Annotated in this window: 51 protein-coding genes and 1 riboswitch (2 of these 52 only partly in view); of the genes, 28 read left to right on the top strand and 23 right to left on the bottom strand. The window is 68.4% G+C overall.

The annotated features are described in order from the left end of the window. Together FZ983_RS18495 and FZ983_RS18490 are read left to right on the top strand one after the other, a co-directional pair. Positions 1-598, top strand: partial view of an adenylate/guanylate cyclase domain-containing protein gene (locus FZ983_RS18495; protein ID WP_188092401.1) — the 3' portion only. The gene continues 1205 nt to the left of window position 1, outside the view; the window shows 598 of its 1803 coding nt (coding positions 1206-1803); its start codon lies off the left edge, out of view; its stop codon occupies positions 596-598. Between the two features lie 312 nt (positions 599-910). Further along, complete coding sequence (locus tag FZ983_RS18490; protein WP_188092400.1) at positions 911-3610, top strand: SUMF1/EgtB/PvdO family nonheme iron enzyme; 2700 nt, start codon at positions 911-913, stop codon at positions 3608-3610. Positions 3611-3629: 19 nt separating this feature from the next. Here FZ983_RS18490 and FZ983_RS18485 read toward each other — a convergent pair whose 3' ends face one another. The 7 genes from FZ983_RS18485 to FZ983_RS18455 form a co-directional block, all read right to left on the bottom strand. Further along, complete coding sequence (locus FZ983_RS18485) at positions 3630-4325, bottom strand: hypothetical protein (RefSeq protein ID WP_149224989.1); 696 nt, start codon at positions 4323-4325, stop codon at positions 3630-3632. Between the two features lie 127 nt (positions 4326-4452). Then, positions 4453-5163, bottom strand: coding sequence for a Crp/Fnr family transcriptional regulator (locus tag FZ983_RS18480; protein WP_149224988.1), 711 nt, complete (start codon positions 5161-5163; stop codon positions 4453-4455). A 199-nt stretch (positions 5164-5362) separates the two neighbouring features. Then, on the bottom strand, positions 5363-5623 hold the full coding sequence (locus FZ983_RS18475; RefSeq protein ID WP_149224987.1) for a hypothetical protein: 261 nt from the start codon (positions 5621-5623) through the stop codon (positions 5363-5365). A 25-nt stretch (positions 5624-5648) separates the two neighbouring features. Next, positions 5649-5993: a hypothetical protein gene (locus tag FZ983_RS18470; RefSeq protein ID WP_149224986.1), complete on the bottom strand. Its 345-nt coding sequence runs from the start codon at positions 5991-5993 to the stop codon at positions 5649-5651. A gap of 52 nt (positions 5994-6045) precedes the next feature. Beyond that, complete coding sequence (locus FZ983_RS18465) at positions 6046-6498, bottom strand: hypothetical protein (RefSeq protein ID WP_149224985.1); 453 nt, start codon at positions 6496-6498, stop codon at positions 6046-6048. 218 nt (positions 6499-6716) lie between these two features. Next, entirely contained in the window at positions 6717-7259 is a 543-nt protein-coding gene (locus tag FZ983_RS18460) for a hypothetical protein (RefSeq protein ID WP_149224984.1), read from the bottom strand. A 126-nt stretch (positions 7260-7385) separates the two neighbouring features. Then, positions 7386-7730, bottom strand: coding sequence for an AraC family ligand binding domain-containing protein (locus FZ983_RS18455; protein ID WP_149224983.1), 345 nt, complete (start codon positions 7728-7730; stop codon positions 7386-7388). 179 nt (positions 7731-7909) lie between these two features. After that, positions 7910-8042, top strand: a riboswitch (TPP riboswitch). A 103-nt stretch (positions 8043-8145) separates the two neighbouring features. Between FZ983_RS18455 and FZ983_RS18450 the strand changes: the two genes are divergently transcribed. Genes FZ983_RS18450 through FZ983_RS18425 form a run of 6 tightly spaced genes read left to right on the top strand, consistent with a single transcriptional unit; the run spans position 8146 to position 14035 of the window. Continuing rightward, positions 8146-9237, top strand: coding sequence for a long-chain fatty acid--CoA ligase (locus FZ983_RS18450; protein WP_247883817.1), 1092 nt, complete (start codon positions 8146-8148; stop codon positions 9235-9237). 14 nt (positions 9238-9251) lie between these two features. Beyond that, positions 9252-10727 (top strand): acyl-CoA reductase, encoded by a 1476-nt coding sequence (locus FZ983_RS18445; RefSeq protein WP_247883816.1) that lies wholly within the window; start codon positions 9252-9254, stop codon positions 10725-10727. Next, entirely contained in the window at positions 10717-11499 is a 783-nt protein-coding gene (locus FZ983_RS18440; protein ID WP_149224981.1) for an ABC transporter ATP-binding protein, read from the top strand. The genes FZ983_RS18445 and FZ983_RS18440 overlap by 11 nt, the downstream gene beginning before the upstream one ends. Then, the gene (locus tag FZ983_RS18435) at positions 11496-12245 is read left to right on the top strand and encodes an ABC transporter permease (RefSeq protein WP_149224980.1); all 750 of its coding nucleotides are present in this window, start codon (positions 11496-11498) and stop codon (positions 12243-12245) included. The genes FZ983_RS18440 and FZ983_RS18435 overlap by 4 nt, the downstream gene beginning before the upstream one ends. 7 nt (positions 12246-12252) lie before the next feature. Further along, the gene (locus tag FZ983_RS18430) at positions 12253-13251 is read left to right on the top strand and encodes an ABC transporter substrate-binding protein (protein ID WP_149224979.1); all 999 of its coding nucleotides are present in this window, start codon (positions 12253-12255) and stop codon (positions 13249-13251) included. Positions 13252-13261: 10 nt separating this feature from the next. Next, positions 13262-14035 (top strand): 3-oxoacyl-ACP reductase, encoded by a 774-nt coding sequence (locus FZ983_RS18425; RefSeq protein WP_149224978.1) that lies wholly within the window; start codon positions 13262-13264, stop codon positions 14033-14035. Between the two features lie 46 nt (positions 14036-14081). Here the strand turns inward: FZ983_RS18425 and FZ983_RS18420 are convergent, their stop codons facing one another. Continuing rightward, positions 14082-15575 carry a M20/M25/M40 family metallo-hydrolase gene (locus tag FZ983_RS18420; RefSeq protein WP_211102942.1) on the bottom strand — a complete coding sequence of 498 codons (1494 nt, stop codon included), beginning with the start codon at positions 15573-15575 and terminating at the stop codon, positions 14082-14084. Positions 15576-15874: 299 nt separating this feature from the next. Between FZ983_RS18420 and FZ983_RS18415 the strand changes: the two genes are divergently transcribed. The 8 genes from FZ983_RS18415 to FZ983_RS18380 all read left to right on the top strand — a co-directional run bounded on the left by FZ983_RS18415 (position 15875) and on the right by FZ983_RS18380 (position 26929). Then, positions 15875-17269, top strand: coding sequence for an extracellular solute-binding protein (locus FZ983_RS18415; protein ID WP_247883815.1), 1395 nt, complete (start codon positions 15875-15877; stop codon positions 17267-17269). Further along, positions 17266-19731 carry an ATP-binding protein gene (locus tag FZ983_RS18410; RefSeq protein ID WP_149224976.1) on the top strand — a complete coding sequence of 822 codons (2466 nt, stop codon included), beginning with the start codon at positions 17266-17268 and terminating at the stop codon, positions 19729-19731. Before FZ983_RS18415 ends, FZ983_RS18410 begins: the two co-directional genes overlap by 4 nt. 21 nt (positions 19732-19752) lie before the next feature. Continuing rightward, entirely contained in the window at positions 19753-21099 is a 1347-nt protein-coding gene (locus FZ983_RS18405; RefSeq protein ID WP_149224975.1) for a sigma-54 dependent transcriptional regulator, read from the top strand. A gap of 316 nt (positions 21100-21415) precedes the next feature. Beyond that, positions 21416-22771, top strand: coding sequence for an extracellular solute-binding protein (locus FZ983_RS18400; RefSeq protein ID WP_149224974.1), 1356 nt, complete (start codon positions 21416-21418; stop codon positions 22769-22771). A 74-nt stretch (positions 22772-22845) separates the two neighbouring features. Next, positions 22846-24558 (top strand): iron ABC transporter permease, encoded by a 1713-nt coding sequence (locus FZ983_RS18395; RefSeq protein ID WP_149224973.1) that lies wholly within the window; start codon positions 22846-22848, stop codon positions 24556-24558. Between the two features lie 14 nt (positions 24559-24572). Next, entirely contained in the window at positions 24573-25703 is a 1131-nt protein-coding gene (locus FZ983_RS18390) for an ABC transporter ATP-binding protein (protein ID WP_149224972.1), read from the top strand. Between the two features lie 12 nt (positions 25704-25715). Next, positions 25716-26408 carry a phosphoglycolate phosphatase gene (gene gph / locus FZ983_RS18385; RefSeq protein WP_188092399.1) on the top strand — a complete coding sequence of 231 codons (693 nt, stop codon included), beginning with the start codon at positions 25716-25718 and terminating at the stop codon, positions 26406-26408. Continuing rightward, positions 26402-26929 (top strand): histidine phosphatase family protein, encoded by a 528-nt coding sequence (locus FZ983_RS18380; protein ID WP_149224970.1) that lies wholly within the window; start codon positions 26402-26404, stop codon positions 26927-26929. The genes gph and FZ983_RS18380 overlap by 7 nt, the downstream gene beginning before the upstream one ends. A gap of 36 nt (positions 26930-26965) precedes the next feature. Here the strand turns inward: FZ983_RS18380 and FZ983_RS18375 are convergent, their stop codons facing one another. Together FZ983_RS18375 and FZ983_RS18370 are read right to left on the bottom strand one after the other, a co-directional pair. Continuing rightward, positions 26966-28372 (bottom strand): L-serine ammonia-lyase, encoded by a 1407-nt coding sequence (locus FZ983_RS18375; protein WP_149224969.1) that lies wholly within the window; start codon positions 28370-28372, stop codon positions 26966-26968. Between the two features lie 145 nt (positions 28373-28517). Further along, positions 28518-29792: a serine/threonine transporter gene (locus FZ983_RS18370; protein WP_149224968.1), complete on the bottom strand. Its 1275-nt coding sequence runs from the start codon at positions 29790-29792 to the stop codon at positions 28518-28520. 466 nt (positions 29793-30258) lie between these two features. Here FZ983_RS18370 and FZ983_RS18360 point away from each other — a divergent pair, with 466 nt between their 5' ends. Together FZ983_RS18360 and btsR are read left to right on the top strand one after the other, a co-directional pair. Next, positions 30259-31953, top strand: a complete 1695-nt coding sequence (locus FZ983_RS18360) for a sensor histidine kinase (protein WP_149224967.1) — start codon at positions 30259-30261, stop codon at positions 31951-31953. After that, entirely contained in the window at positions 31950-32669 is a 720-nt protein-coding gene (gene btsR, locus FZ983_RS18355) for a two-component system response regulator BtsR (protein WP_149224966.1), read from the top strand. Before FZ983_RS18360 ends, btsR begins: the two co-directional genes overlap by 4 nt. A 10-nt stretch (positions 32670-32679) precedes the next feature. Here btsR and FZ983_RS18350 read toward each other — a convergent pair whose 3' ends face one another. The 8 genes from FZ983_RS18350 to FZ983_RS34170 all read right to left on the bottom strand — a co-directional run bounded on the left by FZ983_RS18350 (position 32680) and on the right by FZ983_RS34170 (position 41156). After that, the gene (locus tag FZ983_RS18350) at positions 32680-35250 is read right to left on the bottom strand and encodes an extracellular solute-binding protein (protein WP_149224965.1); all 2571 of its coding nucleotides are present in this window, start codon (positions 35248-35250) and stop codon (positions 32680-32682) included. After that, positions 35222-35896, bottom strand: a complete 675-nt coding sequence (locus FZ983_RS18345) for a response regulator transcription factor (protein WP_149224964.1) — start codon at positions 35894-35896, stop codon at positions 35222-35224. The genes FZ983_RS18350 and FZ983_RS18345 overlap by 29 nt, the downstream gene beginning before the upstream one ends. Positions 35897-35930: 34 nt before the next feature. Next, entirely contained in the window at positions 35931-36758 is an 828-nt protein-coding gene (locus tag FZ983_RS18340; protein WP_149224963.1) for a universal stress protein, read from the bottom strand. A gap of 86 nt (positions 36759-36844) precedes the next feature. Further along, positions 36845-38365, bottom strand: a complete 1521-nt coding sequence (locus FZ983_RS18335; protein WP_149224962.1) for a tripartite tricarboxylate transporter permease — start codon at positions 38363-38365, stop codon at positions 36845-36847. Between the two features lie 27 nt (positions 38366-38392). Further along, complete coding sequence (locus FZ983_RS18330) at positions 38393-38875, bottom strand: tripartite tricarboxylate transporter TctB family protein (RefSeq protein WP_149224961.1); 483 nt, start codon at positions 38873-38875, stop codon at positions 38393-38395. A gap of 64 nt (positions 38876-38939) precedes the next feature. Beyond that, the gene (locus tag FZ983_RS18325; RefSeq protein ID WP_149224960.1) at positions 38940-39917 is read right to left on the bottom strand and encodes a tripartite tricarboxylate transporter substrate-binding protein; all 978 of its coding nucleotides are present in this window, start codon (positions 39915-39917) and stop codon (positions 38940-38942) included. 38 nt (positions 39918-39955) lie between these two features. Beyond that, entirely contained in the window at positions 39956-40927 is a 972-nt protein-coding gene (locus tag FZ983_RS18320; protein ID WP_149224959.1) for a tripartite tricarboxylate transporter substrate-binding protein, read from the bottom strand. Between the two features lie 37 nt (positions 40928-40964). Continuing rightward, positions 40965-41156 carry a hypothetical protein gene (locus tag FZ983_RS34170; protein WP_188092398.1) on the bottom strand — a complete coding sequence of 64 codons (192 nt, stop codon included), beginning with the start codon at positions 41154-41156 and terminating at the stop codon, positions 40965-40967. Between the two features lie 503 nt (positions 41157-41659). On the opposite strand from FZ983_RS34170, the gene FZ983_RS18310 reads away from it, so the two are divergent. Genes FZ983_RS18310 through FZ983_RS18290 form a run of 5 tightly spaced genes read left to right on the top strand, consistent with a single transcriptional unit; the run spans position 41660 to position 46919 of the window. Continuing rightward, positions 41660-42112 carry a cytochrome c gene (locus FZ983_RS18310; RefSeq protein ID WP_149224958.1) on the top strand — a complete coding sequence of 151 codons (453 nt, stop codon included), beginning with the start codon at positions 41660-41662 and terminating at the stop codon, positions 42110-42112. A gap of 16 nt (positions 42113-42128) precedes the next feature. Beyond that, a complete protein-coding gene (locus FZ983_RS18305; protein ID WP_149224957.1) occupies positions 42129-43478 on the top strand; it encodes a cbb3-type cytochrome c oxidase subunit I in 1350 nt (449 codons plus the stop codon). A gap of 26 nt (positions 43479-43504) precedes the next feature. Then, entirely contained in the window at positions 43505-44290 is a 786-nt protein-coding gene (locus FZ983_RS18300) for a CbbQ/NirQ/NorQ/GpvN family protein (RefSeq protein ID WP_149224956.1), read from the top strand. 4 nt (positions 44291-44294) lie between these two features. After that, positions 44295-46220, top strand: coding sequence for a VWA domain-containing protein (locus tag FZ983_RS18295; RefSeq protein ID WP_149224955.1), 1926 nt, complete (start codon positions 44295-44297; stop codon positions 46218-46220). A 24-nt stretch (positions 46221-46244) separates the two neighbouring features. Further along, the gene (locus FZ983_RS18290; protein WP_149224954.1) at positions 46245-46919 is read left to right on the top strand and encodes a DUF4142 domain-containing protein; all 675 of its coding nucleotides are present in this window, start codon (positions 46245-46247) and stop codon (positions 46917-46919) included. A 31-nt stretch (positions 46920-46950) separates the two neighbouring features. On the opposite strand, the gene FZ983_RS18285 is transcribed toward FZ983_RS18290, so the two are convergent. After that, entirely contained in the window at positions 46951-47583 is a 633-nt protein-coding gene (locus FZ983_RS18285) for a response regulator transcription factor (protein WP_149224953.1), read from the bottom strand. After that, positions 47580-48899, bottom strand: a complete 1320-nt coding sequence (locus FZ983_RS18280; protein WP_149224952.1) for an ATP-binding protein — start codon at positions 48897-48899, stop codon at positions 47580-47582. The genes FZ983_RS18285 and FZ983_RS18280 overlap by 4 nt, the downstream gene beginning before the upstream one ends. A 496-nt stretch (positions 48900-49395) precedes the next feature. On the opposite strand from FZ983_RS18280, the gene FZ983_RS18275 reads away from it, so the two are divergent. Both FZ983_RS18275 and FZ983_RS18270 read left to right on the top strand, forming a co-directional pair. Continuing rightward, positions 49396-51291, top strand: a complete 1896-nt coding sequence (locus FZ983_RS18275) for a methanol/ethanol family PQQ-dependent dehydrogenase (RefSeq protein WP_247883814.1) — start codon at positions 49396-49398, stop codon at positions 51289-51291. A 104-nt stretch (positions 51292-51395) separates the two neighbouring features. Continuing rightward, on the top strand, positions 51396-52064 hold the full coding sequence (locus FZ983_RS18270) for a pentapeptide repeat-containing protein (protein ID WP_149224951.1): 669 nt from the start codon (positions 51396-51398) through the stop codon (positions 52062-52064). A gap of 16 nt (positions 52065-52080) precedes the next feature. On the opposite strand, the gene FZ983_RS18265 is transcribed toward FZ983_RS18270, so the two are convergent. Beyond that, on the bottom strand, positions 52081-52389 hold the full coding sequence (locus tag FZ983_RS18265; RefSeq protein WP_149224950.1) for a putative quinol monooxygenase: 309 nt from the start codon (positions 52387-52389) through the stop codon (positions 52081-52083). Between the two features lie 237 nt (positions 52390-52626). Between FZ983_RS18265 and FZ983_RS18260 the strand changes: the two genes are divergently transcribed. Then, positions 52627-53046 (top strand): CopG family transcriptional regulator, encoded by a 420-nt coding sequence (locus FZ983_RS18260; protein WP_149224949.1) that lies wholly within the window; start codon positions 52627-52629, stop codon positions 53044-53046. A 37-nt stretch (positions 53047-53083) separates the two neighbouring features. Further along, a complete protein-coding gene (locus tag FZ983_RS18255; protein WP_149224948.1) occupies positions 53084-54292 on the top strand; it encodes a PHB depolymerase family esterase in 1209 nt (402 codons plus the stop codon). A gap of 3 nt (positions 54293-54295) precedes the next feature. Here FZ983_RS18255 and FZ983_RS18250 read toward each other — a convergent pair whose 3' ends face one another. Continuing rightward, complete coding sequence (locus tag FZ983_RS18250; protein WP_188092397.1) at positions 54296-55240, bottom strand: LysR family transcriptional regulator; 945 nt, start codon at positions 55238-55240, stop codon at positions 54296-54298. A gap of 88 nt (positions 55241-55328) precedes the next feature. Here FZ983_RS18250 and FZ983_RS18245 point away from each other — a divergent pair, with 88 nt between their 5' ends. Beyond that, entirely contained in the window at positions 55329-56006 is a 678-nt protein-coding gene (locus FZ983_RS18245) for an SDR family NAD(P)-dependent oxidoreductase (RefSeq protein WP_188092396.1), read from the top strand. Positions 56007-56043: 37 nt separating this feature from the next. Here the strand turns inward: FZ983_RS18245 and FZ983_RS18240 are convergent, their stop codons facing one another. Continuing rightward, positions 56044-56564, bottom strand: partial view of a hypothetical protein gene (locus FZ983_RS18240; protein WP_149224945.1) — the 3' portion only. 94 nt of this gene lie beyond the right edge of the window; only the last 521 of its 615 coding nucleotides appear in the window; its start codon lies off the right edge, out of view — the gene reads right to left on this strand; the stop codon is at positions 56044-56046.

Raw genomic sequence — 56564 nt, 5'->3', positions numbered from 1 at the left:
CACCATCTGCGAAGCACTGGAGCCGGAGCCGCTGATCCGCTGGCTGGAAGGCTATCTCGACGCCATGGTGCGCATCGTCACCGCCAATGACGGGGTGGTGCTGCGCTTCGTCGGCGATGCGGTTCTGGCGGTCTTCGGCGCGCCGGTCGCCCGCACCACGCAGGCGCAGATCGACGCCGATGCCCTCCGCGCCGTCCGCTGCGCCCTGCAGATGGGGCGGGAACTGGTGGCGCTGAACCGGCAATGGCAGGCGGAGGGACTGCCGCCGGTCGGCATCCGCGTCGGCCTGCACACCGGCCCCCTGGTGGCCGGCAGCCTGGGCGGGCTGCGCCACAGCGAATATTCGCTGCTGGGGGACACCGCCAACACCGCCGCCCGGCTGGAGGCCTACGGCAAGCTGGTCGAGGCCCGGACGTCCCGCCACTGCCGCATCATCGTCGGCGATCCGACCTGGCAAGCGGTGGGGCAGGCGGTGCGGCAGGATGTCCAGGGCCGATGCACCGCGATGCCGGTGGGGGAGGTGGCGCTGAAGGGCAAGACCAGGACGGTGCGTATCTGGCTGCTGGTCGACGACGGCGATGCTGACGGTTGTGCGTGAGGACAATCAGAACTCGTGTGCGATGCGCGCAGTAATCCCTTCGGTCTGCCACCTCCTCTTTTGCCGGAGTTAGGCAGAAGGGGCGTCTTGGAATTGCTTGTTGCCGCGGGTATGCTTCTTCCATCCATGGCGGGTTGCCGGCAATTTCCGGAAATATTTTGAACAGCCCATCGCTATGCGCCGTAAGCTTCGCCGGCTGACCCGTAGATGGATGTGACAGTCGGATGTCATCGATGGAGTGCGGCGCCTCTTTGCTCAGGTACGGAGGCGGGGATGGTGGGACCGGTCGGACCCTGCCGGAAGGTTTTCGCGGTGCTTGTGCTCCTGCTGGTGATCGCGGGACCGGCAGGCTTTGCGCGCGCGGCCGGACCTGCCGCTTCTGGGCCAACCTCCGGCGGTGCGGCGGCGGAAAGCCGCCTGGCGCTGGTCATCGGGGTCAGCAACTACCGCAACGCGCCGGAGCTGCTGAACCCGCGCAACGACGCACGCGCCATCGGCGAGGCACTGCGTGCCCTGAACTTCACGGTGGACGAGCAGTACGACCTGGACGCCCGCGGCTTCGCCACCGCCCTGCGCCAGTTCGGCCTGAAGGCCTCGCAGGCCGACGTGGCGGTGATCTTCTACGCTGGGCACGGCATCCAGGTCAGCGGCGTCAACTATCTACTGCCCGCTGACGCCCAGTTGGAGCGGGAGCGCGATCTGGTCTATGAGGCGATCCCGCTGAACCTGCCGATGGGAGAACTGGCCGGCGCGCGCAAGCTCGGCATCCTCATCCTCGACGCCTGCCGCAACAATCCCTTCGTCGACCGCCTGACCCGCAGCGGGTCGAACCGCAATCAGGCCCATCCCGGCCTCGGCAGCGTGGACGACACGCCAAGCGACACGCTGGTGGCGATGGCGACCCGCGCCGACCAGCTGGCGGAGGACGGCACCGGCGACCACAGCCCCTTCAGCGCGGCGCTGCTGGAGCATCTCCGGACGCCCGGCCTGGAGCTGAGCCTGTTCTTCCGCAATGTGCGCGATACGGTGAAGCAGGCCACCAACGGCCGGCAGGAACCGTTCGTCTACGGCTCGCTCGGCGCCACACCCTTCTATTTCAACCCGCGCCCGCCCAACCGGCCGCCTGTGGTGGGAGAGTTGCGGGCGCTGACCCTGCTCGACCGTGCCAGTCCGGAACCGCTGGCGTCCGGCAAGCCGACCGACCCCGATGACGACCAGATGTACGCCCGCGTCACCGGCTTGCCGCGCGGCGGCACCGTCCGTGTCGGGGAGCGCAGCGTGCTGATCGGCGACTACCTGACGGTGGAGCAGCTGGCGGCCACCAGCTTCAAGCCCGACGGCAGTTTCCGCGGGGAGGCCGGCGCCTTCGAGTTCCTGGTGTCCGATGGCCGCGGCGGCACGGTCACCGGCACCATCCCCGTCACCATCCGGCCGAGCAACCAGCCGCCGGCCGTGGTGGCGGACCGCAAGCTGCGGGCCGCCGGCAACCCGATGGGGATCGACGCCCCAGCCGACCCGGACGGCGACGCGCTGACCGTCACCGTCACCGCCGTGCCGGACCGCGGTAGTGTCCGCAACGGCGCCGCCGTGGTGAAGCCGGGCGACCGGCTGACCGTCCAGGCGCTGACCGCCCTGACCTTCGACCCGGAAGCCGGGGCGCCCGGTCCGGCCGGAAGCTTGCGCTACAGCGTCGATGACGGGCGCGGCGGCATCGCCACGGCCAGCGTCGGGGTGGAGATCGCGCCGCCGGGAACCACGCCGGTGGCGGAGCTGGAGGACAGCGTCTGGAAACGCGTCCAGGCCAGCAAGGAGCCCGGCGACTATCAGGCCTTCCTGCAGCTGTTCGGCGGCAGCGGCTATGCTCCGATCGCCCGCCGCCAGATGGAGACGCTGAAGCTCGCCGGTAAGCCGCCGGAAACGGCGTCCCAACCGAAAGCAGAGTCCAAGGCTGAGGTTGCGCTTGGTCCCGGCCTGGAACCGGCCGATCCCGGACGCTACACCGTCACCGCCGACGGAGTGCTGCGGGCGACGCCGGCCAATGGCGGCGCGCGGGTTGGCCGGGTGGCGCGCGGAGCGACGGTGCAGGTGCTGGGCCGCGTGCCGGAGGGCGGGTGGTACCGCATCGCGCTGGAGGATGGCACGCAGGGCTTCGTCGCCGCCGCCCTGCTGAAGCACGAACCGCTGCCCGCGCCTCAGCCTGCCGCCGCTCCACAGCCTGCGCCCCAGCTGGCCGAACCCCAGGTGGTCGCTGCGGCTCCGCCGGCTCCGACCAACGGGGCGGCGCGCAATCACGGCGCCGGCAACAGTTTCCAGGATTGCCCGACCTGCCCGGTGCTGGTGCGGGTGCCGGCCGGCAGCTTCATGATGGGGAACGACAAGGGCGACGCGTCGGAGCGGCCGGTGCACCGCGTCACCATCGCCAAGCCCTTCGCGATGGGCATGTATGAGGTGACCGTCGGCGAATGGCGCGCCTGCATGCAGGAGGGGGGCTGCACCGACCTGCCGCGCATGGTCAAGGTCACCGACACGTCGCCCGTCCACAACCTGCATTGGCAGGATGCCCAGGCCTATGTGGCGTGGCTCAGCCGCAAGACCGGGCAGCGTTACCGCCTGCCGAGCGAGGCGGAGTGGGAGTTTGCCGCGCGGGCGGGCACCGCCACGCCCTATTGGTGGGGAGCGGGCGCAGAAGTCCAGGCCGACTGCGACGATTGCGGCGGCCAGCACGAACACCTGACGCCCGCCGCGGTCGGCAGCTACAAGCCGAACCCCTTCGGCCTGCATGACATGAATGGCGGGGTGGCGGAGTGGGTGGCCGATTGCTGGAACCGCAACTACCAGGGCGCACCCGCCGACGGCAGCGCCTGGACCCAGGGAAATTGCCGCAAGCGGGTGCTGCGCGGCGGATCCTGGCGCGACCGGCTTGAGGTGATCAACGGCACCATGCGCAACAGCTACGATGTCGACGTGCGCTATCTCACCAACGGATTCCGCGTCGCGCGGGACGTGAACTGACGGGGTGAACCGGCGGGGTTCAGCGCTGGACGGTGACGGTCGTCTGGGTCGCGCGGTTGTGCCTGCCGACGGCGGTGTTGGTCGTGGTGTTCACGTTGTTGACCTGCACCCCGCCCTGGGCCAGTGCAGAGGGCAGATGCGGCAGCGGCCCGGCGGTGCTCATCAGCATGTCCAGCGTCGACGGGCCTTGCGGCTTGGCGGTCGGCGCGGGCGCCGGTTCCGGTTCGGGGGCCGGCGCGGGAGCGGCGGTTTCCACCGGCCCGACGCTGTTGTCGCCAAGCTGTTGCTGGCTGATGTTGCCGTCGCCGAAGGCGAAGTTCAGCGCACTGTTGAAGTTGTTCACGATGAAGGGCGCGTCGATGAAGGTGAAGCTCGGGTCGATCGGCTGCACCGGCGGCTGGCGGCTGGCGGCCAGCGGCTGCCCCTTGCTGAAGCCGGCAAGATAGCCGGCATCGCCGCGGATGCGGGTGATCGACTGCTGGTGCATGGAGGATCGGCTGACCGACGGGTTCGTCACCATCGCGCCGGGAGGAGCGCCGCGGCGGTTCGGGTCCACCGACACCGGCAGGCGCGGCACCTGGGCGAAGGCCTGCGCCATCGCCGCGCCGGGGATCGGGCCGGGTGGAAAGGCGATGCCGCCGGTCACCTGTGCGGAGGCCGTCCCGGCGGTCAGCAGCAGGGCGGTGGACAAAAGGATTATGCGGGGCGACGGCATGGCGGGCTCCCTCAAGACTGTTGGCCGGGACTATGCAGGGCATGGGGGCAGGGCATGGGGAGCAGGGTAGGGCCGTCCGGGGGCGGGCGCTGTGGCGCGGCTCACAGGCCGTCGCAGGATTGGCGGCTCAGTCGCAGGATTCGGCGATCTCGTCCAGCGCCTGGGCGTCGCGGATGACGATGCAGCCGGCATCCATCGCGATCACGCCCGCGCGCTGCCATTCGTTCAGCAGCTTGTTGACGCTTTCCCGCGACACGCCGACGAGACAGCCCAGCTGTTGCTGCGACAGCTTGATGTCTAGCCGCAGCCCCTCCGGCCCCGGCCGTCCGAAGGCCTCGCCCAGCCGTTTCAGCGCGCGGGCGAAGCGGGAGGGTGCCTCCAGGAACAGCGTGTCCTCCAGATGCTCGCTGGTCTGGCGCAGCCGTTTGCACAGCACGCTGATGATGCGGAAAGCCAGATCGGGCCTTGCCGTCAGCACAGGCATCAACTGCGACCGGTCGAGCACCAGCAGGTCGGTCTCCTCCAGCGCTACCGCGTCGGCGGTGCGCGGCTCGCCGTCCAGAAGGGCGATCTCGCCGAACAGGCCGCCCTTGTTGATGATGCTCAGCACCAGTTCCTTGCCGTCCATGGAATGGCAGCAGATTTTCACGCGGCCGCGGATGACCGCCATCATGCTGTCGCCCGGGTCGCCCTTCTGGAAGATCATGGCGCCGCGCGGGTGGTGGGACAGCCGGGCGGCGGTTGCCAGCCGGTGCCGTTCCTCGCGCTCCAGATGCTTGAGCAGGAAATGCCCGGCGAGGACGAGATCCTTATCGAAGTTGATCCGTATCGCGGTCATGGCTGCCCCCTGGCTGACGTCGCGGGCCGGTCCTCTAACCGGGGCATGGTACGCCGGCAACCGACTCGTCCCGCACCGTCAAGGGGGGGTACGCCGTCGTTGGCGCTTCTGCTCCGTTCGTGTGCGGACCGGACACGAAAAGGGCGGCCGGCGCCGGCCGGTTGCCCTTTTCGCAACGATGGAGTGAGAAACCCCGCCGTCAGCGGAAGATCGCCTTGGGCGGCAGCGGTTGCGGGTTCAGGGCACGATCACCGCCGTAGGTGGGGCCCGGCGTGATCCCCGGAAGGAACCTCGTGCCGCAGGTCAGGCAGGGCGGCGGCTTCGGGATGCCGGGGGACGGCTGGAGGATGATCGGGCCGACCGTGGTGGCCCGCGTGTAGGACATGGTTGGCGTCGCGGCGAAGGCCGGCGCCGCGGCGATGGTGGCGAGCGTCAGCGACAGGGTCAGAAGGCGGGACATGGCGGTGTCTCCGGTTCGGTTGGCGTCAGAGGTCGGGGTCTTCGTCGTCGTCCGGGTCCAAGGAGCGGGCCTGGGGGCCGAAGGGGAAGTCGCGGCGATTCAGCAAACCACGCAGGTCCGGCGCGACGGCGCGGGGGAGCAGTTGGATCTCCGCATCGGGAACGACTTCCGACTGCGGGTCGGATGGCGTGGCGGAACAGCGGGTCCGGCCGTCGAGCGTCACGCAGCTCAGCGAGCCTGAACCCCGCATGCAGACGGTCTTGCCGTTGACCGTCTGGCAGGCGAGGGAGACGGCATCCGCCGGGGCCGTCAAGGCCGTCAACAGCAGGGCGGGCGCGACGAAGGCCAGGATCATCGGGAACTTCGCCATCGGTGGTCTCCCGGACAAAAGAGGTGGGCAAAAGGCTGAGAGGAAAGGAGGCTCAGCGGCGAAGGCCGGTCAGCGACTGGGCGGCGCTGTTGCCGAGGCCGGCGGTGACGTTGGTGCCGATCCCGACATTGGTGCTGACCAGCGGGCCGCGGCCGCTGAAGTTCAGACCGACCTGGACGCCGTTGCCCTGGAAGCCGAGCAGCTTTTGCCCGGCCGAGTTGCCGATCCCGGCGGCGACGTTGGTGGCGGTGCCGACATTGGTGCTGACCAGCGGGCCGACACCGCGGATGGGTGCGCCGCCGCTCTGGAGGACGGTGCCCTGCTGCTGTGCCGAATTGCCGATGCCGGCCCCGACATTGGTGGCGTTGGCGACGTTGGTGCTGACCAGTCCGGGCACCGACATCAGCGACGGCATGCCGGTGCCTGCACCGGTCTTGGGCTGCGCCAGCGCAGGTGTCGCGAGCAGGGCGGCGGCGAGGGTAGCGAGAGCGATTTTGCGGATCATGGCGGGAGTTCCTTCGGTGGGGGTGAGGCTTCGGGCTTCCGTGCCCCGGCGTTGTTGAAGGAAGCTTAGCCAAGTGCCTGAAACGGCTCTGTGAGTTGGCCCACAGATGCGGGCGTTTCCCTGAAGGAATCCGGCGGGCGGGAGCGGACAAAAGAAAGCCCCGGCCGGAAACCGGCCGGAGCGAGGTCAGGGGAGGAAGCCGGGAAGAGGGAGGGCGGTCAGCGCTGCTTGACGAGGGCGCTCTGTCCCGCCCAGTTGCCGGTGCCGGCGGACAGGTTCTGCATGGAGCTGTGATTGAACGGGCCGACCAGCCCGCCCGAGCGCTGGAGAACGGTGCCGTGCTGCAGGGCGGTGTTGCCGATGCCGGCCGCCGTGTTGCCGACATTGGCGACCGAGCCGCCGCTCAGCAGGCCGCCGCTCTTCTGCATCACCGTCGCCCTCTGGCCGGCGAGGTTGCCGATGCCGGCCGCGGTGTTGCCGACCGTCGCCATCGACCCGCCGCTGAACACGCCGCCGCTCCGCTGCTTCACGAAGGCGTCCTGGTTGGCGGTGTTGCCGATGCCGGCGGCGAGGTTGGAGACGGTGGCGACGTTGGGACCGGCGAAGGGACCCTTGGACTTCTGCATGACCAGCGCGCTCTGGTTGGCGGTGTTGCCGATGCCGGCCGCGGTGTTGGAGATGTCGGAGATGTTCTGGGCCATCGCCGGGGCAGCAAACAGGGCGAGCGAAGCGAAGCCGGTCAGCAGGGAGGTGCGGATCATGATCTGGTCTCCTGTCTCGGGGCCGCGGGATGCGGCGTGTTGCCGATGGACAGACCCTACCCAAGCCCCGGAACCCGGGATGTGAGCCGCTCCACACTCTTCCTGCTTTTGTCGATCGGCGCCTGCTTAAGCCTCCTGCCAGTGCGGATAGGTGACGTAGGCGGTGAGGGCGCCCTGTTCGTGCGAGCGGATGGTGACGTTTGAACCCTTGGGCATGTAGATGATCTCGCCCGGCCCGGCGGTGACCGTGCCGGCATCGGAGGCGACCGAGACCCGCCCTTCCAGCACCACCATCACGTCGTCGACGGCAATCGCCTCGTCGATGCTCTGGTTGGGTTCGTAGCGGCCGTAGCCGATGGTGACAGGTCCGCCATGGCGCTGGTCGACCGCGTTGCCGACGAACACATCGGCCTCCTGTCCGGGGGTGCGCTCAAGCGATACGTCCGTCATGGCGAATTTGCGAACGGTCATCTGCGTCTCCTTGAAGAGAGGGGCGATCCACCCCAGCCGATATCGGAAGTGCTGCAGCATAGGGCGGCAGCGGTACAACAGGGCGGAGAGCGGAAATCATCAATGCGCCGCCGTTTCCACCGTCCGCAAAGCCGGCATCCCCGCCGTTGACAGACGGCGCGATGGTCTTCTAGGCTCCGTCCCGTTCCCAGGGGAGCCTCGTCAAGGAGGCTGAGACACCCGCCGGCCCGGTCCTTCGCGTCCGGGCGACGCGGCAACCCTTCGAACCTGATCCGGGTCATGCCGGCGTAGGGATGCGGGACGAGAAGGCCTTCGCGGCCGACGCGCAGATCCATACTCCACAGGCTCATCCCGGATTCGTTTGTTGCTCCATCGGTCGGTGCCGCTTGGAGAAAACCGGGCGGGGAGTGTGGCCGTGAGCGCGATCTACGACAGGGTCCTGGCCTTCATGGAGGCCGATATCGGAACCGGGGCGGCGGCCGACGAGGCCTTCAACGCCCTGGCGCTGGCCGTCTTCGCCCACCAGTTCGAGCACAACCAGCCCTATCGCCGCTTCGCCATGCAGCGCGGCCGGACGCCGCGCGGGGTGAAGAGCTGGCGCAACATCCCGGCGGTGCCGATCAACGCCTTCAAGGACCTGACGCTCAGCTGTCGCCCGGCGGAGGAGTCCGCCCGCATCTTCATGACCAGCGGCACGACCAAGGGCGGCATCCGCGGCCAGATCCACCACACGACCCTGGCTGTCTACGACCGCTCCATGCTGCTCAACTTCCGCCGCCGCTTCATGGCAGAGGCGGGCGCGGAGCGGATGGCGATGGGCATCCTGTTCCCGACCGAGACGGCGATGCCGAACTCCTCGCTCGCCCATTACCTGGAGCTGGCGCGGGCGGAGTGCGGCACGCCGGACAGCCGCCATTGGATTGGCGAGGCGGGCATCGACATCGCCGGGCTCTATGACCGGCTGGACGCCGCCGAACGGTCGGGGCAACCCTTCGCCCTGCTGGGCGCCAGCTATGGCTTCGTGCATCTGATGGACGCCATGGCGCGCGACGGGCGCCGCTTCGCCCTGCCGGAGGGGAGCCGCATCCTCGACACCGGCGGCTTCAAGGGCCAGTCGCGGGAACTGGAACCGGACGAGTTCTACGGGCAGCTTGCCGCCTTCTTCGGCGTGCCGCGCGAGCGCTGCATCAACATGTACGGCATGACGGAGCTGAGCACCCAATTCTACGACGACGGCAATGCGGTCTGCCCGTCGCTGAAATCCGGCCCGCATTGGATCCGCAGCCGCGTCGTCGATCCCTTGTCCGGCCGGGACGTGCAGGCCGGCAGCATGGGCGTGCTGGTTCACCACGATCTCGCCCACGTCAATTCCGTCGCCGCCATCCTGACGGAGGACGCCGGCATCCTGGAGGAGGGCGGCTTCCGCCTGCTGGGCCGCGTAGCCGGGGCGCAGGCCAAGGGCTGCTCTCTGGCGGTGGAGGATTTCCTCGCCGCCGCGCGCGGTTGAGCGGGAGCGCGGCCTTGGCCTTCGGCGACGATCCGTCCGTCATTGAACTGGCCGGCCATCTGCCTGGCCTGCCGCCGGATACGGTGGAGCGGCGCGTGCTGACCTTCGGGTCGGGCGCTGCGGCGCTGCGCGTGGCGGTGCCGGTGCTGGACGCCGAACAGGTGGAGCGGGTCGCCGCGACGGTGCGGGCGGCGGCGCGCGGCTATCTGAAGACGCTGCCGACGGCGCATATCGTGGCGGTGATCGACGCCGCGATCCAACGGCTGCTCGACCGCGAGGACCCATGGCGCCGCAAGGCGGAGCGGCTGCTGCCCGTCGTCACCGGCTACGATCCCGAGATGGTGCGGCTGGGGCTGACCGGCTACCTGAAGACCTTCCGCGCCCACGAGCTGCGCCGCTTCCTGGCCGAAGATTTCGCCAACCCGCTGGTGCTGGACGAGTTCCAGCCGGCGCCCAAGGGCGGCTTCACCCGCGCCTTCGGCCCCGATTTGCTGCTGCATGTCTGGGCGGGCAATGTGCCGGGGCTGCCCCTGTGGAGCCTGATCTCCGGCCTGCTGGTGAAGTCCGGGACGGTCGGCAAGCTGCCCAGCGCCGAGCCGCTGTTCGCGGGCTGGTTCGCGCAATTGCTGGCGGAGATCGACCCCAGGCTGGGCGAGTGTCTGGCCGTGGTGTGGTGGAAGGGCGGCGATGCGGCGGCGGAGCGGGCATGGCTGGCCCAGGCCGACACGGTGGTCGCCTATGGCGGCAACGCGGCGCTGGCGGCGATCCGCGACCGGGTGCCGGTGACCACCCGCTTCCTGCCCTACGGCCACAAGATCAGCTTTGCGCTGGTGTCGCGCGCCGCGCTGGACCCGCGTCGGTCGGGGGAGACGGCGCGGCTGGCCGCCCACGACATCGCCCGCTACGACCAGCAGGGCTGCTATTCGCCGCAGACCCTGTTCGTCGAGCGCGGCGGCCGGCTGTCGCCACAGGACTTCGCCGCCATGCTCGCCCATGAACTGGCGGTGCAGGCCCGCAAGCACCCGCGCCGTGTCCTGTCGATGGCGGAGGCCGGGGAGGTTGCCGGCTGGCGCGACGGGCAGGCGATGCGCGGCCTGGACGGGTCCGGCCATCTGCTGCTGTCGGACCCGGCGGGCGGCTGGTGCGTGTCCTGCATCGACGCGCCGGACGGGTTGGCGCCGACCGCGCTGAACCGGACGATTTCCGTGGTCGCGGTGGACGATCTGGCGGAGGTGGCGGGCCGCGTCGCCCCGCACCGTGCCGTGCTGCAGACCGCCGGCATCGCCGCGCCGCCGGAGGAGTTGTTCAGGCTGGCCGGGCCGCTTGGGGCGGCTGGGGTGACGCGGCTCTGCGCGCTCGGCAGCATGACCGCGCCGGAGGCGGGCTGGCACCATGACGGCCGGTTCAACCTGCTGGATCTGGTGACGGTGACGGAGATCGAACGGTCGGCGGAAGCGCTGGCGGAGGGGCTGGCCCGCTATGCCGACTGACCCGCCGGCCTTCCTGTCTTTCGAGAACGTGCGCTTCGATTACAGCGGTGCCGCCATCGTCGACGGTGTCGACTGGGCGGTCGGCCGCGGCGCCATCCACTGCCTGCTGGGGCGCAGCGGCTGCGGCAAGACCACGCTGCTGAAGCTGGCCGCCGGGCTGTTCACCCCCGCCACCGGGCGGGTGCGGCTGGACGGCGCGGCGGTGTGCGGGCCGGGCGATGCGGTGGGTTTCGTCTTCCAGGCGCCGACGCTGCTGGAATGGCTGACGGTGCTCGACAATGTGCTGCTGCCGGTGACGCTGCACCGCCGCGCCACCGCCGACGACCGCGCCCGCGCGCTCGACCTGCTGGAACTGGTCGGGCTGGCGGGGTTGGCGGACCGCGGACCGAGGGCGCTGTCGGGCGGCCAGCAGAGCCGGGTGGCGCTGGCCCGCGCGCTGATCGCCGATCCGGCGCTGCTCCTGCTCGACGAGCCCTTCGCCGCGCTGGACGCCCTGACGCGCGAGGAGTTGCAGGAGGATCTGCTGCGGCTGTGTGCGCAGCGTGGCACCACCGCGCTGTTCGTCACCCACGACATCGCCGAGGCGGTCTATCTGGGCGATCGCGTGGCGGTGATGGCGGATGGGCAGCTTCGCCACAGCCTTTCCATCGACCTGCCGCGCCCGCGCCCGCGCGATTTGCGCTACGACCCGCGATTCAACGCGCTGTGCCGTGAGCTTCGCCATGCCATGGACGGCGCGACCGGGTTGCGGCGGGCGGAGGCGGCGGAATGACGACCCGCATCGCCGCGATCCTGCTGCCGCTGCTGCTCCTGGCGGGGTGGGAGGGCTATTGCCGCTGGTCGGGGATTCCGGCGCTGGTGCTGCCGCCGCCCTCCGCCGTGGGGGCGGCGCTGTGGAGCGGTCTGGCGAGCGGGCGGCTTCTGCCGCATCTGGCGGTGACCGCGGCGGAGATGGCGCTGGGGCTCGGTATCGGCTGTCTCGTCGGCTTCGTCGCCGGGGTGGCGCTGGCGGAGGTCGCGGGACTGCGCCGCCTGCTCTACCCCTACGTCATCGCCAGCCAGGTGGTGCCGAAGCTGGCGCTGGCGCCGCTGTTCATCCTGTGGTTCGGCTTCGGCATGACCTCCACCGTCGCCATCACCGCGCTGATCTGCTTCTTCCCGCTGCTGGAGAACACGCTGACGGGCCTCGACCGCGTCGATCCGGCCAAGCGGGAGCTGTTCCGCATGCTGCGCGCCGGGCGCTGGCGCACCCTGACGCGGCTGAAGATCCCTTCGGGCCTGCCGGTGATCCTGGCCGGGCTGCGGGTGGCGGTGGTGCTGGCACTGGTTGGTGCCGTGGTGGGGGAGTTCATCGGCGGGCGCCAGGGGCTGGGCGCCTCGATCATCGCGGCGCAGGGGATGATGGACACCCCGCTGATGTTCGCTCTGTTCGCGGTCATCACCGCGCTGGGCATGCTGGTGTATCAGGCCACGCTGCTGATCGAGCGGTGGCTGTTGTCTCGACAGGCGAAAGGATAGCAGGGAAATGGGTCTGTATTCTCGTGCGGCGGGAGCGACCGCCCTTGTCGGGGCGCTGCTGCTGGGCGGCATGTCCGGCGCTTTCGCCCAGGCTTTGGACAAGGTGACGGTGGCGGGCTGGAGCCAGCCGATCAGCGAGATCACCAACCTGCTGGCCGAACCCGACAAGGGCTTCTTCAAGGCCAAGGGCATCGCGCTCGACTATGTGCCCGGCACCGGCGGCGGGTCGGCGATCCAGACCATGCTGACGGGCAAGGCTGACATCGCCTTCACCGATCCTGCTGCCCTCTATCTGGCGCTGGACAAGGGCGAGAAGCTGGTCGCCATCTACAACATCTACCCGCAGAACGTCTTCAACGTGGTGTCGCCCAAGGCCAACGGTATCGTCAAGCCCGCCGACCTGAAGGGCAAGCGCGTCGGCGTCTACAGCCTGTCGAGCGGCACCCGCCAGAATCTGGCCGTCCTGCTGCATCAGGTCGGCTTGAGCGAGAAGGACGTGACCATCGAGGTCACCGGGCTCTTGAACTTCGCCCCGGTGATCCAGGGGCAAGTGGACGCCACGGCGGCGACCGACACCGGCCTCTACGTCGCGCGGCTGAAGGGGCTGCCCGAGGTGACTGTGATCGAGGTGCGCGACAGCCTGAACCTGCCGAGCGACATCTTCGTCGTGACCGAGGAGACCTACCGCAACAAGAAGCCGCTGCTCACCCGCTTCCTCGCCGCCTATCGCGACAGCGCCGCCTGGATGATCGCCAATCCGGAGGAAGCGGCCCGCATCGCCGTCACCCGCGCCATCAACGGGTCGGACGAGGCGGTCAACCTGGGCATCATCAAGCTGCGCAACGCCTCCAGCGTCTCGGAGACGACGGAGCGTGAGGGGCTGGGCGCCTTCGATCCCGGCGTGATGCAGAAGGGCGCCGACACCTTTCACCAGCTGGGGCTGATCGCCCGCCCGCTCGACATGGGTGCGGTGGTGCGCACCGACCTGATCCCACCCAAGCAGTAACGGGACCGTCATGGATTTCCAGGGCAAGGCCATCCTCGTCACCGGCGCCGGGCGCGGCATCGGCGCCGCCATCGCCCGCGCCTTCGCCGCCGAAGGGGCCATGGTGGTGGTCAACTACCTGCGCAACCAGCAGGCGGCGGAAGCGGTGGCGGCGAAGTGCCGGGCGCTGGGCGGCGACGGGCTGCCGCTGCGCGCCGACGTGACCGACGCGGCGGCGGTCGCCGGGATGGTGGAGACGGTGGTGGCGGAGTTCGGCGGGTTGGACGTCGTCGTCAACAACGCCTTCGCGCCCTATGTCTTCGACCCCGACCGGCGGCGGCTGTTCTGGGAAACCGAGTGGGACGATTACCAGACCCAGATCGACGGGGCGCTGAAAAGCACCCACGCCGTCTGCCGGGCGGTGCTGCCGGCACTGCGGCGCCGGGGCGGGGGCAGCATCGTCAACATGGCAACCGACCTCGTGGCGCGGCCGACCGTGCCCTACCACGACTACACCACCGCCAAGGCGGCGTTGATCGGCTTCAGCCGCACCCTGGCGGCGGAACTGGGACCGTTCGGCATCCGCGTCAACTGCGTGGCGCCGGGTCTGGTCTATCCCACCGATGCCAGCCGGTCGACCCCGGAACCGGTGAAGGACCGCATCACCGCCCTGACGCCGCTGGGCCGCATCGCGGCGCCGAAGGATGTCGCCGGGCCGGTGCTGTTCCTCGCCTCCGACTGGAGCCGCTTCGTGACCGGCCAGACGCTGACGGTGGATGGCGGGCTGGTGATGGGCGGTCTCTGAGCCCCCGCACCCGCCCGCCGTCACCGGAACCGGCGCCGGTCCAGCCTCAGAACGGCTGCTGGAGAACTCCGATCAGCCCCTTCACGCCCGATACGAAATTGCCGATGCGCAGGTTTTCGTCGAAGCTGTGTTGGTTGTTGTCGGCATTCACCAGGGGCACGATGACGAAGGGCACCTTCAGCGCCTCGACCGCCGAACCGGTGGGCACCGTGCCGCCCATCATGCGGATGCGCACCGGCTCTTCGCCGTAGGTCGCCTTGTAGGAGCGGTACAGCCACTCGCCGACCGGCGATTGCATATCGGTCCGCGCCGCGGAGCTGGAGGCGGAGACCTTCTCCGAATCCAGGGAGGCGAGCTTGTCGTGCTTCGCCCGCTCCTCGTCCGTCGGGGTGCCCTGGACCAGATGATAGCCCTGCGCCTCGATGTGCTTCTTCAGCATGCCGATCAGCTGTTCCGGCGGGGTTTCCGGAACCGTGCGCAGGTCGAGTTCGGCCACGGCGGCTTCCGGGATGATCGTGCGGGCCTTGGCGCCCACGTCGGCGGCGGCGATGCCGCGGATGTTGAGCGACGGGTACTGCAGCGCCTCCTGGTAGTTCTTGCCGACCTTCTCGGCCTCGGCGATGCCCAGGCGCTTGCGCAGCGCGGCCTCGTCGTCGGGGACGGCGGCCATGATCTTCTCCGCGGCGGCGTCGATCTTCACGGAGTCGTAGTAGCCGGGAATGGTCACGCGCCCGGTTTCGTCCTTCATGGACGCCAGCAGCTGCGCCAGCCGCATCGCCGGGTTGGCCGCGTAGTTGCCGAAATGGCCGCTGTGCAGGCCCTGCTTGGCACCGAAGACGGTCAGGGTCGCCTGGGCGATGCCGCGGTTGCCGAAGACCAGCGTCGGCCTGTTGCTCTGGTGCATGGGGCCGTCCAGCACCAGCAGCGCGTCGCTCTTCAGCAGGTCGGCGTTCTGCCGGATGACCTCGCCCAGGGTCGGCGATCCTTTTTCCTCTTCGGAATCCAGGATGACCTTGACGTTGACGCTGGGCGTCTTGCCCGTGCCTTTCAGGGCGTCGATGGCCGTCAGCAGCATCATGATCGGCCCCTTGTCGTCCGACGACGAGCGCGCGAACAACCGCCAGTCCGGATCGACCTGCTCGCCGTAGAGCTTCTCCAGCGGGATCGTTTCCCACTCGCCCTTGTCGGTCTTCTGCTTCAGCGTCGCGTCCCAGGGGCTTTTCTGCTTCCACTGCTGCGGCGTGACCGACTGGCCGTCCAGATGCGCGTAGAACAGGATGGTCTTCTTGGCGGGATCGGCGCCGGGCAGTTCCGCATACAGCATCGGCTTGCCGTCGTTCGGCAGCTGGCGCGTCTGGAAGCCCCGCTTCTGGAACGCCTGCTCCAGCCAAGCGACGTTCTTCTGAATGTCAGCGGGAACAACAGCGTCGTTGGGAAGCGCCAGAAGCTCGACGAATTCCTTGTAATTCGCAGACGAGTGCTTCGCCGCGAGCGTATCCGTGGACGGCGAGGCCGCGCCGGCCTGCATCGGCAAGGTCATGCAGGCGCCGAAAATAAGCACCTGCTTGAGCGAAATTTTCCCTTTACCCGACATTTCTTCCCTCTCACAGTCTTGTGATGCGACGTGTACGAATGAATTGCGGACAACGTCAAGTTTGATTGACGTTTTCACAGGTCAGGGCTGTGCGTAGCGCGCAACACGCTGGGGCTGGGAAGACCGATGCCGTGGCGGCTATCAAAAGGGTCCGGTCCCGTGCAAGCTGTCCGCCGGATCGGGAACCGACCGGTCGCCGGAGCGGGGTATAGGGTGGCGTGAAGGCGGGTGATGATGGAAGCGGCATGAAACGGAATTCGCGCAGCGGTGGGCGGTGGGTGCCGGCGCTGATGGCCGTCTGCCTGCTGCTGCCGGACTCGGCGGCGGCAGGGGCGGGCAAGCTGCCGCAACCGGCGGAAACGGTCACCGTCATGACGTCCTTTCCCGCCGGCTTCTACGAGCCGGTGCGGGAAGCGTTCGAACAGGCCCATCCCGACCGGCGCCTCCGGGTGATCAACGCCAAGACGACGGCGGCAATCACCCAGCTGCAGGACCGGGTGGAGGACGTCGACCTCTTCTGGGCGTCCGCCCCCGACGCCTTCGAGGTGTTGAAGGGCGCCGGGCTGCTGGCGCCGGTCGCCGCGCGCCCGACCGGCGCCCCGGCGACCGTCGGCAACCAGCCGATCGACGATCCGGACGGCACCTATCTCGGCTTCGCGTTGTCGGGCTATGGGCTGATCTGGGACCAGTCCTATCTCGACCGGCACGGGATCGCCGCCCCGCGAAGCTGGGAGGATCTGCGCAAGCCCGCCTATGTCCGCCATCTCGGCATCACGGCGCCGTCGCGCTCCGGCACCATGCATCTGATGGTGGAAACCGTTCTGCAACTCCATGGCTGGGAGCGGGGGTGGGCCATGTGGCTGGAAATCGCCGGCAACATCGCGACGGTGACGGCGCGCAGTTATGGCGTGGTGGAGGGCGTCGGAAAGGGGCGTTTCGGCATCGGGCTGGCGATCGACTTCCTGGGCCAGGGAGCCGGCCAGGCATCGGACGGAGAGGACTTGCGCTTCGCCTATCCCGCCGACAGCGTGTTCCTGCCGGCCAGCGTGGCGGTGTTGCGCAGCGCGCCCAATCCGGCGGGAGCGGGCGTCTTCATCGATTTCCTGCTGTCGCCCACCGGGCAGGCGCTGATGCTGCGGCCGGACATCGGGCGGCTCCCGGTCCGTCCCGACGCCTACGCCGCCGCGCCCGCCGGCTATCCCAACCCCTATGCCCGGGAAACCGGCGACGACCTCTTCCTCTTCGACCGGGCCTTGTCCAGCCGCCGCTACGAGTTGGTCAACCTCCTGTTCGACGAGCTGATCACCTTCCGCGTGAAGACGCTCAACCGTGTCTGGCAGTTGATCCACGAGGGCGAGAACCGTCTGGCGGCCACGCCCGATCCGGTGGCCCGCGACCTGTTGCGCACGGCCCGCGCGGCGGCCACCGCAGTTCCGGTCGGCGCTGTCGAGGCCGTCGATCCCGCTTTCTCCGCGGCGTTGCGGCGGCCGGCCCGCGGCATGCGGGTCTCGGCAAGGCAGGAGGAACTGGCGGCGGAGTGGCGGAACTTCTCCACGGCACAGCTCGATGCGGCGCTGTCGGCGGCCGAACGGGCGCTGGTGATCCTGCGGGTGGCAGCCGGCGAAGGGGGCTGGCAATGAGCGCGCTGGCGCAACCGTCCGTATCGGGCAGCGGGCGGGAATTGGTGCGCTTCGGCATCCGCGCCCGGCTGTTCCTCGCCTTCGTCGCGGTGGCGGTTCTGTCGGTGGCGGCCTGTGTGCTCGGCTGGCTGTCCTACGACCGGCTGGGCGGCACGCTGGACGAGTTCGCGGAAAGCCACCTGCCGGCCCTGGGGCTCGCCGCCAAGCTGGCGGAGGAGGGCGGCGCCATCATCGCCACCGCCCCCATCCTGGCCGGTAGCCGGACCGAGGCCGAGATGGACGCGATCCGCGACACGCTGGGCCGCCGCCTGACCACCTTGCGGGCGCTGACCGGCGCCATCGAAGGCGGCGTTCCCGGCCTGCGCCCGGTGGTGGATGCGCTCGGCCGCAATCTGGCGGAGCTGGACGGCACGGTGCGCCAGCGGTTGGCGCTGGCCCGCCGCAACCAGGAGGCCATCGAGCGGCTGCGCTGGCTGCACGCCGACTTCCTCGACGAGATCGACCCGCTTGTCGCCGACGCCCGCTTCAACATCCAAAGCGCGCTGTCCTCCGTCGAAAGTGGAAAGGCATCGGCCGATGCGGTCCGCATCCTGAGGGAGGAAAACCGGCGAAGCGAAGCGGTGCTGCAGATCGGTGCCAACGGCAACCTTGCGGTCGGGCTGATCGCGCGGGCGGCGACGCTGGCCACGCCCGAGATGCTCGACGACAACGCCGGCTTCCTCGACGAGACCGCCGACCGTCTGCAGCGGGACCTCACGGCGCTGGCCGATTGGCCTGACGGCGTGTCGCTCGGGCAGGTGGTGGCCCAGCTTCTCGGGCTCGCGCGCGGGGCCGACGGCAGCGTGCCGAAGTTGCGCCGCGAGGAGCTTGAAACCGCCGCGCGCGGACAGGTCCTGCTGGCCGAGAACCGCGACATCGTGGCCCGGCTGAACGGGCTGATCTCCCGGCAGGTCCAGGCGGTCGAGCGCGATTCCCGCGCCGCCGCCGCGCGCTCCGCCCAGGCGGTCGCGTTCGGCCGCTCCGCCCTGCTGGCAAGCGCGGTGGTCAGCCTGCTGGTGGCGGTGCTGGTGGCGTGGCTCTACGTCAACCGCAACCTGATTTCCCGCCTGACCCGGCTGGGCGATGCGGCCCGCGCCATCGCCGCCGGGGACCTGAAGGCCGAGATCCCGCTGGGCGGTCGTGACGAGCTGTCGGACATGGCGGCGGCACTGCTGGTCTTCCGCGATACCGCCATCGCGGTGGAGGAGGCGAATGCGCAGGCGATCATCGACAACGCCCAGGCCGGGCTGGCGATCACCGACGCGCAGGGAGTGATCGAGTTCGTCAACCCGCTCGCCGCCGCGCTGATCGCACCGCCCGATGGGGTAGGCAATGGAGAGGGCGCCGCTGCGCGTCTCGCCGATCGCCTGGATGCCGAGGGTGCCGGCCGCGTCGCGGCGTTCTTCGCCCAGGTGTCCGCCGGGGCAGAGGGCGTCGTGCCCACCCTGTCCATCCTGGCCACCGGGCGCCGTCCGGACGGCGGTGCGGTGCCGGTGCAGGTCGGCGTCCGCCCATTTTGGCGGCGCCAGCAGCAGCGATTCATCGTCACCCTGACCGACATGACCGAACGGCTGGAGGCCCAGCACCTTCTGGAGCGCACGGTGCGGGAGCGCACCACCGACCTGCAGGCCACCAACGACCGGCTGGAGCGCGCCATCGCCGAGCACCAGCGCACCGAACGGGAGCTGCGAGAAGCCCAGGCGGAGCTGGTGCAGGCCGGCAAGCTGGCGGCGCTCGGCCAGCTGGCGGCCGGCGTCGGGCACGAGCTGAACCAGCCGCTCGCCGCAATCCGCTCCTACGCCCACAACGGCCGCAAGCTGATCGGGCTGGGCCGGGTGGAGGAGGCGGGCGCCAATTTGGGCAAGATCGCCGACCTGACGGCCCGCATGGCGAACATCACCAACCACCTGAAGCGCTTCGCCCGGCGCCCGGACGCCCGTCTGGGCGCGGTGGAGTTGGAGGCGGTGATCCAGGGCGCCTTGTCCCTGTTCGGCAACCGCCTGCGCGAGGAGGCGGTCGCGGTGGAGCTGCAGCTGTCCGACGCCGCTGCGCCGCTGCGGGTCCGTGCCGAGGAGGTGCGGCTGGAGCAGGTTTTGGTCAACCTGTTGAGCAACGCGCTGGACGCCGTGGCCGGCAGGCCGGTCCGCCGCATCCTGATCCGTGCCGAGGCCGTGGAGAAAGGGGAGGGGGAGGAGGGCGATGCCGTCCGCATCGAGGTGCGCGACAGCGGCCCCGGCATCGCCGCCGATCCGGTCGAGCAGATCTTCGATCCCTTCTTCACCACCAAACCGGTGGGGACGGGGTTGGGGCTCGGCCTGTCGATCTCGTACAACATCGTCCGCGACTTCGGCGGCGTGCTGTCGGTGGCCGAAAGCGGCCCCGGCGGAACCGCCTTCGTCCTCACCCTGACCCGCCTCCCTTGAGATGCCGATGAAGGCCCGCCCATGACCGTCCTGCTGATTGACGACGATCCCGAAGTGCTCGACTCCAGCCGCCAGACGCTGGAACTGGAGGGCTTCTCGGTCCAGGCCGTGACGGATCCGGCGGCGGCTCTGGTCCGGCTCGGATCCTCCTGGCCCGGCGTGGTGGTGACCGATGTGCGCATGCCGGGGATGGATGGGTTCGCCCTGCTGGAACTGGTGCGCGCCGCCGACGCGGAGGTGCCGGTGGTGCTGGTCACCGGGCATGGCGACATCGCCATGGCGATGCGGGCGGTCCGCGAAGGCGCCTACGACTTCATCGAGAAACCGGCCGAACCCGACCATCTGGTCGAGGTGGTGCGGCGTGCGCTGGACCATCGCGGGCTGGTTCTGGAAAACCGGCGCCTGCGGGCGCAGTTGGCCGAGGGCGGTGCGGAGGGGCGGATCATCGGCCGTTCCCCGGCCGTCGAGCGCCTGCGCGCCACCGTCGCGAACCTCGCCGACGCCGAGGTCGACGTGCTGCTGTTCGGCGAGACCGGCACGGGCAAGGAACTGGTCGCCCGCAGCCTGCACGAGGGCGGCCGGCGCCGCGCCGGCAATTTCGTGGCGCTGAACTGCGGCGCCATGCCCGACAGCATCATCGAGAGCGAGCTGTTCGGCCACGAGCCGGGCGCCTTCACCGGGGCGCAAGGACGGCGCATCGGCAAGCTGGAACATGCGGCCGCCGGCACCCTGTTCCTCGACGAGATCGAAAGCATGCCGATGCATCTGCAGGTCAAGCTGCTGCGCGTGCTGCAGGAACGGGTGATCGAGCGCATCGGCGCCAACCGGACGATCCCGCTGGATCTGCGGGTGGTGGCGGCGACCAAGGTGGACCTGCTGCGGCTGGCGGCGGAGGGGAAGTTCCGCGAGGATCTCTATTACCGCCTCAACGTCGTCACCGTGCCGCTGCCCCCGTTGCGGGAGCGGCGCGAGGACGTGGCGCTGCTGTTCCGCCATTTCCTGGATGCCGCCGCTGCCCGGTCGCGCCGGACGGTGCCGCCGCTCGACCCCGCCATGCTGGCCCGGCTGGCCGCCCATGGCTGGCCCGGCAACGTTCGCGAATTGCGCAACGTCGCCGAACGGGTGGCGCTGGGGCTGGGCGACGGCCTCGCGCCCGTCGGCGCCTCCGTCCCCATGGCCGGGACGGCGGAGATCGAGCCGCTGGCCGACCAACTCGACCGCGTCGAGAAGCAGCTGATCGAGGACGCGCTGGCCCGCTGCGGCGGCCGCGTCGGCGAAACGGCGGAGCGGCTGGGGATCACCCGCAAGACCCTGTACCTGAAGATGCGCCACCACGGCCTGAACCGCGACGATTTTACGGAGGAGTGACGAAGCGCTTTTCGGTTACCGAAGAGCCCCTCTCCCCTTGTGGGAGAGGGGTTGGGGTGAGGGGGCAAACCTCTCCGCTTTCGGCGGATCCCCCTCATCCCGCCCCGCAAGGGGAGAAGGGCTTCTCATGCCGTCAAGCCACTGTCTTTTAGGGGCTGAGCAGCGGGAATGTTCCCTGCGTTACCCGCATATGCCGGGCGATGTTCCCGTCCTGACCCATCGATGTCGCGCAAAGCCGGACGGTTCAGGGTCCCGCCGTCTGGCATGCCGATTGCTGATACCCACAGCATAAAACATAGAGGGAGGGACAACACCCATGCTTCGCACCACGCGCACCCTGCGCAATGCCGCCGCCGCCCTGGCCGTCCTGCTTCTTTCCGGCACCACCGCCTTCGCGCAGGATGCCAGCGGAAAGCTGGTCATCGTCACCTCCTTCCCGAAGGACATGACGACCGCCTTCCAGCAGGCCTACCAGAAGGCCAACCCCAAGGTCACGGTCGAGATCCTGAACCGCAACACCAATGCGGGCGTCAAGTATCTCCAGGAAACCGCGTCCAACAACGGCGTCGACCTGTTCTGGGCCTCGGCCCCCGACGCCTTCGAGGTGCTGAAGGGCGCCGGGCTGCTGCAGCCCTACAAGCCCAAGGTGGAGGGCATCCCGGCCAAGGTCGGGGCCTATCCGGTCAACGATCCCGAGGGGATGTACGCCGGCTTCGCCGCGTCCGGCTACGGCATCATGTGGAACAGCCGCTACATGAAGGCCAACGACCTGCCGGTCCCCAAGGAATGGGCCGACCTGACCAAGCCGGTCTATTTCGATCACGTCGCGATCTCCGCCCCGTCGCGCTCCGGCACGACGCACCTGACCATCGAAACGATCCTCCAGGGCGAGGGATGGGAAAAGGGCTGGCGCACCAACAAGGAGATGGCCGGCAATTACCGCACCATCACCGAACGCAGCTTCGGCGTGCCGGACGGGGTGAATTCGGGCGCCTTCGGCGTCGGCATCGTCATCGATTTCTTTGCGTTGTCGTCGCAGGCATCGGGCTTCCCGGTGGAGTTCGCCTATCCCACCATCACCACCATCGTCCCGGCCAATGTCGGCGTCGTGAAGAACGCGCCCAACAAGGCCGCTGCCGAGGGCTTCGTCGATTTCCTGCTGTCGCCGAAGGGACAGGAGGTCCTGCTGGAGCCGGCGATCCGCCGCCTGCCGGTCAACCCGGTCACCTACGAGAAGGCGCCCGCCGGCTATCCCAACCCGTTCAAGGACAGCTCGCTGGGCTCCCAGGTGAACTTCGACGTCAATGTCTCGCAGGCCCGCTACAACGTGGTGGACGCGCTGTTCGACCAGCTCATCACCTTCCAGCTCGATGACCTCAAGGCGGCGACGCAGGCCATTTACAAGGCCGAGGCGGCGCTCGCCAAGAAGCCGAACGACAAGGCAAAGGCCCTGCTGGCCGAAGCGCGCGACCTCGTCGCCGCCATGCCGGTGACGGCGGAGCAGGCCGCCGACCCGCAGCTGGCCGGCGCCTTCACGGTAGAACGCAAGTCGGCCAAGGACACGGTGCCGGAACGCCAGGCGCAGGTCGAACAGAAGTGGGCCGCCTTCGCCAAGGAGAACTACGCCGCCGCCCGCAAGAAGGCCGACGAGGCGCTGGCTCTGGCGCGCTGACGCGCCGGCGCTTCGTGCATGGGGGACGCGCCGGTCGCGTCCCCTCCTGACCTCCCCAGTTCACGGGCCTTTCCATGACGTCACTTGCGCTCACGCGCGACCGCATCGCGCGCGTGCGGCCGGGGCCGGCGCTGGCCGCGCTGCTGATCGCCGCCTTCCTGCTGCTGTTCCTGGTCGTTCCGGTGGTCCAGGTCATCTTCGTCGCCTTCCAGGACAAGACGACGGGGGCCTTCACCCTGGTGAATTTCGCCGATTTCTTCGGCAACGACCTGTTCATGCGGTCCTTCGCCAATTCCTTCTACGTCTCGGCGATGTCGGTGGTGGTGGCGAGCCTGCTGGCCCTGCCGCTGGCCTATCTGACCACGCGCTTCGAATTCCGCGGCTCCGTGCTGATCCAGAGCCTCGGCATCATCCCGCTGATCATGCCGCCCTTCATCGGCGCCGTGGCGATGCAGCTGCTGTTCGGGCGCAACGGGTCCGTGAACCTGCTGCTGCGCGACCATTTCGGCTTCTCGATCCCCTTCATGGAGGGGCTGAACGGCGTCATCTTCGTCCAGAGCATCCATTATTTCCCCTTCATCCTGATCAACCTGTCGGCCAGCCTGAAGAACATCGACCGGGCGATGGAGGAGTCGGCGCAGAATCTCGGTTGCCACGGCTTCCGCCTGTTCCGCCGCATCGTCTTCCCGCTGGCGATGCCGGGCTATGTCGCCGGGGCCTCGCTGGTCTTCATCAAGGTGTTCGACGACCTCGGCACGCCGCTGCTGCTGAACGTCAACGACATGCTGGCGCCGCAGGCCTACCTGCGCATCTCCTCGATCGGCATTTCCGATCCGATGGGCTACGTCATCTCCGTCGTGCTGATCTCCTGCTCGCTGCTGGCGCTCTGGGTGTCGGCACTGGCGATGCGCGGCAAGGACTACGCCACGGTGCAGCGCGGCGGCGGCGGTCTGGCCAAGCGGCGCCTGAAGCCGCTGGAGATGGTGGCGGCCTATGGCATCGTGCTGCTGATCCTGGTGCTGGTGCTGGCGCCGCATGTCGGGCTGGGCCTGCTGTCCTTCGCCACCATCTGGTCCTTCAGCCCGGTTCCCGACGCCTTCACGCTGAAGCATTACCAAACCGTCTTCACCGAGAGCGGGCAGTACATCACCAACACGCTGCTCTACGCCTCGCTGGCGGCGCTGCTGGACGTGGTGATCGGCACCGCCATCGCCTATCTGGTCCTGCGAACCAAGCTGCCGGGCCGTCAATGGCTGGATTACATCGCGATGGCGGCGCTGGCGGTGCCGGGCGTCGTTCTGGGCATCGGCTATCTGCGTAGCTTCTACGGCGTGCCGATGCCCTTCACCGGTCAGCCGCTGTCGAACTTCTGGCTTATCCTGGTCTTCGCGCTGGCGATCCGCCGGCTGCCCTATGCCCTGCGTGCCTGTACCGCGGCCCTGCAGCAGGTCAGCTCCTCGTTGGAGGAGGCGGCCGAGAATCTCGGCGCCACCAAGCTGCGCACGGTCAGTCGCATCGTCGTGCCGCTGATGTCCGGCGGCATCCTGGCCGGCTTCGTCACCAGCTTCGCCACCGCGGCGGTCGAGCTGTCGGCGACCATCATGCTGGTCCATTCGCAAAGCGACGCGCCGCTGGCCTACGGCCTCTACGTCTACATGCAGTCGGCGGCCGGACGCGGCCCGGGGGCGGCGCTGGGCATCTTCGCCGTCATCATCGTGGGCCTGGGCACCTACCTGTCGCACGTCGTCATCGAGCGCGGCCGCCGCGAACGCGGTCAGGACCAGTGAGGGAAACCATCGTCATGAACCACCAGTTTTCTCCGGCCGCGCTCGCCGCCCAGATCGAGAGCGTCGGCGTCGACATCGAGGGCGTGAACCTGTCCTACGGCACCAACCACGTGCTGAAGGACGTGAACCTCGCCATCAAGCCGGGCGAGTTCTTCGCCTTCCTCGGCCCGTCGGGCTGCGGCAAGACCACGCTGCTGCGGCTGATCGCCGGCTTCAACACGGCACAGCGCGGCGAAGTCCGCATCGGTGGGCGCGACATCTCCACCCTGCCGCCGCACCGGCGCGATGTCGGCATGGTGTTCCAGAGCTACGCCCTGTGGCCGCACATGACCGTGCGCCGCAACGTCGCCTTCGGGCTGGAGGAGCGGCGCGTGCCCCGCGCCGAGATCGAGCGGCGGGTGGACGCCGCCCTCGATCTGGTCGGGCTGAAGCATCTGGCCGACCGCCGGCCCTCGCAGCTGTCGGGCGGCCAGCAGCAGCGCGTGGCGCTGGCCCGCACCGTCGTGATCGAGCCGAAGATCCTGCTGCTCGACGAGCCGCTGTCGAACCTCGACGCCAAGCTGCGGGTGCAGATGCGCCAGGAACTGCTGAGCCTGCAGCGCAAGCTCGGCCTGACCACCATCTTCGTCACCCACGACCAGGAGGAGGCCAACACCATCTGCGACCGCATCGCGGTGATGGACGATGGCAAGGTGCAGCAGGTCGGCACCCCGCAGGACCTTTACGACCATCCCGCCAACCTGTTCGTCGCCGGCTTCCTCGGCACTGCCAACGTGCTGGACGGCGAGGTGCGAAGCGACGGCGCTGCCGGCAGCGTCTTCGTCGGCAATGGCATAACGCCGGTGGCGCTGCCGCCGCAGGAGGCGGGTGGTGCCGGGGCGGGAACTGGGGGCAAGCTGATGTTCCGTCCGCAGAACCTCGCCATCCGGGCCGACGGCGGACCGCCGGCTCCCGGCCATGCCCGGCTGACCGGCGTCATCCGGCACCGGGAGTTCCTCGGCGCCTCCATTCGCTATGCGGTGGATGTCGGCGGGCAGCTGGTGCAGGTGGACGCGCCGCATCAGGCGGGCGATGCTCTGCTCTCGCCGGATGCTCCGATCATCCTCGACCTCGCGGCCGACAAGGCCCGCTTCCTCCGCCAGTAAGGTGCCGTGACCGTGACCAACCCCGCCGATAGCCTCGCCCGCCGCCCCATCCGTGCGGTTGCCTTCGACCTGGACGGCACGCTGGTGGACAGCGTCGCCGACCTGATGCATGCCTCCAACGCCCTGCTCGCCGAGCTGGGACGCCCGCCGGTCGATCTGCCGTCGGTGCGCTCCTTCGTCGGTGACGGAGCGCCCAAGCTGGTGGAGCGCGTGCTGGCCGCCACCGGCGGCGTTCCGGCTCCGGACGAGGCGGCCCGCTGCGTCGAACGCTTCCTGGAAATCTACGAGGCCGACCCCAGCGCCCACAGCGCGCTCTATCCCGGCGTCGCCGATACGCTGGCGGCGCTGGCGGCGGCCGGCCTCATGCTCGGCGTCTGCACCAACAAGCCGATGGCGGCGACCCTGCGGCTGCTCGATGATCTGGGCATCGCCGACCGCTTCGCCGCGGTGGTCGGCGGCGACAGCTATCCGACCCGCAAGCCGTCGCCGGAGCCGTTGCTGGGCCTGCTGTCCCGTCTGGAGGTTCGGCCGGAGGAGGCCGTCTTCGTCGGCGACAACGAGCACGACGTGGCCGCTGCCCGTGCGGCCGGTGTCGCGCGGGTGCTGGTGGTGCCCTACGGCTATGCCCGGGTGCCGCTCGCCGGCCTGCCGCATGACGGCGTCCTCGACGGGTTCGCCGATCTGGTGAAGCGACTGTCATGCTGAACACGGTGATCTTCTGCCGCCATGGCGAAACGGAGAGCAACCTCGGCGGCTGGCTTGCCGGCTCGCGCGATGTGTCGCTGACCGATCGGGGCCGGGCGCAGGCGCAGGAGGCCGCCGCGGCGCTGGTCGCCGGGCGGCAGCAGGTCGCGGCGGTCTACAGCAGTCCGCAACGCCGGGCGCTTGAGACGGCGGCCATTCTGGCCGAGGCGCTGGCGCTTCCGGTCGTCCCGGTCGCCGGTCTGGAGGAGCGCCGCTGGGGCGATCTGGAGGGCGGGGCCATTCCCGCCGACCTGTTGCGCGAGGAGGTGCCGAATGGGGAAAGTCTGTCCGCATTCGGTGCCCGCGTCTCCGCGGCGCTGGACGGCTTGCCGGTCCCCGCGGACGGCCGCCCTCCGCTGATCGTCGCGCATGCCGGCACCTGGCCGGTGCTCTGCCGATGGTTGGGCGTGGAGTCCGCGCTGCTGTGGCCTCCGAACGCGTCGCCGGTCACCCTGACGCGACAGGGCGCACGCGTCGGGTGACGCGGCGCCCTTTGTAAAGGAGGATCCTGGGCGGCGTCAGGCCGCCCAATTGATGCCGTCTGTGTCCTGCGTCTGCGGGGAGGTCTGTGCGATCACCTTGACCGCCAGACCGCCGCAGGAGGTTTCGCGGTATTTCGGATCCATGTCCTTGCCGGTCTCGAACATCGTCTCGATGACCTTGTCGAGCGACACCAGCGGTTCGCTGGTGCGGTGCAGGGCCATGCGCGTCGCGTTGATCGCCTTCATGGCGCCCATGGCGTTGCGTTCGATGCAGGGAATCTGTACCTGCCCGCCGACCGGATCGCAGGTCAGGCCGAGATTGTGCTCCATCGCGATCTCGGCGGCGATGCACACCTGTTCGGGGCTGCCGCCCATCAGGTCGGCCAAGCCGCCGGCGGCCATCGAGCAGGCGACGCCGACCTCGCCCTGGCAGCCGACCTCGGCGCCGGAGATGGAGGCGTTCCGCTTGTAGAGCGCGCCGATGGCGGCCGACGCCAGGAAGAAGCGGACGCAGGCGTCCTCGTCCACCGGCTTGATGAAATTGTGGTAGTAGGCGAGCACCGCCGGGACGATGCCGCAGGCGCCGTTGGTCGGCGCGGTGACGACGCGGCCGCCCGCCGCGTTTTCCTCGTTCACCGCGAAGGCGAACATGTTGACCCAATCGACCACGTTCATCGGATCGCGCGACAGCGCTTCCGACGAGGCGAGCTGGCGGCGCAGGATGGCGGCCCGGCGGGGGACCCGCATCGGTCCTGGCAGCACGCCCTCGGTCGTCATGCCGCGGTCCATGCAGGCGCGCATCGTCTGCCAGATGTTGGCGAAATAGTCGCGGATTTCCTGATGGCTGTGCAGGCGCAGCTCGTTCTGGAGGATCAGGCCGGAGAAGGACAGGCCGGTCTTCCGGCAATGGGCCAGCAGCTCGGCGGCGGAGGCGTAAGCGTAGGGAAGCTCCACCTCCTCGCCGCTCTGCTTGCCGAAATTCTCGTCCTCGACGACGAAGCCGCCGCCGATCGAATAATAGGTCTTGCCCAGCAGCAGCCGGTCGCCGTCGAAGGCCTGGATCGTCATGCCGTTCTCGTGCCGGGGCAGGTTGGACCGGTGGAAGGTGATGGCGGTCGGCGGGAAGTCGATTGGCTTGCCCTCCTGTCCCAGCGGCAGGCTGTGCGAATTGCGCACCTGCTGCAGGAAGGCGGGGATCGTGTCGATGGCAACCGTGTCCGGCAGGTTCCCGGCGAGGCCGAGCATGAGGGCGACGTCGGTGTGGTGGCCCTTGCCGGTCAGCGCCAGCGAACCGTAGATGTCCACCGCGACGCGGGATGTGGCATCGAACCCGCCGCAGGAGCGCAGGGCGTCCACGAACTGCTTGGCCGCCCTCATCGGTCCCACCGTGTGCGAACTGGAGGGGCCGATACCGACCTTGTAGAGGTCGAACATGCTGATCATGGCGTGCTTCCTTCCTGTGGACGGCCCCGGAAACCTGTGGGGAGATGCCTGGCCGGGTCTTCTCTTCGTCGCTTCAGGCGGCACCCGTCGCGGTGGACGGGGCCGCCTTGAGCGGAAACGATGGGCAGGGGAGAGAGTGGGATCGTCAGAGGCTGAGCAGGGAGTAGAGGATGGCGGACATCGCGACGCTGCCGATGAACAAGACCACCACGTTGCCCGGCTGGCCGGCGTATTTGCGCATGGCCGGTACTTTACGGATCGCGTACATCGGCATGATGAAGAGCAGGGCGGCGATGATGGGACCGCAGAGGGATTCGATCATGCCGAGGATGCTGGGGTTGAGCGTGGCGGCGATCCAGACGGCGGCGACCATGAACAGGGCGCTGAAGCTGTTGATCGCCTTGAGGTTGACGGGCTTGCCCTGGCTGCGAAGCTGCTGGGAGATCAGCCCGTTCAGGCCTTCGCGGGCGCCGAGATAGTGGCCGAAGAAGGACTTGGTGATCGCCACGAACGCCACGGCCGGGGTCAGGAGGGCCATCAGCGGGTTGTCGAACTTGTTGCCGAGATAGGACAGGATGGAGATGTTCTGGGCCTTCGCGTCGGCCAGTTCCTGCGGGGTCAGGCTGAAGACGCAGCTGAAGACGAAGAACATGACGACCAGGACCATCATGACGACCGCATACTTCTCGATGCGGGTGGTCTGCGATTCAGCCTCTTCGCCATACTGGTTCTGCTGGGCGACGACGAAGCGGGAGATGGCCGGGGAGTGGTTGAAGGAGAACACCAGGGCCGGGATGCTGAGCCACAGGGTCAGGCTGAACTGGCTGGCGGTCGGGGTCTGGCTGAGGATCGCACCGTTCCAGTCGGGGGCGAGGTACAGGCCGATGCCCATCAGGACCAGCACGAAGGGATAGACGAGCCAGCTCATGACCCGCACGACCATCTGCTCGCCCAGCTTGATGACGGCCATCAACCCGAGGATCAGGCCCAGCGACAGCAGGATGCGCGGCGGCGGCGCCATGCCCAGCTGATGCACCATGAAGCTCTGGACCGTGTTGGTCAGGCCGACGCCGTAGATCAGCAGGATCGGCAGGATGGTGAAGAAGTACAGCAGGGTGATGAGCTTGCCCGCCGTGGCGCCGAAGTGCTCGGTCACCACTTCGGTGATGTCGCTGCCCGGTTTGGACGAGGACAGGATGAAGCGGCAGAGGCCCCGGTGGGCCAGATAGGTCATCGGGAAGGCGATGACCGCCATGACCGCCAGCGGCCAGAAACCGCCGAGCCCGGCGTTGATGGGAAGAAAAAGCGTGCCTGCGCCAATAGCCGTTCCGAAGAGCCCAAGCATCCACATGGTGTCATGCTTGGTCCACGGCAGTGGAGGATTGCCAAGCCTCGTGGATTCCGTTGAGATGCTGACCATTTTATGCCTCCAGCATGCCTTTGATCGTGGATGTTCAGGCCATCACGGAAAGGCTGCGCTTTGTTGACCTGGAGGAAGCCTAGCAACACCCCGCCGGCAATTCCTGACCGAACTCGGGAGCGGTGGAATAGCGAAATGAGCGGCGGAATGGAAAAATGAGCGGAGGCGGTAGGGGGCGAGCGCATAGCCCCATGCCGGCGGAGTCCCCTCTCCCCCCCGGGGAGAGGGTTAGGGTGAGGGGGTGACGTGGCGAGGATTCTCGGGAGGGCACGCAGTGCATCCCCCTCACCCCGACCCTCTCCCCGGGGGGGAGAGGGGGATCTGGGGTGCGTGAAACTGCTCCGCCGCTTCGCACTGGCCTTTCGGCCGGGGATCATTCACACCATGCGCCTCAGCCCAGCACATGCCGTTGCCCATCTGCGCGGATCGGACGGTCCGGACGCGCGGGTGCAGGGAGCCTCAACCGATGCAAATCAATCTCGTGGACCTCTCTCTGGTCCTTCTCCAGCAGATGTGCGTCTATCTGGTGGTGGCCTATCTCCTCAGCCGGACGAAGTTCTTCATTCCGCTGACGCATGTGACGATCCGGCCGCCGCACAAGCTGGCCTGCTACGTCATCTTCTCGCTGTTCTGCATGATGGGGGCCATCCTCGGCATGCCGGTGGTCCATGCCATCGCCAACACGCCGGCGATCGGCGCGGTGCTCGGCGGGCTTCTCGGCGGGCCGGTGGTCGGCGTCGCGGTGGGAATCACCGGGGGGCTGTACCGCTATTCGCTGGGCGGATCCTTCGCGCTCGCGGCCGCCCTCGGCATCGTCGCGCAGGGCTTGCTGGGCGGCCTGATGCACCGCCACCTGATCAGGAAAGGCAAGGTGCGCACCCTGTTCGATCCCGTCAAGGCCGGCGCGCTGACCTTCGTCGGGGTGGTGCTGGAACTGCTGATCGATCTGGCGGTGGCGAGGCCCTTCGGCGAGACGCTGGAGATCGTGCTGCTGATCGCGGTGCCGGAACTGATCGCCAATACGCTGGGTGCGGCGATGTTCATCGGCATACTGCTCGACCGCCGGGCGCTGATCGAGCGGCAGTCCAGCCTGTTCTCCGCCAAGGCGCTGGCCATCGCCGCGCGGGCCGACGGCGTCCTGCGCCGGGGCTTCAACCAGGAAAACAGCATGACGGTCGCCCGGATCATCTATGAGGAGACCGGGGTGGGCGCCGTCGCCATCACCGACCGCGAGAAGATCCTTGCCTTCATCGGCATCGGCGATGACCATCACCTGCCCGGCACGCGGATTTCCTCGGCGAGCACGTTGGACGCCATCGCCAACAACGAAGTCATCTATGCCGACGGCAACGAGGTGGCCTACCAGTGTTCGATCAGCCCGACCTGTCCGCTGGGGGCGTCGCTGGTCATCCCGCTGGTCGGCGAGGACAGCCACGTCATCGGCACGATCAAGCTGTACGAGCCCAAGACCAAGCTGTTCTCCACCATCAACCGCACGCTCGGCGAGGGCATCGCCAAGCTGCTGTCGAGCCAGATCCTCGCCGGCCGCTACGAGCAGCAGAAGGCGATGCTGGCGCAGGCGGAGATCAAGCTTCTGCACGCCCAGGTGAACCCGCATTTCCTGTTCAACGCGCTGAACACCATCGCCGCCGTCACCTGCGACGATCCGGAAAAGGCCCGCGACCTGATCGGCGACCTGTCCACCTTCTTCCGCATGAATCTGAAGCGCCCGAGCCAGATCGCCCCGCTGGCCGAGGAAATCGAGCATGTGAACGCCTATCTGCAGATCGAACTCGCGCGCTTTTCCGACAGCCTGTCGGTGGACATCGACATCCCCGACAGCCTGGGCCGGGTGCGGCTGCCGGCCTTCACGCTCCAGCCGGTGGTGGAGAATTCGATCAAGCACGGCACGTCGCAGTTGCTCCGCCCCGGCCATGTTTCCATAAAGGCCCGGCAGGAGGGCGAAGTTCTCGTCGTTGATGTCGAAGACAATGCCGGGCTTTACGAGCCGAAACCGACAGGTCAGGGGCTCGGCATGAGTCTGGTCGACCGCCGCATCAAGAACTGTTTCGGTCCTTCATACGGTGTTACCGTTGCGTCCGAGCGGGACGTCTTCACCCGCATCACGATCCGGGTTCCTCTGGAGGCCGCTTCCAAATGATCAACGTGCTCATCGTCGATGACGAACCGCTGGCCCGCAAGGAACTTCGCCGCGTTCTCTCGAAGACCGACGACATCAACGTCATCGGGGAATGCAGCAACGCCATCGACGCCGTCGGCGTGATCAATCGGGAAAAGCCGGACGTGGTCTTCCTGGATATCCAGATGCCGCGGGTGAGCGGCATCGAAATGCTGAGCATGCTCGACCATGAAAAGATGCCGCACATCGTCTTCCTGACGGCATACGACGAGTTTGCGGTGCAAGCGTTCGAGCAGCATGCCTTCGATTACCTGCTAAAGCCGGTCAACCAGGCCCGTCTCGACAAGACGCTGCAGCGCCTTCGCCGCGACCGCGAACCGCAGAAGATCGACCAGCTTCCGGGCGCCAACCAGCTCCGCCAGATTCCCTGCTTCGGGCAGCACCATGTGCAGCTGGTGCGCATGGAGGATGTCGAGCATGTGGCGTCCGGCGTCAGCGGCGTCTATGTGGTCTCCACCGACGGCACCGAACGACCGACGGAACTCCCCCTCCACATCCTGCAGGACCGCACGCCGCTTCTGCGCTGCCACCGTCAATATCTGGTCAACACCGACTGCATCGAGAAGATCAACTTCCTGGAAAACGGCCTTGCGGAGATCAGCACGAAACGCGGGCAGGTCATTCCCGTAAGCCGGCGCTTCTTCCCGCAGATCAAGGAGCGGCTCGGGATCCTGTGACGGCCAAGCCTCAGGGCAGCTGCACCGCAGACCGCCATTGCCGCAGGAAAGTCCCGCGCTTGAGCGGGTCGAGGAAGACCAGCAGCGCCGCGCTGAGCGCGATGGGCTGCAGGGGCGCCACGGTGCTGGAGCGCAGGCCGGCGGCCGAGGCCTCGCGGGTCACCGAGGAGGACAGCGCGTACAGGGCGGAGCGGTCGGCGACCACCTCCTGCCCGCGGGTGGACAGCAGATAATCGATGAACAGGCCGGCCAGCCGGGGGCGCGGGGCCGATTTCGGGATCACCGCCACGCGCGAGATGACCAGCGTGTAGTCCTCCGGCATCACGATGCCGATGGGGGCGCCCGCCGCCACCCGCGCCCGCGCGTAGGAGCCCAGGACATTGTAGGCGATCAGCGCCTCGCCGCGCTCCACCATGTCGAGAAGGTCGGCACTGCAGCAGGCCGTCCGCACCTGGGCATTGCCCATCAGCGCCACCAGTTGCCAGTACTGGCTGAACAGCAGCGCGTCGTGCGAGGCCAGGAGATAGCCGATGCCGCTGATGGTGACGTCGTAGGTGGCGACCAGCCGGCCGTAATGGGCGCGATCCTCGCGCAGCAGCCGGATCAGCGCGTCGCGGGTGCGCGGCACCCGGTCGTCGGGCAGGCGGTTGCGGTCATAGGCGATCACCGCCGGCTCGAAGGTGAAGCCGAAGGCTTCGTTCCGCCAGTTGGCCCAGCCCGGCAGGAATTGGCTGTCGGCCGGGATGTGGGGCTGGGTGTGGCCGTCATTCACCAGCTTGACCTGAAGGTCGGCGGCGGAGCTGATCAGCAGGTCCGGCTTGTCCGTCTCGGCATCCTTGACCGCGCGGGCGTAGAGCTCGGACGTGCCCACGTCGACATACTCCACCGTGATGTCCGGATGCACGCGCTGGAAGTCGAGGACCAGCGGCTCCATCGCCTGCCGGTCGGTGGCAGCAAAGATGCGCAGCCGGTCCCGCGCCGTGCCGGGGGCCGGATAGGTGATGGTCTGCGTCGTCGCTGGGGTCGCCGTTTGCGCTGCCGACTGCTGGGGCGACCAGAGGCCGGTCAATGCCGAGAAGGCCACGGCGAGCAATGCCGCGCGGCCGCCGGACGGACCGGCAACGGGATCGGACCCGGTGGCGGCAGTGGTGCCGGCGAGCGCCCCGGGGAAGTCGATCCGCGCCACCAGCCCGCCGCCCGGACGGTCGAGCAGCGACAGGGTGGCGCCATGCGCCTCGGCGACGGAATGGACGATGGCAAGCCCCAGCCCGCTGCCGGCGACCCCGGCCGCAGAACTGCCACGTCCGAAGCGGGTCAACACCTTCGTCTTCTCCGCGTCCGGAATTCCGGGGCCCCGGTCGGCCACCTCGATGCGCAGGCCGCGGTCGCCGGGCCGACGGGTCAGGCACACGTCGATGGCGCCGGTGGACCCGGCATATTTCACGGCGTTGTCGACCACATTGGTCAGCGCCTCGCGCAGGCTGATGGCGTCGCCGGGGACCAGGCCCGGTTCGGCCGCGGGATCGACCTCCAGCCGGATCGGCGTTTCTCCGGCGACGGGCCGCGCCCGCTGGATCACCTGCTCCAGCAGGGCGCCGATGTCCACGTTCTCCGGATTCAGCGCCTCGCTGCGGTGCATCACCATGGCGTGGTTGAGTAGCTGGCTGGTGAGCTGGCTGGCCTCCACGGCGTTGCGGTGGACGCGCTGGGCGATGCGGCGCAGGGCGGCGGGATCGTCCTCGTCGGCGGCAAGCTCGGCCTGCAGGCGCAGGCTGGCGAGCGGCGTGCGGATCTGGTGGGCGGCGTCGGCCAGGAAGGTCTGCATGGTGTCCAGGTTCGACTTCAGCCGCTCCATCAGCTGGTTGATCGCGTGGACCAACTGCGACACCTCCTGCGGAGGCGGCATGGCGATGGGGGAGAGGTCGCGGGCGTGGCGGTCGCGCAGCACGCGCTCCAGCGAGCCGAGCGGAGCCAGCGCCTGCCGGATGCCGAACCACACCAGCCCGGCCACGGCCAGCATGGCGAAGACGATTGGCAGGAAGGCGTTGGCGAGGATGTCGCGCGCCAGCGCCTGCCGTTCCTCCCGCGTCTGGGCGACGGCGATGGTGACCCAGCCGGCGAGCCCCGGCTGCGCCACGAAGCGGTCGAGGGTGGCGACGCGCACCCGCGCATCGCGGTAGGTGGCGTCGGCGAATTGCGGGCGTACGCTGCCGCCCGACTTGGCGGTCACCGGCAGGTCGTCGTATCCCGTGACCGGCGATCCGTCCGGCGCTACGATGCGGTAGAACAGACGGTCGCGCCCACCGCCCTGCTCCTCTCCACCCTGAGCCAGGATGCTGAGCGAGGAATAGGGCAGATCGACCAGGAACTGCCCGTCCTGCACGCGCACCGTGTCGGCGATGGACAGGGCGGAGGCGGCCAGCAGCCGGTCGAAGGCGGCGTCGGCGGCCCGTCGGGCATAGGCGTCGACGAACAGGAACAGGCAGCCGGTCAGCACCGCCAGCACGCCGAGCAGCCGGATGAACAGGCGGCGGCGCAGCGAATAGGTCCCCTCACTCCCCGTTGCGGATTTCCGCCACATATCCCAGCCCCCGAACCGTGCGGATCTCCATCGACGATCCCTGCATCTTGCGCCGCAGCCGCGAGACGTACAACTCGATGGCGTTCAGCGCGGTGGGCTGGTCCAGGCTGAACAGGCGGTCCATCAGGTCCTCCTTCGACATCACCGCACCGAGATGACCGAGGAACAGCTCCAGCAGCCGGAACTCGCGCCCGCCCAATTCGACCGGCCGGCCGTCGACCTCGACCAGCTTGGCGGCGGCGTCGAACAGGATGTTGCCGAATTCGGTGCGCGACGACGCCATGCCGTGGGAGCGGCGCAACAGCGCCCGGCAGCGCGCCTCCAGCTCGCGCAGGTCGAAGGGCTTGACGATGAAGTCGTCGGCGCCAAGGTCGAGCAGGTCGATCTTCACGTTCACCTGCGACCGGGCGGTCATCATCAGCACCGGGGTGGCATTGCGGCGCCGGCGCAGTTGGCCCAGCAGCGCCTGCCCGTCGATCCCCGGCAGCATGATGTCGAGAAGGACGAGCTGGTAGGGCTCCCGGCGCAGCAGCTCCTCCGCCTCCTGGCCGTCGGCCACCCAATCCACCGCATAGCCCAGCTTGCGCAGGCGGTGGACGATGGCGTCGGCCAGGTCCTCGGTGTCTTCGACGACGAGAATGCGCATGGGCTGCCCCTCCGGTCTGGACCTGTCCTACGCTTCAATGGGCCATCAGGATCGGCAGGGTAGGCGGTTCGCGCAGGATGTCGAGCGTCACGCCGCCCCACACCCGCTCGCGGACGCGGCTGTGCCCGTAGCCGCCCATCACCAGCAGGTCGCAGCCAAGCGCCTGGGCGTTGTCCAGCAGCGCCCGGCTGACGCCGGAGGACACGGAGATCCGCTGGACGGTGGCGACGATGCCGTGCAGGGAGAGATAACCGGTCAGGCGGTCGGGATCGGCCGAGCGGCTGTCCGGCGGCGTGTCGGTGGACAGCACGACGACCTTGCCGGCCCGGTGCAGGAAGGGGATGGCCGTGGCGACCGCGCGGGCCGCCGCAGCGCCGCCGTCCCAGGCGACCGCGACCGTGCCGCCGAGCGACGACGGCTCCGCCTTGGGAGCCAGCACAATCGGCCGGCCGGAGCCGAACAGAGCCGCCTCGATCACCGGGCCCATGGCGTTGGTGCCGTCGGATGCCTGGGCGATCACGGTCACGTCGGCCAGACGCGCCTCTTCCGACACGGTTTCCGCCAGCGGGCCGGTCGCCTGCTGCCAGGTGGCGGTGACGCCGCCGTGACGGCCGCGGAACTCGTCGAACAGCTGGTGGGCGGCGTCCACCACCTCCGCCTGTTCGGCCTGCCCGATGCGGATCAGCTGCTCCACCAGTGCCTTGGGAATGGCGGCGGTTTCGATGGAGGTGCGGATTTCCACCTGCGGCATGACGCTGAGCCCCTCCACATGGGCGCCGAAGCGTTCGGCCACCAGGAAGGCGGAGGCGACGGCGCGGCGGTCCAGCGGACGGCCGGTGAGGGGGACGAGAACCTTCTTCATGGCGTGTTCTCCGTACAGGGACCGGCTTGCGGAATCCAGGCGGCTTCCGGATTTCAGGCTGGAAGGGGAAATTAGACAGCCGCCGATCAGACAGCCGAGGTCTTGCCGGCATGGTCGGACGCGGCGGTCCGGCTGCGGCGGCGCATCACCAGCGGACCGACCACCAGCAGCACGGCGATGGCGAGCAGCGCGGCAGAGATCGGATGGGTGATGAAGACGGTGGCGTCGCCCTGGCTGATGGCGAGCGCGCGGCGGAACTGCTGTTCGGCCAGCGGCCCCAGGATCAGCCCGACGACGCAGGGCGCCACCGGTACGTTCAGCACCCGCATGCCGAAGCCGACCAGCCCGATCACCCACAGGATGACCAGATCGACCACATTGTTGTTCAGCGTGTAGGCGCCCAGCGTGGAGAAGACCAGGATGCCGGCATAGAGCCAGGGCCGCGGAATGACCAGCAGCTTCACCCACATCCCCACCAGCGGCAGGTTCAGCAACAGCAGCAGGACGTTGCCGACATAGAGGCTGGCAATCATGCCCCAGACCAGCTCCGGGTTGCTGTCGAACAGCGTGGGACCCGGCTGCAGGCCGTATTGCTGGAAGGCGGCCAGCATGATCGCCGCCGTGGCCGAGGTCGGCAGGCCGAGCGACAGCAGCGGCGCCAGCACGCCGGCGGCGGACGCGTTATTGGCGGCTTCCGGACCCGCCACCGCCTCGATGGCGCCGTGGCCGAATTCCTCCGGCTTCTTCGCCAAGCGCTTTTCGACCAGATAGGACAGGAAGGTCGGGATCTCGCTGCCGCCGGCAGGAAGCGCACCAATGGGGAAGCCCAGCAGGGTGCCGCGCAGCCACGGCTTCCAGGAGCGCGACCAGTCCTCGCGGCTCATCCATTTGGAGCCCTTGAGCGCATAGACCTCCTCCCGCTCGAAGCGGAAGCGCGAGGCGACGTAGAGCGTCTCGCCGACCGCAAACAGGCCGACCGCGACGACGACGGTGTCGATGCCGTCCAGCAGTTCCGGCACGCCGAAGGCCAACCGCGCCTGACCGGTCTGCATGTCGATGCCGACCAGACCCAGAGCCAGCCCGAGGAACAGGCTGCCCAGCCCGCGGGCGAGCGAGTTGCCCAGCACCGCGGTGACGGTGGTCAGCGCCAGCACCATCAGGGCGAAATACTCGGCCGGGCCGAACAGCAGCGCCATCTTCACCATCAGCGGCGCCACAAAGGTCAGGGCCGCGGTGGCGATGGTGCCGGCGATGAAGGAACCGATGGCGGCGGTGGCGAGCGCCTGGGCGCCGCGGCCCTGCTTTGCCATGGCGTGGCCGTCGATGGCGGTGACGATGCTGCCCGACTCGCCCGGCGCGTTCAGCAGGATCGAGGTGGTGGAGCCGCCATACATGGCGCCGTAATAGATGCCGGCGAACATGATGAAGGCGGAGGTCGGCTCCAGATGATAGGTGACCGGCAGCAGCAGCGCCACGGTGAGCGCCGGGCCGATGCCGGGCAGGACGCCGACCGCCGTGCCCACGGTGACCCCGATGGCCGACCACAGCAGGTTGTAGGGCGTCAGTGCCACGAGGAAGCCGTGGCCGAGCGCGGCGAGGGTGTCCATGGATGCGTTTCCTTCCCGAAAGGACGCTTATTCGGCCGGCAGGAACCACTCGCCGACGGTGCCGATCGGCAGGTTCAGGTCGAGGCCGTAGTTGAAGACCGCGAAGGTCCCGCCGGCGAGCACGAGCCCGAACACGGCGTTCAGCAGATAGCGGCGGTTGCCGAACGCGCGCGCCACAGCGACGAACAGCAGGGCGGCCGACGGAATCCAGCCGAGATACTCGATCAGCAGGAACTGGGCGGCCAGCCCGGCCGCGACCAGCACCACCGCCCGCAGGTCCAGCTCCAGCCCGGCGTCATGGGCGATGTGTCCGGCGAACGCCTCGCGCAGCAGAGACAGGGCGACCAGCATCAGGCCGGCCGCGATCAGGTAGGGGAACAGGGCAGGGCCGACGACCCCTCGGCCGGCGGACGGGGTCAGCATGGTCTCGACGGCGATCAGCGCGCCCAGGGCGAACAGGCCGCCGCCGAGCAAGGCTTCGCCGATCCGCAAACTGCGGCCAGTGGTCATCGCATCCTCCCAGCTTCTATTCAGTGGCCGGCGGACGCCCGTGGGACGCCCGCGGGAGCCGCCGTTACTTGGTCACGCCGATGTCCTTCAGCGTTCCTTCGATGCGGGCGCGGTCTTCCTTCAGGAAGGCGGCGAACTGGTCGGCCGGCTGGTACTGGTCGATCCAGCCGCGCTGCTTCAGGATGTCCTGCCATTCGGGGCTGGCGACCGCCTTGGCCACCGCCTCCTGAAGCTCCTTTATCTCGGCCGGCTTGGCGTTGGCCTGGGCGAAGATGCCGCGCCAGTTGACGAATTCCAGGTCGACGCCCTGTTCCTTCAGGGTCGGGGTGTCGGTGTTGGGGAGTCGCTGCGGCGCGGAGACGGCGATGGCGCGCAGCTTTCCGGCCTGGAACTGCGGTGCGAACTCGTTGTAGCCGCCCATGCCCAGCGTCACATGGCCGCCCAGCGCCGAGGCCAGCAGCTCGCCGCCGCCGGCGGTGGCGACGTAGTTGACCTTCGCCGGGTCGACGCCGACCGCCTTGGCGATCAGGCCGGCGAGGATCTGGTCGCTGCCGCCGGCCGATCCGCCGCCCCACGACACCGAACCGGGATCGGCCTTGAACTTCTGCAGCAGGTCGCCGAAGGACTTGATGGGTGAGTCGGCCGGCACGACAATGGCGGTGTATTCGCCGGTCAGCCGGGCCAGCGGCGCCACCTGGTCCAGCGTGACCGCCGACTTGTTGGTGACGATGGCGCCCAGCATGATCTGGCCGCCGACCAGGATGGCGGGATTGCGCTTCTTGGCGGTGACGAACTGCGCCAGCCCGATGGTGCCGCCGGCGCCGGGGATGTTGGCGACCTGAACGCCGGACGCCAGCTTCTGGTTCTGCAGGACCTGCTGGAGCGTGCGCGCATGCTGGTCCCAACCGCCGCCGGGGCTGGCCGGGGCGATGATCTCCAGCCCCTTCAACTCGGCCAGCGACGGGGTGGCGGTGACGGTGCCGGCGATCAGGGCGGCGGCGGTGAACAGGCCCTTGAACAGAGTGGCGCGACGGGTGCCCATGGGGTTCCTCCTGGTGGTGCTTCTTGTTGAAAGGCGCGTTACTTGACGAGTCCGAGGTCGGTCAGCACGGCTCCGATCCGTGCGCGTTCCTCCTTGAGGAAGGCGGCGAAGCGGTCGGACGGCAGGTAGAGGTCGATCCAGCCGCGCTCCTTGGCGATCTGCTTCCATTCGTCGGTCTTGACCATCGCACCGATGGCCTCGTCCATCGCCTTCAGCTCGTCCGCCTTCAGGGTCCCCGGCGCCATCACGGCGCGCCAGTTCACCAGCTCCACGTCGACGCCCTGTTCCTTGAAGGTCGGGATGTCGATGCCGGGAACGCGCTGCGGCGCGGAGATGGCGAGCGCGCGCAGCTTTCCGGCCTGGAGCTGCGAGGCCATCTCGTTGTAGCCGCCGGTGGCGACGGTGATGTGGCCGCCCAGGATCGATGCCATCATCTCGCCGCCGGCCCCGGCCGCGATGTAGTTCATCTTGCCGACATCGCCGCCCGCCGCCTTGACGATCAGGGCGTAGAGGATGTGGTCGGGGCTGCCGACGGCGAAGCCGCCCCAGGAAACCGAACCGGGATCGGCCTTGAACTTCCGGATCAGGTCGTCGAGCGTCTTGATCGGCGAATCCGCCGCGACGACGATCGGCTGGTATTCGCCGGTCAGGCGGCCCAGCGGCGTCACCTGATCCAGCGTCACCGGCGACTTGTTGATCAGGATGGCGCCGATCATGCCGAGGCCGCTGATCATCATGCCGGGATTGCGCTTCTTCGACGTGACGAACTGGCTGAGCCCGATGGTGCCGCCGGCGCCGGGGATGTTGACCACCTGGACGCCGGACGCCAGCTTGTGGTTCTGCATCACCTGCTGCATCGCGCGGGCATGCTGGTCGTATCCGCCGCCGGGATTGGCCGGGGCGATGATCTCCACCGACTTCAGTTCGGCCGAAGCCGGGGCGGTGAAAGATGCCGTGCCGATCGCCAGGGCCGCGGCGAATGCCAGCTTGGCGGAAATGCCGAATTTCAAGATGAACCCTCCCGACTGATTCCGTCCCCGATTGGACTTATCGTTTGTTGCTTTGCCGGTCATCCGGACCGGACGGCTGCGCCGTCCCTCCGCCGGGCTGTCCGGGCCGCCGCTCCGGAAACGGCATGTCCGGGAGCAGGATCGATCCGCCGGCGCCGGCGCCGTGCGCGGCGCCATGGAAAGCGGGTTTGCGGTCTTCTTCCGGTGGCCGCGCGGGCTGGTCCGCCATGACGTTTCTCCCAGAGCGATCATTCGTGTTGATGATTATTTACCAGACGAACCTGTCGTGAACCTGTCAGCCTTCGAGGGGTTAGGCGAAATATCCGGGGTGGCGACAATCGGTTGGGCATGCCGGGCCGGGTTCCGTCCTGTCCCGCGTAGGTGAGGGCAAGCAGGACTATCGAGTCGTTCACCAGTGCGCTGCGGTATTTGGTGCGGCTGAACCGGTCGAATCCCATTGTTGAACCGCCATGACCTCCGGTCCATGCAATTGGTCATACAGTCGAGCCGGAATGTCTGTTCGAAGGTGGTGCTTATTCTCTTTTTGCCAACATGGCGCGATATTGGGTAATCACCGCCAGCCCATTTGGACCCACTCCGGAGGGCAGAAAGTTACTCCGCGAGTTCAATTCACCCACTCTCTCCTTTTGCGCCATAGCCCTGCGAACCATCGCAGGTTTCATTAGAGGTGGATTGGCAATCCTGTCGCGAAACGACAACGAGGGGGAGGTGATGGCCGAGCGGTTCACGAAATCAGCGGCCCGCAACATCTTCTATGGCGGATCGCTCTTCTTCCTGGTCACCTTCGTCGCCCTGACGATCCACAGCCACTACTACATACGCACGTCCAGCACGGACGAGGCGACGCTGTCCGACAGCGTGGCCCGCGGCAAGCACGTCTGGGAAAAGAACGCCTGCATCAACTGCCATTCGATTCTCGGCGAGGGCGCCTATTTCGCGCCGGAGCTCGGCAATGTCTGGGTCCGCTATGGCGGGCGCGACGACGCCGAGAGCGCGCGCGCTGCGCTGATCGCCTGGATGCAGTCGCAGCCCAGCGGGGTCGAGGGGCGCCGGCAGATGCCGCAGTTCAATCTCACCGACCAGGAACTCAACGACCTCGTCGATTTCCTCGAATGGACCAGCCGCATCGACACGCAAGGCTGGCCGCCGAACGACGCGGGCTGAAGGGGAGGATCGCGGCATGAAATACGAAACCCAGCGCATCGCCTATTGGTACTTCGTCTGCGCGATGGTCCTGTTCGTCGTCCAGGTGCTGGTCGGCACGCTGGCCGGCACCGTCTATGTGCTGCCCAACTTCCTGTCCGAGACGCTGCCCTTCAACATCCTGCGCATGATCCACACCAACGCGCTGATCGTGTGGCTGCTGCTCGGCTTCTTCGGCTCGGCTTATTATCTGATCCCGGAGGAGGCGGAGCGCGACATCGAGAGCCCGATGCTGGCCTATGTCCAGCTGGCGATCCTGATGGTCGGCGCGCTTGCCGCGGTCGTCGGCTACACCATGGGCATCCACGAAGGACGCGAGTTCCTGGAACAGCCGCTGTGGGTGAAGGTCGGCATCGTCATCGCGGCGCTGATCTTCCTCTACAACGTCTCGCTGACCGTGCTCCGGGGGCGTAAGACGGCGATCACCAACGTCCTGCTGTTGGGGCTGTGGGGTGTCGCCATCTTCTTCCTGTTCGCCTTCTACAACCCGGCCAACCTGGCGCTGGACAAGATGTACTGGTGGTACGTCGTCCATCTGTGGGTGGAGGGCGTGTGGGAATTGGTGATGGCGTCGATCCTGGCCTTCCTGGTCATCAAGATGACCGGCGTCGATCGCGAGGTGGTGGAGAAGTGGCTCTACGCCATCGTCGGCCTCGCCCTGTTCTCCGGCCTGCTCGGCACCGGGCACCATTACTACTGGATCGGCGCGCCGGGTTATTGGCAGTGGATCGGTTCGCTGTTCTCCACGCTGGAGGTGGCGCCCTTCTTCGTCATGGTCCTGTTCGCCTTCACCATGGCCTGGAAGGGGCGGCGCGACCACCCGAACAGGGCGGCCTTCCTGTGGACGCTCGGCACGCCGGTCTTCGCCTTCTTCGGCGCGGGCGTGTGGGGGTTCCTGCACACGCTGTCCTTCGTGAACTACTACAGCCACGGCACCCAGGTCACCGCGGCGCACGGGCACCTCGCCTTCTTCGGGGCCTATGTGATGCTGAACCTCGCCATCATCACCTACGCCATGCCGGGTTTGCGCGGCCGTGCGCCCTACAACCAGGTGCTCAACATGTGGAGCTTCTGGATCATGACCTCGGCCATGGCCTTCATGACCTTCACCCTGACCTTCGGCGGCGTCGTGCAGATCCATCTGCAGCGCGTGCTGGGCATGACCTACATGGAGGTGCAGGAGCAGCTGGCCCTGTTCTACTGGATGCGCCTCGGGTCCGGCGTCTTCGTGGTGCTGTCGGTCCTGCTGTTCGTCTACTCCGTCTTCGGACCGGCCCGCGAGCAGTTGCCCGCGCGCAGCCGGCCCAGCGTCGCACCGGCGGAATGATGGGCGGGGAAGTATCCACGGACGGGATGGCGGGGTCCGCCATCCCCTTCTACGCCCCGACCGGCAACGAGGTGGCGCTGTTCGAGCATGCCCACCGCAACCGGCTGCCGCTTCTGCTGAAGGGACCGACCGGCTGCGGCAAGACGCGCTTCGTTGCGTACATGGCGGCGCGGCTGGGGCGTCCGCTCCACACCGTGTCCTGCCACGACGATTTGACCGCCGCCGACTTGACTGGCCGCTATCTGCTGAAGGGCGGCGACACCGTCTGGACCGACGGGCCGCTGACCCGCGCAGTGCGTGAGGGCGCCATCTGCTATCTCGACGAGGTGGTGGAGGCGCGCAAGGACGTGACCGTGGTCCTGCACCCGCTGACCGACGACCGCCGCCTGCTGCCGCTGGAACGCACCGGCGAACTGCTTGAGGCCCCGCCCGACTTCATGCTGGTCGTGTCCTACAACCCCGGCTACCAGAACATCCTGAAGTCGCTGAAGCCCAGCACCCGGCAGCGCTTCATCGCCATCGAGTTCGGCTTTCCGGCTCCGGAGGCGGAGATCGCCATCGTCGCCCGCGAGAGCGGGCTTGCCGCCGACCGGGTGGCGCCGCTGGTCCGGCTGGGCAACGCCCTGCGCGCACTGAAGGGACAGGATCTGGAGGAAGGCGTCTCAACACGGCTGCTGGTCTATTGCGCCAGCCTGATCCGGGACGGCATGGCGCGGGACGAGGCGGTGCTGGCCTCGATGATCGAGCCGCTCACCGACGACCCGGACGTCAAGAAGGCGCTGCTGCGGGTCGCCGAACTCACGCTGGGGTGATCGCATGGCGTCCATCTGGGAACCGGAGGAGTTCGTCGGCGCATTGTGGCACCGCCTTGTCGGCAATGCCGTCTCGTACCCGCGCCATCCGGAGGCGGCGGTCGGCCTGGACGACATGAGGATGCGGCTGGGCGTGCTGTTCCGGGCACTGGGCGGGCCGGGCGCCGTCCGCATCGCGGCGACCGCCGCGGAGTCCTCCGGCCACCGGCTGGGGCTGAAGCAGCGGCTCGGCCTGGGAACCGAAAAGCTTGACCGCGCCCGCTATGACGGCGCCACCCTCCAGCTTCCCGACCGCCTCGACGTCTTTCCGGCGCGCGAGGACAATGCCGGGCTCTACGAGTGGCTCGCCGCCTTCTTCGTCCATGCCGAGCCGCCGCCGATGCTTCCCGCCGATCTGCTGCAGGCCGATCTGGCCCGCCTGCGCGCGGCCAGGGTGGCGACCGACCGTGCGCTGGTGGCATGGCCGGGACTGCGGGTCCTGCATGACCAGCTTTGCCGGGCGATGCGCGCCGCAAGGCCGCGGCGGCGTCTGCCTGCGCAGGAGGCCGCGGTGGAAAACGTGGTCCTCGCTCTTCTCGGCGCGGAACTGCAGCCTGCCGATGCCAGGTTTGCCGCCATGCTCGCCGCAGTGAGCGATGGGGCAATGCCGCTCGACGGGTTCGAGGCGGATCCCGGCTATCGGCCGTTCCTGCCCGTGCCGCTGTGGGGCGAGGTGGCGGACGCCGTCGGAGCGGGCGTGGCGGCGGACGGGGACGAGGAGGGCGGCGGCGGCGCGGAAGGGGACGGCAAGCGCCGCAAGGCCAAGCGCCGCGACACCGACCAGACCCGGCGCGACGACCCGCTGATGCTGAACCGCTTCGAGAAGATCCTGGGGCTGGCGGAGATGGTCAACCTCAACCGCAAGGTCGAGGACGACGACGAGGAAAACGCCCGCAAAGCGGCCGAGGACATGGACGAGATCGCGGTCGGCCAGCACGAGCGCAAGGCCTCGACCAAGCTGAAGCTGGACCTCGACCTTGCCGCCGAGGAGGTCGATGCGGCGTCGCTCCGCGCCGAGATCACCTATCCCGAATGGGACTGGAAGCGGCGGCGCTATCTTCCCGACCATTGCCGCGTGATCGCCGAACCCGCCGCGCTGGAAGGCGAGGACTGGCGTCCCGACGATGATGCGATCCGCCGCATCCGTCTGGTGCGCCGCCAGTTCGAGGCCATGCGGCCGCGCCGCCAACTGATGACCGGCCAGCCCGATGGCGACGATCTGGACCTTTCGGCGCTGGTGCGCTCCGTCGCCGACCGGCGGGCGGGCGGATACGGCTCGGAACGGGTCTACAGCGCGGTGCGCACCGTCGCCCGCGACCTGTCGGTCTGCGTGCTGGTCGACGTCTCCCTGTCCACCGACAGCTATGTCGAGGAGCGGCGCGTGCTTGACGTCGAGAAGGAGGCGCTGCTGGCGCTGACGCACGGGCTGGCCGCCTGCGGCGACGAGCACGCCATCCTCACCTTCACCTCGCATCGCCGGCAGCGCGTGGACGTGCGCACGGTGAAGGATTTCGAGGAGCGGCTGGACGCCCGCGTCATGCGTCGCATACAGGCGCTCAAGCCCGGCAGCTATACCCGGATGGGGGCCGCCCTGCGCCACGCCACTTTCCGCCTGAAGGACCGCCCGCACACGCACCGGCTGCTGCTGGTGCTGACCGACGGCAAGCCGAACGATACCGACCATTACGAGGGGCGCCATGCCATCGAGGACACCCGCGTGGCGGTGCAGGAGGCGCGCCGCGCCGGCTTGCGGCTGTTCGGCATCACGGTGGACGAGCAGGGGCGGGACTATCTCCCCTACATCTTCGGCACCGGCGCCTACGCCATCTTCCCCCATGTCGCGCGCCTGCCGGCGGCGTTGCCGGCCATCTATCGCCAATTGACCTGCTGAGTGTTCACGGGAACAGGAGCCATCATGCTTAGGATCCTCCGCGCCGCCATTCTCGGAACCATCCTGGTGTCCGGCTCGTCCTGGGCACAGGCCAACCTACGGCCGGACCCGACGCCGCGCCTGCCGCCGCAGCCGGGGCAATCGCTGCCGCTCGAAGATGCGCTGTTCTTCAGGCAAGCCGCGGCGGCAAGCCAGGGGCAGGCGGAACTCGGGCGGCTCGCCGCCGAGAAGGGGCCGGACGACGCATTCAAGGCCATGGCCAGGGAGATCGCGGAAACCCACGCGAAGCTCGACGACGGGCTGATGCGCCTGTCCTCCGCCCGCACCCTGCCGCCGGCCGATCAGGTCAAGCCGCAGCGCGCCGACCAGTTCGGGGCGGCAGGGGCGGTGACCAATCCGGCGAACACGCAAGAAGGGGTGGCGCAGGAGGCGGCGAAATCCCTGTCGGCGGCAAGCGGGGAGGGATTCGCCAAAGGCTATCTGGAGGCGCAGCTGCGCATCCACGACCGCCTCGTCGACCTGTACCAGACCGAAGCGTCGCACACGCCCGACCGGGAGCTTGCCACCTTCGCCATCACCAATCTGGTGTCGATCCAGAAGAACCGCGACGCCCTGCGGCAGATGGCCGGACGGTTCGGGATCAGCGCCCCGGCCGAGGGGCAGGCCATCCAGTACGGCGACCCGGCCAAGGCGCGCTGAAATGGGTAGCTGACTGTCCCGGCCGGCGGGCTCAGCCGGCCAGCCCATGGGCGATGGCGATGCGGATCAGGGCGCGGGTGCTGTCGGCGTCCAGCTTGTCCTTGATCTGGGTGCAGGCGTTGGCCACCGTCTTCTGGCTGATGCCCAGCGTTTCGCCGATGGCCGCGGTGGTCATCCCGCGGCCGACCAGCTCCAGGATCTGCCGCTCGCGCTGGGTCAGCGGCGCCAGCGGATCGGCCGGTGCCGTCAGGGTCATCAGCGCCAGTTCGCGGGCGAGCGCGTTGTCGAGATGGATGCGCCCGGCCAGCACTGTGCCGATGGCCGAGGCAAGGCTGTCGGGCGCGTCGTTCTTGGTGACGTAGCCCTTGGCGCCGGCCTTCAACGCGCGGGCGGCGATCGCCGGGTCTTCATGCATGCTGAAGATCAGCACCGGCACCGTCGGGTTTTCCGCCTGCATGCTGCGCAGCACCGCCATTCCGCCGCCATCCCCCGGAATGTTCAGGTCGAGGACGACGACGTCCGGCCGCTCCGTCCGCCACAGCGCCAGCGCGCTGTCGACGTCCTCCGCCTCCACCACGCGCCCCAGCGCCGCTTCGGCCAGCAGCCGTTGGCAACCGGCCCGGACGATGGGATGGTCGTCGACGAGAAGGATGGTGCGGGTCATGCCGTGCGCTCCAGGCGAACCGTTGCCGAATTGTGCGAGGGCCGGGGCAGCCGGGCCGATACCCTGGTGCCGCCGCCTTCGGCGAGGCCGATGGTCAGACATCCGCCCAGAGCCTGCACCCTCTCCGTCATGCCGGAAATCCCGAAGCCCGCCCTGTTCGGATCGTCGCCCGCAGGTAGGCCGGGACCATCGTCGGCGACCGCGACCTCCACCCTGTCCGGGTCGATCCGCAAGGAAACCGCGACCGCCGACGGCACGGCATGCCGCAGGGCGTTGACAAGCGATTCCTGCACCAGCCGGTAGAGGGTCACGCGCAGCACCTCCTCGCAGCCGTCGAGGTCCGCGGCGGCGGCCGGCGGATCGAAGGAGAGTGTCCAGGCGACATCCGGCTTCCGCCGCATCCAGTCGCCGACCAGTTCGGTCAGCGCCTCGCTCAACGGCAACTGGTCGAGCAGGGCGGGGCGCAGACGGACCAGGATGCGGCGGCTGAGCTGGTGGACCTCCGCCGCGGTGCCGAGGATCTTGCGCGCGCGTTCCGCCGCCTCTTCCCCATCGGCCCGCCCTTCGGCCAGCCGGAGAAGCCGGCCGGCATCGACCTTGATCGCGAACAGAGCGGCGCCGAGTTCGTCATGGATGTCGCGGGCGATCTCACGCCTTTCGCTGTCCTGTGCCGCGACGATCCGCTGGCCGACGCGGCGGTTCTCCTGCTCGGCCGCGGCGAGACCGTCGGCCAGCGCGGCGATGCCGGTTCCGAGCCGGCGGAGCTCGGGAACGCCCCCGCTGTCGAAGGCGAAGCGATAGTCGCCGTCGCGCAGCCGCTTCACCCCGGCCTCCAGCCGCGACAGCGGCGCCAGGGCCCGCCCCACCGCCAGGAATGCCGCCGCCAGCAGCAGGACGCCGACCGCCAGCACTGCGGCGGCGAGATCGCTCATGTCCTCCCACACCTCGGCGATTTCATCGCCTGGTTCGGCCACGACGCGCAGAGTGCCGGCCAGCCGCAATTCCTGCGGCTCCACGGCGATCAGCGCGGTGAACCAGTCCGGCGCCCGATCGCTCTCCACCCCCGGTGCCGCAACATCGTCGCCCTCGACGAAGCGCAGATGGCGCAGCCCCAGCCCGTTCAGCATGCCGGAACCGCCTGCCAGTGTTCCGCGCTCCGTCACCGCAAGGCCGAGCGCGCGGCCGAGTTCGAGCGCCGACGCCATTTCCGCCCGCACCGCGTCGCGGGCGTTCGCGACCATCACCGCTCCGCCGGCCACCGTCATCAGCAGCAGGAAAAGCCCGATCAGGGCCAGGATGCGCATCTTCAGGGACACCGCCGCCCGCTCCGCTATAAGACCATTGACGGAATGTTAGTCTATCCATCGGTTCTCCTGCCATCCGCCCTTCGGGCAATAGGGGGCGAGCAGCGCCAGGATGTTCCGCATGGCCGACGGCCATACGGGAAAAAGTCCCGTGTGGGTCGGGAAGTCGTCACGCGCGGACTTCAAGAAAATCTTCCCCGGAATGTCGAATGGAAAGGTCCGCTTGGCGGGAAGACTATGGGAACAGGCAGGACATGGCCCTGTGCGCCGGGCGGGATGCACAGAACAGCCTTCGACAGCGTCTTGCCGGCAAAGCGCCGCCTTCGGGCATGACACCGTCACGTACGGCCGCTTCCGCATCCGGGCGGCACTGCCTCCCGCCGTTGCCGGAGGGGGAGCGGCCGGCGTGACGGTTTCCCGGTGCCGCTGCCGGCACGCTCCTGCAGTGCGCCTTGAGCACTCCATAGCCGACCATCGCCGTCTCACGGCCAATCAATGGGGGAAACGCATGACACTTTCGTCCAACACCACCACCGCGTCCGACGCCGGCTGGTCCCGGCTGCGCCGTCGTCTAGGCCTTGCGGCGGCGGTCGCCGGGCTGCTGCTCACGGCGTCTGTGCCGGCGCTGGCCGGCGAGGTCAGCTGGGACGCCATCGCCAGCGACGCGAAGAATCCCGGCGACGTGCTGATGTACGGCATGGGGGTGGAGGGCAAGCGTTTCAGCCCGCTGAAGCAGATCAACGCCGACAGCGTGGCGCGCCTCGTCCCGGCCTGGTCCTTCTCCTTCGGCGACGAGAAGCAGCGCGGGCAGGAAACCCAGGCCCTGGTGCATGAGGGGGTGATCTACGTCACCGCATCCTATTCGCGCATGTTCGCGCTGGATGCGAAGTCGGGCAAGCGGCTGTGGACCTACGCCCACCGCCTGCCCGACGACATCCGGCCCTGCTGCGACGTCGTCAACCGCGGTGCGGCGATCTATGGCGACAAGGTATTCTTCGGCACGCTCGACGCGTCCGTCGTCGCCCTGAACAAGGACACCGGCAAGGTCGTCTGGAAGAAGAAGTTCGCCGATCACAAGGTCGGCTACACGATGACCGGCGCGCCGACCATCGTGAAGGACCAGAAGAGCGGCAAGGTGCTGCTGATCCACGGGTCGTCGGGCGACGAGTTCGGTGTGGTCGGCCGGTTGTTCGCCCGCGATCCCGACACCGGCGACGAGGTGTGGATGCGCCCGCTGGTCGAAGGGCACATGGGCCGGCTGAACGGCAAGGACAGCACCCCCACCGGCAGCGACAAGGCGCCGTCCTGGCCGCGCGACAAGGAGGGCAAGCTGGTCGAGGCCTGGAACCATGGCGGCGGCGCGCCGTGGCAGAGCGCCACCTTCGACGTGGAGACCAACACCATCGTCATCGGCACCGGCAACCCGGCGCCGTGGAACGGCTGGGCGCGCTGGCCCGGCGACAGCCTCTACACCTCCGGCCAGGCCTATGTCGACCCGGCCACCGGCGAGCTGAAGGGCTTCTACCAGCACACACCCAACGACACCTGGGACTTCTCCGGCAACAACGAGCTTGTGCTGTTCGACTACACCGACGCCTCCGGCAAGACGGTGAAGGCGACCGCCCATGCCGACCGCAACGGCTTCTTCTACGTCACCGACCGCGTGAAGCTGGCGACGGCCGGCGGCGAGCCCAACAAGCCGAACAGCGTGCTGGCCGCCTATCCCTTCGTCGACGGCATCACCTGGGCCAAGGGCATCGACCTGAAGACCGGCCGCCCGATCGAGGTCGAAGGCCAGCGTCCGCCCCTGCCGGCCGAAGGCGAGAAGCGCGGCAAGCCGGTGGAGGTGTCGCCGCCCTTCCTCGGCGGCAAGAACTGGAACCCGATGTCCTACAGCGAGGACACCAAGCTGTTCTACATCGCCGCCAACCATTGGAAGGAGGATTACTGGACGGAGCATGTCGGCTACAACCCCGGCTCGGCCTATCTCGGCATGGGGTTCCGCATCCACAAGATGTTCGACGACCATGTCGGCATCCTGCGGGCGCTCGATCCCACCACCGGGAAGATCGTGTGGGAGCACAAGGAGGAACTGCCGCTGTGGTCCGGCACGCTGGCGACAGCCGGCAATCTGGTCTTCACCGGCACCGGCGACGGCTACGTCAAGGCCTTCAATGCCAAGACGGGCGAGGAGCTTTGGCGCTTCCAGACCGGCTCCGGCATCATCTCGTCCCCCGTCACCTGGGAGCAGGACGGAGTGCAGTATGTCGGCATCACCACCGGCTATGGCGGCGCGGTGCCGCTGTGGGGCGGCGATCTGGCCGACCTGACCACCCGCGTGACCCAGGGCGGGTCCTTCTGGGTGTTCAAGCTCGCCGACGTGAAGGTCTCCAGCACCAAGTGAGCCGGTCTAACCGGATGATCCCAGGCCGGATGATCCCAGGCCGGATGATCCCAGCAGAGCCGGGGCGGACGTCGCCCCGGCCTTTTACCACCGGAGGCAACATCATGACGTCGCGCAAGAAGGCCCTGCTCTCCGGACTGGCAGGATGCGGCCTTGTCCTTTGCATGCTGGTGCCCGCCGCCTCGGCCATCTCCGTGGAGGTGGAAAACGCCGCACTGGAGAGCGCGGTCGAAGATCGGTCCGCCCGCCCGGTCGGCGGCGGCGAGGAGGAACGGGCTACCAGCGTGAACGGCTGCACGCTCGCCCCGCGCGTGACCTGCCCCAATCTCGACCTGCGGCACCGCAATCTGCGCGGGCTGGCGCTCGCGGGGGCCGATCTGCACGGCGCCAACCTGATGCGGGCCGACCTGCGCAACGCCGACCTGCGCGGGGCGAACCTGTCGGGCGCCATCCTCGACGGCGCCGATCTGCGCACCGCCTTCCTGCAGGGGGCGAAGCTGTCCGGTGCGCGTCTGCGTGGCGCCAATCTGGAATTCGCCCGTGCCACCGGCGCCGATTTCACCGGCACCGATCTCACCGCGGCGAATCTGGAGGCGATCCGCGCCGACAAGATCAATCTCGCCGGCGCGAGCCTGGAAGGCGCCAATCTGCAGGAGGCGAAGCTGTCCCTGTCCAACCTGTCTGGCGCCAATCTGGACGGGGCGAAGATCCGCTTCGCGATCTTCCAGGACGCGCTGATGACCGGCTGCAAGTCTTGCCCGTCCGATTGGTGAGAGGCGCCTGCCCCGGTCAGCCGATGCGGCGCAGCAGGTCGATCCGCAGCGGTTCGCCCAGCAGCGTGTCGAATTGCGCGGCAAGGCCGGTGAAGGCGGCGCCTGCCGCATGGGCGTCGAGTGCCGCCTGATCCTGCCAAACCTCGTACATCACGATTGTGCCGGGTCGCTCGCGGCTGACATGGGCGGAGTAGGCGAGGCAGCCCGGCTCCTTCAGGACGGTCGGGACGATGGCAGTGATGGCATCGGCCAGCGCCTGCTCCTGTCCGGGCTTGGCGACGAGATAGGCGACGAGCTGCACCTGATCGCTGGGCGGAACGGTCATTCTGAATATTCCTTCGGGGCGGAGTTGGCCGGGACCGGTGCGGTCGCCGGCCATGTCTTTGTTCCGGCCGGGATTAAACCGCATCCCGCATCGGAATCGAAAATTCATTGTTCACATCCCAGCGAGCAAGAAACCTGATCGATCGTACAGGTTTGGGAAAACGCGCACGCCGGCCTTGAACGGCAGGAGGGCGACATCCACATACCATCCAGTTGGATGGTGTAAGGATGGTCGGATATGAGCGACACGGCACGTGACCTGCGGCCCAAGGCAGGCGACAGCGAGAAGATCACGATCAATCTCGGCTATGTCGACCTGGGCCACATCGACCTGCTGGTCGATGAAGGGTTCTATTCGAACCGCACCGACTTCATCCGCACGGCCATCCGCAATCAGGTCGACCGGCACGCCGAGGTCGTCCGCCAGACGGTGACGCGCAAGAGCGTCGACCTTGGCCTGCGCCATTTCAGCCGTGCCGACCTGGAGGCCGCGCAGGCCGATGGGCGGATGCTGGACATCCGCGTCCTCGGGCTCGCCACCATCGCCCAGGACGTTTCCGCCGACCTTGCCCGTGCCACCATCGCTTCCCTGACCGTGCTGGGGGCGCTGCATGCGCCGGCCGCCGTCAAGGCGGCGCTCGCCGACCGCATCCGCTGACGCGTCCGGCACCATTCCCGAACTGGAAAGAACTATCATGCCCAACTCACGCCCCACCGGCTTCCTGCCCGGCATGAACGAGGTCGCCCGCCTGACCCGTGCCGGCCAGCTTGCCGAGGCGACCGGCCTCGTCCAGCGCCTGCTGCGGGGGTCGGGCGAACCCGGTCCCACGGCAGCGCCCGATCCTTCAGTCATCGAGGGCGAGTTCTCGCGGCTCGATCCTGCATCCCCTGCCGGCAAGGCGCCGGGAAACAGGCCCGGCCATGCGGCGAGGACCGGCCTGGGCGAGACCCTGCGCGGCCTTGCCGCCCGCCTGCGGCCGACCGGGCTGCACGGTGCGGGGACGGGTGCCCCGCGCCCGGCCGCCGACTCGCTGCCCGACGGCGCGTCCTTCGTGACGGCGTCCCACACCGGGACATCGGGAAGCCGCGCCTACAAGCTCTATGTGCCGGCCAACCGTGGCGAGGGACCGCGTCCGCTGGTGGTGATGCTGCATGGCTGCACCCAGTCGCCCGACGATTTCGCCGCCGGCACCCGGATGAACGCCTTCGCCGAGCGGCATGGCGTGCTCGTCGCATATCCGGAACAGCCGGCCTCGGCCAATCCCCAGCGCTGCTGGAACTGGTTCAAGCCGGAGGACCAGCGCCGCGACCGTGGGGAGCCTGACCTGCTGGCCGGCATCACCCGCCGGATCATGGGCGAGCATCCCATCGACCCGAACCGCGTCTATGTCGCCGGACTGTCCGCCGGTGGTGCGGCGGCGGCGATCATGGCCGCGGCCTATCCCGACCTCTATGCCGCGGTCGGCGTGCATTCCGGCCTGCCTGCCGGTGCCGCCGGCGACCTTCCGTCCGCCCTCGCCGCCATGCGCCAGGGCAGCCGGGCGGTGCCGAATGCCGCGCGGACCGGCCGCAAGGTGCCAACCATCATCTTCCACGGCGACCGGGACACGGTGGTGAATCCGCAGAACGGCGATCAGGTCGCGGTCCAGGCGACCGCCGCCGTCACCGGCCTGCGCACCGAAACGCTGAACGGCGAAGCCCCCGGCCGGCGCGCCTACAGCCGGACCCTCCACACCGATCCGTCCGGCCGGACATTGTGCGAGCAGTGGAGCATCCATGGCGCCGGTCATGCCTGGGCGGGCGGAAGCCCTGCCGGATCCTACACCGACCCGCAGGGACCGGATGCCACGGCGGAGATGATGCGCTTCTTCCTGGAGAACCCCAGGTCGGCGACGCCGGGCTGACGATCAGGACGAAGCCGGCGGCTCCGGCAATCCGACGTCCAGCCCTGCGACGATCTGCCGGAGCCAGACCAGCGGCGGGTAGCTGGCGGTCGAGCCATGCCAGTACATCCGTGCCGTGAACCCCGGCATCGGAAAGGGCAGGGCGGAGACCGTCAGGCCGAGCTGGGCTCTTGCGGCCTCCGCAACCCGGCGGCCGATGACCAGCACGAGGTCGCTGTCGGTGACGAGTTGCGGCGCCAGCAGGAAATGCGCGACGGTGAGTGCGACCCGCCGCTTCAGCCCCATCCGCGACAGGCAGTCGTCGACGACGCCCGCACCGTCGCCCGTCTGTGAAACCAGCAGCGCGGGAAAGCCGGCGAACCGCTCCGCCGTCGGCGGTCCATCGTGATAGGGGTGGCCCGGGCGGGTCACCATGACGAAACCCTCGTCGAAGAGAGGGCGGTTCAGCACATCCGGCGCCCCCTCTCCCGCGACGGCCAGCGACAGGTCCACCGCGCCTTCCTTGAGCAGCGAGATGGCGGATCTGCGGTCCGCGGCGACCACCCGTAGATCGATGCCCGGTGCCGAGCAGGACAGCGCCGCCATCAGCGGCGGCAACAGGACCGCCGCCAGATAATCGCTGGCGGCCACGCGGATCTCCATTTCCGCACCCGCCGGGTCGAAGGCGATGGAGTCCTGGAAGGTCGCCTTCAGCGCCGCCAGCGCCTGCGCGGCATGCACCCGGATTTCCTCCGCCCGCGGGCTGAGGCGATAACCCCGCCCCTCCCGCACCAGCAGCGGATCGCCGAAAATCTCGCGGAGCCGGGCCAGCGCGCTGCTCGTCGCCGGCTGGCTGCGTCCGATGCGAAGTGCCGCACGCGAAACGCTGCGCTCCTCCAGCAGCGCCGCCAGCGCGATCACGAGGTTCAGGTCGATCGACCGTATATTCATGGCATGGATACTCGACATACCAACTACCGTTTGGACAGATAGCTGTGCCCGGCCGCACTGTCCACCGTGTTCGGCACGACGCCGACCTTGCAGGAGGACCCCATCCATGAGCACGGCTCACAGCACCAAGTATTCCGCCATCGTCGTCGGCGCCGGTCCGGGCCTCGGCTTCGCGCTTGCCCGGCGGTTCGGACGTGAACTCGGAGAGGTCGCGCTGATCGCCCGGTCGGCCGACCGGCTCGTTCCCCTCGTCCGCGAACTGCAGGAACTGGGCATCGCCGCGCACGCCCTGACGGCCGACGCCGCGGATCTTGACGGACTGCGCGGCACCATCGAACGGGCGGTGGCGGTCATGCCGCCGCTGAAGGCGCTGATCTACAACGCAGCCGCCATCCAGCCCGCGCGCCCCCTCGCTCTGGCCCCGAAGGTCCTGGCTGCCGAGCTGGTCGTCGATGTCGCCGCTCCACTGGCCGCGGCGCAGGCGGTCGCGCCGGCCCTGGAGGCAAACGGTGGCGGCAGCGTGCTGTTCACCGGCGGCGGTTTCGCCCTCTATCCCAATCCGGAGATGGCGGCGCTCAGCGCCGGCAAGGCGGCGCTGCGCAACCTCACGGCGACGCTCGCCCAGGACTTGGCACCGAAGAACATCGACGTCGCCATCGTCACGATCTGCGGCTATCTGGCCGAGGAAGGCCGTTTCGCTCCCGACACTGTCGCGAAGGCCTATTGGGACCGGCATGCCGCCCCTGCGGATGCCGAACGGCCGTTCGAACTGACCTACGCGTGATCGTCACGGTGACGGGCCGCCCCGCGCCGCGGTCCCGTCACCGGAACCTGAATGGCAGCCGAAAGCCCATTTTTGCGGTGTTGAACCCAGCTTTCCGGAAATCCCTTTCCAGCAGCTCCATTCCTTTCAGTCGCTCGACCATTCCGTCGATCGACTTCAAATTAAGCGTTGCCAGCTTGAAAGAGCTGAACGAATTCGAGCCGATGGATGAGGACTGGGCATTTCGGATGGCGAACTCCATCACAAAGTCATACATGTCCCTTCTGGGTATGTTGCCGAGGGAACCGTCGAGCTGATTTCTCAGCTTTCCAATCCATGTCTTTCGCGCCATAAAATATTGCGCTTCATTGCGCATTCGATCGAGGTTGGCAATACTGTCCGCATCGTCTTGTACGCCGTCCGCTTGCAGCCCGATTGCTCCCCAGCTGTATCTTTTCGCTTTCTGGGTGTCCTGGTCGAGCAGCCACTCGTACATCACCTGCGATTTCGCCTTGGACGGCGCGTCCTGGAATTGTTCGAGACAGGTGATGAAGACGGCTTCGGCGGAAACAGCTGCCT

Origin of the sequence: Azospirillum sp. B21 (assembly GCF_008364825.1) — a bacterium.
Lineage (GTDB): Bacteria > Pseudomonadota > Alphaproteobacteria > Azospirillales > Azospirillaceae > Azospirillum.
The sequence above is the reverse complement of the archived record's forward strand: the minus strand, read 5'-3'. Positions and strand labels throughout refer to the sequence as shown.

Excerpts from the sequence above, each read along its gene's own strand:
- FZ983_RS18485 (WP_149224989.1), bottom strand. The coding sequence starts at position 4,325 with ATGCCGTCGCCCCGCATAATCCTTTTGTCCACCGCCCTGCTGCTGACC.
- FZ983_RS18480 (WP_149224988.1), bottom strand. The coding sequence starts at position 5,163 with ATGACCGCGATACGGATCAACTTCGATAAGGATCTCGTCCTCGCCGGG.
- FZ983_RS18475 (WP_149224987.1), bottom strand. The coding sequence starts at position 5,623 with ATGTCCCGCCTTCTGACCCTGTCGCTGACGCTCGCCACCATCGCCGCG.
- FZ983_RS18470 (WP_149224986.1), bottom strand. The coding sequence starts at position 5,993 with ATGGCGAAGTTCCCGATGATCCTGGCCTTCGTCGCGCCCGCCCTGCTG.
- FZ983_RS18465 (WP_149224985.1), bottom strand. The coding sequence starts at position 6,498 with ATGATCCGCAAAATCGCTCTCGCTACCCTCGCCGCCGCCCTGCTCGCG.
- FZ983_RS18460 (WP_149224984.1), bottom strand. The coding sequence starts at position 7,259 with ATGATCCGCACCTCCCTGCTGACCGGCTTCGCTTCGCTCGCCCTGTTT.
- FZ983_RS18455 (WP_149224983.1), bottom strand. The coding sequence starts at position 7,730 with ATGACCGTTCGCAAATTCGCCATGACGGACGTATCGCTTGAGCGCACC.
- FZ983_RS18440 (WP_149224981.1), top strand. The coding sequence starts at position 10,717 with ATGCCGACTGACCCGCCGGCCTTCCTGTCTTTCGAGAACGTGCGCTTC.
- FZ983_RS18435 (WP_149224980.1), top strand. The coding sequence starts at position 11,496 with ATGACGACCCGCATCGCCGCGATCCTGCTGCCGCTGCTGCTCCTGGCG.
- FZ983_RS18430 (WP_149224979.1), top strand. The coding sequence starts at position 12,253 with ATGGGTCTGTATTCTCGTGCGGCGGGAGCGACCGCCCTTGTCGGGGCG.
- FZ983_RS18425 (WP_149224978.1), top strand. The coding sequence starts at position 13,262 with ATGGATTTCCAGGGCAAGGCCATCCTCGTCACCGGCGCCGGGCGCGGC.
- FZ983_RS18420 (WP_211102942.1), bottom strand. The coding sequence starts at position 15,575 with ATGACCTTGCCGATGCAGGCCGGCGCGGCCTCGCCGTCCACGGATACG.
- FZ983_RS18415 (WP_247883815.1), top strand. The coding sequence starts at position 15,875 with ATGAAACGGAATTCGCGCAGCGGTGGGCGGTGGGTGCCGGCGCTGATG.
- FZ983_RS18410 (WP_149224976.1), top strand. The coding sequence starts at position 17,266 with ATGAGCGCGCTGGCGCAACCGTCCGTATCGGGCAGCGGGCGGGAATTG.
- FZ983_RS18405 (WP_149224975.1), top strand. The coding sequence starts at position 19,753 with ATGACCGTCCTGCTGATTGACGACGATCCCGAAGTGCTCGACTCCAGC.
- FZ983_RS18400 (WP_149224974.1), top strand. The coding sequence starts at position 21,416 with ATGCTTCGCACCACGCGCACCCTGCGCAATGCCGCCGCCGCCCTGGCC.
- FZ983_RS18395 (WP_149224973.1), top strand. The coding sequence starts at position 22,846 with ATGACGTCACTTGCGCTCACGCGCGACCGCATCGCGCGCGTGCGGCCG.
- FZ983_RS18390 (WP_149224972.1), top strand. The coding sequence starts at position 24,573 with ATGAACCACCAGTTTTCTCCGGCCGCGCTCGCCGCCCAGATCGAGAGC.
- FZ983_RS18380 (WP_149224970.1), top strand. The coding sequence starts at position 26,402 with ATGCTGAACACGGTGATCTTCTGCCGCCATGGCGAAACGGAGAGCAAC.
- FZ983_RS18375 (WP_149224969.1), bottom strand. The coding sequence starts at position 28,372 with ATGATCAGCATGTTCGACCTCTACAAGGTCGGTATCGGCCCCTCCAGT.
- FZ983_RS18370 (WP_149224968.1), bottom strand. The coding sequence starts at position 29,792 with ATGGTCAGCATCTCAACGGAATCCACGAGGCTTGGCAATCCTCCACTG.
- FZ983_RS18360 (WP_149224967.1), top strand. The coding sequence starts at position 30,259 with ATGCAAATCAATCTCGTGGACCTCTCTCTGGTCCTTCTCCAGCAGATG.
- btsR (WP_149224966.1), top strand. The coding sequence starts at position 31,950 with ATGATCAACGTGCTCATCGTCGATGACGAACCGCTGGCCCGCAAGGAA.
- FZ983_RS18350 (WP_149224965.1), bottom strand. The coding sequence starts at position 35,250 with ATGTGGCGGAAATCCGCAACGGGGAGTGAGGGGACCTATTCGCTGCGC.
- FZ983_RS18345 (WP_149224964.1), bottom strand. The coding sequence starts at position 35,896 with ATGCGCATTCTCGTCGTCGAAGACACCGAGGACCTGGCCGACGCCATC.
- FZ983_RS18340 (WP_149224963.1), bottom strand. The coding sequence starts at position 36,758 with ATGAAGAAGGTTCTCGTCCCCCTCACCGGCCGTCCGCTGGACCGCCGC.
- FZ983_RS18335 (WP_149224962.1), bottom strand. The coding sequence starts at position 38,365 with ATGGACACCCTCGCCGCGCTCGGCCACGGCTTCCTCGTGGCACTGACG.
- FZ983_RS18330 (WP_149224961.1), bottom strand. The coding sequence starts at position 38,875 with ATGACCACTGGCCGCAGTTTGCGGATCGGCGAAGCCTTGCTCGGCGGC.
- FZ983_RS18325 (WP_149224960.1), bottom strand. The coding sequence starts at position 39,917 with ATGGGCACCCGTCGCGCCACTCTGTTCAAGGGCCTGTTCACCGCCGCC.
- FZ983_RS34170 (WP_188092398.1), bottom strand. The coding sequence starts at position 41,156 with ATGGCGGACCAGCCCGCGCGGCCACCGGAAGAAGACCGCAAACCCGCT.
- FZ983_RS18310 (WP_149224958.1), top strand. The coding sequence starts at position 41,660 with ATGGCCGAGCGGTTCACGAAATCAGCGGCCCGCAACATCTTCTATGGC.
- FZ983_RS18305 (WP_149224957.1), top strand. The coding sequence starts at position 42,129 with ATGAAATACGAAACCCAGCGCATCGCCTATTGGTACTTCGTCTGCGCG.
- FZ983_RS18300 (WP_149224956.1), top strand. The coding sequence starts at position 43,505 with ATGGCGGGGTCCGCCATCCCCTTCTACGCCCCGACCGGCAACGAGGTG.
- FZ983_RS18295 (WP_149224955.1), top strand. The coding sequence starts at position 44,295 with ATGGCGTCCATCTGGGAACCGGAGGAGTTCGTCGGCGCATTGTGGCAC.
- FZ983_RS18290 (WP_149224954.1), top strand. The coding sequence starts at position 46,245 with ATGCTTAGGATCCTCCGCGCCGCCATTCTCGGAACCATCCTGGTGTCC.
- FZ983_RS18285 (WP_149224953.1), bottom strand. The coding sequence starts at position 47,583 with ATGACCCGCACCATCCTTCTCGTCGACGACCATCCCATCGTCCGGGCC.
- FZ983_RS18275 (WP_247883814.1), top strand. The coding sequence starts at position 49,396 with ATGACACTTTCGTCCAACACCACCACCGCGTCCGACGCCGGCTGGTCC.
- FZ983_RS18270 (WP_149224951.1), top strand. The coding sequence starts at position 51,396 with ATGACGTCGCGCAAGAAGGCCCTGCTCTCCGGACTGGCAGGATGCGGC.
- FZ983_RS18265 (WP_149224950.1), bottom strand. The coding sequence starts at position 52,389 with ATGACCGTTCCGCCCAGCGATCAGGTGCAGCTCGTCGCCTATCTCGTC.
- FZ983_RS18260 (WP_149224949.1), top strand. The coding sequence starts at position 52,627 with ATGAGCGACACGGCACGTGACCTGCGGCCCAAGGCAGGCGACAGCGAG.
- FZ983_RS18255 (WP_149224948.1), top strand. The coding sequence starts at position 53,084 with ATGCCCAACTCACGCCCCACCGGCTTCCTGCCCGGCATGAACGAGGTC.
- FZ983_RS18250 (WP_188092397.1), bottom strand. The coding sequence starts at position 55,240 with ATGTCGAGTATCCATGCCATGAATATACGGTCGATCGACCTGAACCTC.
- FZ983_RS18245 (WP_188092396.1), top strand. The coding sequence starts at position 55,329 with ATGAGCACGGCTCACAGCACCAAGTATTCCGCCATCGTCGTCGGCGCC.